General features: G+C 65.7%; 55 protein-coding genes, 1 tRNA gene, 1 other RNA gene and 1 riboswitch (1 of these 58 running past the window's edge). Of the genes, 18 read left to right on the plus strand and 39 right to left on the minus strand.

Features of this window, described 5'->3' with window-relative positions; translation table 11 throughout:
* Positions 1-30: 30 nt before the first annotated feature.
* The 15 genes from K6T56_06135 to K6T56_06205 form a co-directional block, all read right to left on the minus strand.
* Complete coding sequence (locus tag K6T56_06135) at positions 31-882, minus strand: type II secretion system F family protein (protein MCL6555922.1); 852 nt, start codon at positions 880-882, stop codon at positions 31-33.
* A 6-nt stretch (positions 883-888) separates the two neighbouring features.
* The gene (locus K6T56_06140; protein MCL6555923.1) at positions 889-1,800 is read right to left on the minus strand and encodes a type II secretion system F family protein; all 912 of its coding nucleotides are present in this window, start codon (positions 1,798-1,800) and stop codon (positions 889-891) included.
* On the minus strand, positions 1,739-3,391 hold the full coding sequence (gene tadA / locus K6T56_06145; GenBank protein ID MCL6555924.1) for a Flp pilus assembly complex ATPase component TadA: 1,653 nt from the start codon (positions 3,389-3,391) through the stop codon (positions 1,739-1,741). The genes K6T56_06140 and tadA overlap by 62 nt, the downstream gene beginning before the upstream one ends.
* A 21-nt stretch (positions 3,392-3,412) precedes the next feature.
* On the minus strand, positions 3,413-4,897 hold the full coding sequence (locus K6T56_06150) for a pilus assembly protein N-terminal domain-containing protein (GenBank protein ID MCL6555925.1): 1,485 nt from the start codon (positions 4,895-4,897) through the stop codon (positions 3,413-3,415).
* A gap of 33 nt (positions 4,898-4,930) precedes the next feature.
* Positions 4,931-5,773 carry a Flp pilus assembly protein CpaB gene (gene cpaB / locus K6T56_06155; protein ID MCL6555926.1) on the minus strand — a complete coding sequence of 281 codons (843 nt, stop codon included), beginning with the start codon at positions 5,771-5,773 and terminating at the stop codon, positions 4,931-4,933.
* Between the two features lie 9 nt (positions 5,774-5,782).
* Positions 5,783-5,929: a hypothetical protein gene (locus tag K6T56_06160; protein MCL6555927.1), complete on the minus strand. Its 147-nt coding sequence runs from the start codon at positions 5,927-5,929 to the stop codon at positions 5,783-5,785.
* 29 nt (positions 5,930-5,958) lie between these two features.
* Positions 5,959-6,627, minus strand: coding sequence for a hypothetical protein (locus tag K6T56_06165; protein ID MCL6555928.1), 669 nt, complete (start codon positions 6,625-6,627; stop codon positions 5,959-5,961).
* On the minus strand, positions 6,624-7,385 hold the full coding sequence (locus K6T56_06170) for a hypothetical protein (protein MCL6555929.1): 762 nt from the start codon (positions 7,383-7,385) through the stop codon (positions 6,624-6,626). Before K6T56_06170 ends, K6T56_06165 begins: the two co-directional genes overlap by 4 nt.
* Positions 7,378-8,202 (minus strand): hypothetical protein, encoded by an 825-nt coding sequence (locus K6T56_06175; GenBank protein MCL6555930.1) that lies wholly within the window; start codon positions 8,200-8,202, stop codon positions 7,378-7,380. The genes K6T56_06170 and K6T56_06175 overlap by 8 nt, the downstream gene beginning before the upstream one ends.
* A 62-nt stretch (positions 8,203-8,264) precedes the next feature.
* Positions 8,265-9,611, minus strand: a complete 1,347-nt coding sequence (locus K6T56_06180; GenBank protein ID MCL6555931.1) for a hypothetical protein — start codon at positions 9,609-9,611, stop codon at positions 8,265-8,267.
* A 24-nt stretch (positions 9,612-9,635) separates the two neighbouring features.
* Entirely contained in the window at positions 9,636-9,899 is a 264-nt protein-coding gene (locus tag K6T56_06185; protein ID MCL6555932.1) for a hypothetical protein, read from the minus strand.
* Between the two features lie 180 nt (positions 9,900-10,079).
* Positions 10,080-10,670: a 5-formyltetrahydrofolate cyclo-ligase gene (locus tag K6T56_06190; GenBank protein ID MCL6555933.1), complete on the minus strand. Its 591-nt coding sequence runs from the start codon at positions 10,668-10,670 to the stop codon at positions 10,080-10,082.
* 79 nt (positions 10,671-10,749) lie between these two features.
* Positions 10,750-10,926, minus strand: a non-coding RNA gene (ssrS, locus tag K6T56_06195) — 6S RNA.
* Positions 10,927-10,950: 24 nt separating this feature from the next.
* The gene (locus K6T56_06200; protein ID MCL6555934.1) at positions 10,951-11,265 is read right to left on the minus strand and encodes a cell division protein ZapA; all 315 of its coding nucleotides are present in this window, start codon (positions 11,263-11,265) and stop codon (positions 10,951-10,953) included.
* A 2-nt stretch (positions 11,266-11,267) separates the two neighbouring features.
* Positions 11,268-11,462: a hypothetical protein gene (locus tag K6T56_06205; GenBank protein MCL6555935.1), complete on the minus strand. Its 195-nt coding sequence runs from the start codon at positions 11,460-11,462 to the stop codon at positions 11,268-11,270.
* A 103-nt stretch (positions 11,463-11,565) separates the two neighbouring features.
* Positions 11,566-11,783, plus strand: a riboswitch (cobalamin riboswitch).
* 121 nt (positions 11,784-11,904) lie between these two features.
* Between K6T56_06205 and K6T56_06210 the strand changes: the two genes are divergently transcribed.
* Positions 11,905-13,740, plus strand: coding sequence for a TonB-dependent receptor (locus K6T56_06210; GenBank protein ID MCL6555936.1), 1,836 nt, complete (start codon positions 11,905-11,907; stop codon positions 13,738-13,740).
* Between the two features lie 58 nt (positions 13,741-13,798).
* Here the strand turns inward: K6T56_06210 and K6T56_06215 are convergent, their stop codons facing one another.
* Positions 13,799-15,253, minus strand: a complete 1,455-nt coding sequence (locus K6T56_06215; protein MCL6555937.1) for a DegQ family serine endoprotease — start codon at positions 15,251-15,253, stop codon at positions 13,799-13,801.
* A 122-nt stretch (positions 15,254-15,375) separates the two neighbouring features.
* Between K6T56_06215 and mpl the strand changes: the two genes are divergently transcribed.
* Positions 15,376-16,737, plus strand: coding sequence for a UDP-N-acetylmuramate:L-alanyl-gamma-D-glutamyl-meso-diaminopimelate ligase (gene mpl, locus K6T56_06220; GenBank protein ID MCL6555938.1), 1,362 nt, complete (start codon positions 15,376-15,378; stop codon positions 16,735-16,737).
* A gap of 9 nt (positions 16,738-16,746) precedes the next feature.
* Here mpl and K6T56_06225 read toward each other — a convergent pair whose 3' ends face one another.
* From K6T56_06225 to K6T56_06245, 5 genes are all read right to left on the minus strand, one after another.
* On the minus strand, positions 16,747-17,412 hold the full coding sequence (locus K6T56_06225) for a HAMP domain-containing histidine kinase (protein MCL6555939.1): 666 nt from the start codon (positions 17,410-17,412) through the stop codon (positions 16,747-16,749).
* Entirely contained in the window at positions 17,409-19,031 is a 1,623-nt protein-coding gene (locus tag K6T56_06230; protein ID MCL6555940.1) for a tetratricopeptide repeat protein, read from the minus strand. The genes K6T56_06225 and K6T56_06230 overlap by 4 nt, the downstream gene beginning before the upstream one ends.
* 27 nt (positions 19,032-19,058) lie before the next feature.
* The gene (locus K6T56_06235) at positions 19,059-19,922 is read right to left on the minus strand and encodes an alpha/beta fold hydrolase (protein ID MCL6555941.1); all 864 of its coding nucleotides are present in this window, start codon (positions 19,920-19,922) and stop codon (positions 19,059-19,061) included.
* A complete protein-coding gene (locus K6T56_06240; protein MCL6555942.1) occupies positions 19,922-20,674 on the minus strand; it encodes a hypothetical protein in 753 nt (250 codons plus the stop codon). Before K6T56_06240 ends, K6T56_06235 begins: the two co-directional genes overlap by 1 nt.
* 75 nt (positions 20,675-20,749) lie before the next feature.
* Positions 20,750-21,283 (minus strand): gamma carbonic anhydrase family protein, encoded by a 534-nt coding sequence (locus K6T56_06245; GenBank protein MCL6555943.1) that lies wholly within the window; start codon positions 21,281-21,283, stop codon positions 20,750-20,752.
* Positions 21,284-21,349: 66 nt separating this feature from the next.
* Here K6T56_06245 and K6T56_06250 point away from each other — a divergent pair, with 66 nt between their 5' ends.
* Together K6T56_06250 and K6T56_06255 are read left to right on the plus strand one after the other, a co-directional pair.
* Entirely contained in the window at positions 21,350-23,389 is a 2,040-nt protein-coding gene (locus K6T56_06250; GenBank protein MCL6555944.1) for a M3 family metallopeptidase, read from the plus strand.
* Positions 23,386-23,829 carry a GNAT family N-acetyltransferase gene (locus tag K6T56_06255; protein MCL6555945.1) on the plus strand — a complete coding sequence of 148 codons (444 nt, stop codon included), beginning with the start codon at positions 23,386-23,388 and terminating at the stop codon, positions 23,827-23,829. The genes K6T56_06250 and K6T56_06255 overlap by 4 nt, the downstream gene beginning before the upstream one ends.
* A 3-nt stretch (positions 23,830-23,832) precedes the next feature.
* Here K6T56_06255 and K6T56_06260 read toward each other — a convergent pair whose 3' ends face one another.
* The 6 genes from K6T56_06260 to ubiD all read right to left on the minus strand — a co-directional run bounded on the left by K6T56_06260 (position 23,833) and on the right by ubiD (position 30,188).
* A complete protein-coding gene (locus tag K6T56_06260; protein ID MCL6555946.1) occupies positions 23,833-25,263 on the minus strand; it encodes a sodium:solute symporter family protein in 1,431 nt (476 codons plus the stop codon).
* A 63-nt stretch (positions 25,264-25,326) separates the two neighbouring features.
* The gene (ubiB, locus tag K6T56_06265) at positions 25,327-26,844 is read right to left on the minus strand and encodes a ubiquinone biosynthesis regulatory protein kinase UbiB (GenBank protein MCL6555947.1); all 1,518 of its coding nucleotides are present in this window, start codon (positions 26,842-26,844) and stop codon (positions 25,327-25,329) included.
* The gene (locus K6T56_06270; protein ID MCL6555948.1) at positions 26,844-27,413 is read right to left on the minus strand and encodes an SCP2 domain-containing protein; all 570 of its coding nucleotides are present in this window, start codon (positions 27,411-27,413) and stop codon (positions 26,844-26,846) included. Before K6T56_06270 ends, ubiB begins: the two co-directional genes overlap by 1 nt.
* Positions 27,414-27,489: 76 nt before the next feature.
* Positions 27,490-28,221 carry a bifunctional demethylmenaquinone methyltransferase/2-methoxy-6-polyprenyl-1,4-benzoquinol methylase UbiE gene (gene ubiE / locus K6T56_06275; GenBank protein ID MCL6555949.1) on the minus strand — a complete coding sequence of 244 codons (732 nt, stop codon included), beginning with the start codon at positions 28,219-28,221 and terminating at the stop codon, positions 27,490-27,492.
* Between the two features lie 6 nt (positions 28,222-28,227).
* Positions 28,228-28,635, minus strand: a complete 408-nt coding sequence (locus tag K6T56_06280; protein MCL6555950.1) for a DUF971 domain-containing protein — start codon at positions 28,633-28,635, stop codon at positions 28,228-28,230.
* A gap of 89 nt (positions 28,636-28,724) precedes the next feature.
* The gene (ubiD, locus tag K6T56_06285) at positions 28,725-30,188 is read right to left on the minus strand and encodes a 4-hydroxy-3-polyprenylbenzoate decarboxylase (protein ID MCL6555951.1); all 1,464 of its coding nucleotides are present in this window, start codon (positions 30,186-30,188) and stop codon (positions 28,725-28,727) included.
* 145 nt (positions 30,189-30,333) lie between these two features.
* On the opposite strand from ubiD, the gene K6T56_06290 reads away from it, so the two are divergent.
* Entirely contained in the window at positions 30,334-31,014 is a 681-nt protein-coding gene (locus tag K6T56_06290) for a hypothetical protein (GenBank protein MCL6555952.1), read from the plus strand.
* Here the strand turns inward: K6T56_06290 and mutY are convergent.
* From mutY to K6T56_06305, 3 genes are all read right to left on the minus strand, one after another.
* Positions 31,011-32,129 carry an A/G-specific adenine glycosylase gene (gene mutY, locus K6T56_06295; GenBank protein MCL6555953.1) on the minus strand — a complete coding sequence of 373 codons (1,119 nt, stop codon included), beginning with the start codon at positions 32,127-32,129 and terminating at the stop codon, positions 31,011-31,013. The two genes, K6T56_06290 and mutY, sit on opposite strands and share 4 nt — an antisense overlap.
* Positions 32,120-33,592 carry an AsmA family protein gene (locus K6T56_06300; protein ID MCL6555954.1) on the minus strand — a complete coding sequence of 491 codons (1,473 nt, stop codon included), beginning with the start codon at positions 33,590-33,592 and terminating at the stop codon, positions 32,120-32,122. Before K6T56_06300 ends, mutY begins: the two co-directional genes overlap by 10 nt.
* A 94-nt stretch (positions 33,593-33,686) precedes the next feature.
* Positions 33,687-33,760: transfer RNA gene (locus K6T56_06305), tRNA-Gly, on the minus strand.
* 74 nt (positions 33,761-33,834) lie between these two features.
* On the opposite strand from K6T56_06305, the gene thiS reads away from it, so the two are divergent.
* Both thiS and K6T56_06315 read left to right on the plus strand, forming a co-directional pair.
* Positions 33,835-34,035, plus strand: coding sequence for a sulfur carrier protein ThiS (gene thiS, locus K6T56_06310; GenBank protein MCL6555955.1), 201 nt, complete (start codon positions 33,835-33,837; stop codon positions 34,033-34,035).
* Between the two features lie 25 nt (positions 34,036-34,060).
* On the plus strand, positions 34,061-34,843 hold the full coding sequence (locus K6T56_06315; GenBank protein MCL6555956.1) for a thiazole synthase: 783 nt from the start codon (positions 34,061-34,063) through the stop codon (positions 34,841-34,843).
* A gap of 6 nt (positions 34,844-34,849) precedes the next feature.
* Here the strand turns inward: K6T56_06315 and K6T56_06320 are convergent, their stop codons facing one another.
* From K6T56_06320 to K6T56_06350, 7 genes are all read right to left on the minus strand, one after another.
* Positions 34,850-35,656: a PhnD/SsuA/transferrin family substrate-binding protein gene (locus K6T56_06320; GenBank protein ID MCL6555957.1), complete on the minus strand. Its 807-nt coding sequence runs from the start codon at positions 35,654-35,656 to the stop codon at positions 34,850-34,852.
* Positions 35,657-35,797: 141 nt separating this feature from the next.
* A complete protein-coding gene (recG, locus tag K6T56_06325; protein MCL6555958.1) occupies positions 35,798-37,852 on the minus strand; it encodes an ATP-dependent DNA helicase RecG in 2,055 nt (684 codons plus the stop codon).
* Between the two features lie 13 nt (positions 37,853-37,865).
* Entirely contained in the window at positions 37,866-38,249 is a 384-nt protein-coding gene (locus K6T56_06330; GenBank protein MCL6555959.1) for a RidA family protein, read from the minus strand.
* A complete protein-coding gene (locus K6T56_06335; GenBank protein MCL6555960.1) occupies positions 38,246-40,384 on the minus strand; it encodes a bifunctional (p)ppGpp synthetase/guanosine-3',5'-bis(diphosphate) 3'-pyrophosphohydrolase in 2,139 nt (712 codons plus the stop codon). The genes K6T56_06330 and K6T56_06335 overlap by 4 nt, the downstream gene beginning before the upstream one ends.
* A gap of 36 nt (positions 40,385-40,420) precedes the next feature.
* Complete coding sequence (gene rpoZ, locus K6T56_06340) at positions 40,421-40,627, minus strand: DNA-directed RNA polymerase subunit omega (GenBank protein ID MCL6555961.1); 207 nt, start codon at positions 40,625-40,627, stop codon at positions 40,421-40,423.
* Positions 40,628-40,653: 26 nt separating this feature from the next.
* Entirely contained in the window at positions 40,654-41,265 is a 612-nt protein-coding gene (gene gmk, locus K6T56_06345) for a guanylate kinase (GenBank protein ID MCL6555962.1), read from the minus strand.
* Positions 41,266-41,315: 50 nt separating this feature from the next.
* Entirely contained in the window at positions 41,316-42,182 is an 867-nt protein-coding gene (locus K6T56_06350; GenBank protein MCL6555963.1) for a YicC family protein, read from the minus strand.
* 126 nt (positions 42,183-42,308) lie between these two features.
* Between K6T56_06350 and K6T56_06355 the strand changes: the two genes are divergently transcribed.
* From K6T56_06355 to folE, 8 genes are all read left to right on the plus strand, one after another.
* Complete coding sequence (locus K6T56_06355; protein ID MCL6555964.1) at positions 42,309-43,250, plus strand: serine/threonine protein kinase; 942 nt, start codon at positions 42,309-42,311, stop codon at positions 43,248-43,250.
* Positions 43,251-43,259: 9 nt separating this feature from the next.
* Positions 43,260-44,180 carry a protein phosphatase 2C domain-containing protein gene (locus tag K6T56_06360; GenBank protein ID MCL6555965.1) on the plus strand — a complete coding sequence of 307 codons (921 nt, stop codon included), beginning with the start codon at positions 43,260-43,262 and terminating at the stop codon, positions 44,178-44,180.
* A gap of 38 nt (positions 44,181-44,218) precedes the next feature.
* A complete protein-coding gene (gene rph / locus K6T56_06365; GenBank protein ID MCL6555966.1) occupies positions 44,219-44,935 on the plus strand; it encodes a ribonuclease PH in 717 nt (238 codons plus the stop codon).
* A 90-nt stretch (positions 44,936-45,025) separates the two neighbouring features.
* Positions 45,026-45,628, plus strand: a complete 603-nt coding sequence (gene rdgB / locus K6T56_06370) for an RdgB/HAM1 family non-canonical purine NTP pyrophosphatase (GenBank protein MCL6555967.1) — start codon at positions 45,026-45,028, stop codon at positions 45,626-45,628.
* A gap of 102 nt (positions 45,629-45,730) precedes the next feature.
* On the plus strand, positions 45,731-46,315 hold the full coding sequence (locus K6T56_06375) for a nicotinamidase (protein MCL6555968.1): 585 nt from the start codon (positions 45,731-45,733) through the stop codon (positions 46,313-46,315).
* 10 nt (positions 46,316-46,325) lie between these two features.
* On the plus strand, positions 46,326-47,663 hold the full coding sequence (locus tag K6T56_06380) for a nicotinate phosphoribosyltransferase (GenBank protein MCL6555969.1): 1,338 nt from the start codon (positions 46,326-46,328) through the stop codon (positions 47,661-47,663).
* Positions 47,660-48,868: a radical SAM family heme chaperone HemW gene (hemW, locus tag K6T56_06385; protein MCL6555970.1), complete on the plus strand. Its 1,209-nt coding sequence runs from the start codon at positions 47,660-47,662 to the stop codon at positions 48,866-48,868. Before K6T56_06380 ends, hemW begins: the two co-directional genes overlap by 4 nt.
* Positions 48,869-48,911: 43 nt before the next feature.
* Entirely contained in the window at positions 48,912-49,565 is a 654-nt protein-coding gene (folE, locus tag K6T56_06390; protein MCL6555971.1) for a GTP cyclohydrolase I FolE, read from the plus strand.
* Here folE and K6T56_06395 read toward each other — a convergent pair.
* On the minus strand, positions 49,546-53,136 hold the full coding sequence (locus K6T56_06395) for a hydantoinase B/oxoprolinase family protein (protein ID MCL6555972.1): 3,591 nt from the start codon (positions 53,134-53,136) through the stop codon (positions 49,546-49,548). The genes folE and K6T56_06395 overlap by 20 nt on opposite strands.
* 142 nt (positions 53,137-53,278) lie before the next feature.
* On the opposite strand from K6T56_06395, the gene K6T56_06400 reads away from it, so the two are divergent.
* Genes K6T56_06400 through xth form a run of 3 tightly spaced genes read left to right on the plus strand, consistent with a single transcriptional unit; the run spans position 53,279 to position 55,173 of the window.
* Positions 53,279-53,845: an SH3 domain-containing protein gene (locus K6T56_06400; protein MCL6555973.1), complete on the plus strand. Its 567-nt coding sequence runs from the start codon at positions 53,279-53,281 to the stop codon at positions 53,843-53,845.
* Complete coding sequence (locus tag K6T56_06405) at positions 53,845-54,363, plus strand: glutaredoxin family protein (protein ID MCL6555974.1); 519 nt, start codon at positions 53,845-53,847, stop codon at positions 54,361-54,363. The genes K6T56_06400 and K6T56_06405 overlap by 1 nt, the downstream gene beginning before the upstream one ends.
* A 39-nt stretch (positions 54,364-54,402) precedes the next feature.
* Complete coding sequence (xth, locus tag K6T56_06410) at positions 54,403-55,173, plus strand: exodeoxyribonuclease III (protein ID MCL6555975.1); 771 nt, start codon at positions 54,403-54,405, stop codon at positions 55,171-55,173.
* Here xth and K6T56_06415 read toward each other — a convergent pair.
* Positions 55,160-55,685 carry the 3' portion of an HDOD domain-containing protein gene (locus K6T56_06415; GenBank protein MCL6555976.1) on the minus strand. The gene runs 368 nt beyond the window's last position, so 526 of the gene's 894 nt are visible here — the last part of the coding sequence; its start codon lies beyond the right edge, outside the window; the stop codon is at positions 55,160-55,162. The two genes, xth and K6T56_06415, sit on opposite strands and share 14 nt — an antisense overlap.

Here is a 55,685-nt window from a genome sequence, read left to right on the forward strand (position 1 = left end):
GCCTGAACTGGAAAACACCTCATCAGGTATTTATGCAATCATACAGCCGCGTTGCACTTCGAGATTGAATCCACCCAGCTTCACCGGCGCTTCCATGGCAAGCTTCTCCGCCCGCGCAAAACGCTCCGTGCGCCGCTGGTCGGCCTGGGCGCGCAGCATGGGCCCAAGGTGCATGCCCGTGGTTTCGGCCTGGATGAGGGTGGCCACGAAGCTTGCCACCGCCGGCATGTCCATGCGGGTGGCCATCTCCCGCAGGGCATCGGCCCGGGGTTTACCGGCGCGCACATCCCGCAGAAAGCGGGCGAATTCGTCCCTCAGGGCACCGGGAGGACCTTTTTCCACCGCCTGGCTAATGGCTCCGGTAAGGTTGAGTCCCGATTCCACGCACAGGGTGATGAGGTCCAGCATGAAGGGCAGGGCTTTGAGCGCCTGGCGGCGACGAAGCTCGATGCGGTCGCCCAGCCAGATCACGGGATAGACCGCGCCCAGGACAAACCCGCCGAGGAAGGCGGGCCATACAGGCAGTTGGAAGTTGCCGGCAAACCACAGGCCCCAAAGCCCAGCCACCCCACCCCAGACCAGGCACCCGGCCAGGTATTGCGCCGGGGTGAGGGCAAAATCCACGCCCGCCAGCCGCAGGCGCGCCTGGATCGCGCCGCGACGGCCGGGCGACAGGAAGGCATCGAGGTAATGGGAAACCCAGTGCACCGGCCACCACAGTAGCCGGTAGAGCATGGGCGGCGGATCGCGCCAGGTGCGGTCTTCCTCGGGCACCCCCGCCGCCAGCCGGGAGAAGAGCCAGACGATCAGGGCAAAGGACACGCCGGCGGCCAGGGCGATGCCACTGACGACCCATTGGGTGATCATGGTTGTCTCGCCCATGACGCCTCACACGTCGATGGTGACGATGCGGCGAATGAGCCAAACGCCGAAGAATTCCAGGAGCACCACCGCGGCGAGCACCGCCAACCCGGTCTGGGTGCTCCACAACATCGACATAGCCTCCGGCTCCATGCGGCTTAGCACCCAGAGGAGAAAAACCGGTAGCAGGCCCACCACCCAGGCCTGCAGCTTGCCCTGGGCGGTCAGCGCACGAATCTTGAGCTCCATCGCATGCTGGGCGCGCAGCGTGGCGGCGGTGCGCTCCAGGGTCTCCGCCAGTCCGCCGCCGGTCTCACTCGCGATGCGCATGGCGGAGACCATGAGCTTGACGGAGGCCGTGGGCACGCGGTGGGCGAGGTTGTTTAGTGCGTCATCGAGGCTGACACCCAGGCGCTGTTCGTGCTGCATGAGGCGGAACTCCTGGGCAAGGGGCGGCGGCAGTTCGGTGCTCACCTGGCGCACCGCGGAGGACAGGGAAAGGCCCGCCTTGGTCGCCCCGGCGATCATGAGCAGGGCATCGGGTAACTGCTCCTCGATGCACTGCAGGCGCCGGCGCCGCAGCCAGTGGAACACCAGCCGGGGGGCGAAGGCGAGCAGCACGGCCACGGTGAAGGACAGCGCCAGGCTTTGGGTGATGAGCCAGGTGGCCACCACCGCAAGCAGCATGATCGCCAGGTTGATGAGATAAAGCCGCGTGGGGTCCACGAAAAGGAACAGCTCCCGCAGGTTGAACTGGGCATCGCGGGTGAAGTGGCTGCGGTAGGTGGCAAGCAGTCTGCTGCCCAGATCGACGAGCGCCCAGGTGAGCAGGCCGACCGCCGCGGCGATGGCGAGGGAGAGGGCGAGCAGGGTCACCTCAGCGCTCCCGGATGAAGGGCGAGAGGTCGAGCACCACACCGGCCTCGCGCAGGGTTTCATAGAAGGTGGGCACCGCATCGCAGCCGGTGAAGCGGCCGATGATGCGGCCTTCGGCATCCCGCCCCTGGGGCTCGAAGCGGAAGAGTTCCTGCAACTGGATCTTGCCAGACTCGATGCCGGTGACTTCGACGATGGCGGTGATGAGGCGGCGCCCGTCGGCCAGTCTCGCCTGTTGGATGATGAGGTCCACCGCGGAGGCGATCTGGTCCCGGATGGCGGTGAGGGGCAGGTCCATGCCCGCCATCAGCACCATGGTTTCCAGGCGGGAGAGCGCATCGCGGGGGCTGTTGGCATGCAGGGTGGTGAGGGAGCCGTCATGGCCGGTGTTCATGGCCTGCAGCATGTCCAGCGCCTCGCCACCGCGGCACTCGCCGACGACGATGCGATCCGGCCGCATACGCAAGGCGTTTCTCACCAGATCGCGGATGGTGACAGCACCGCGCCCCTCCGCGTTGGCGGGGCGGGCCTCCAGACTGATGAGGTGGGAATGGGCAAGCCGCAGCTCGGCGGCATCCTCGATGGTGATGACCCGCTCGCCATCGGGAATGAAATTGGACAACACGTTGAGCAGCGTCGTCTTCCCGGAACCGGTGCCACCAGAGATGACGATGTTTTTGCGGTGCACCACGGCGACGCGCAGAAACTCCGCCATGCTGGGGCTCAAGGCGCCGAATTCGATCAAATCGTCCACCGTCAGGGTGCGGCGGGCAAACTTGCGGATGGTGAGGGTGGGCCCCTTGATGGCCAGGGGCGGGATGATGGCGTTGACGCGGGAGCCGTCCTTGAGCCGCGCGTCCACCATGGGCGAGGCCTCGTCGATGCGCCGTCCGAGGGGGGCAACGATGCGTTCGATGACGCCGAGCACGGCACGGTCACTGGTGAAGATGCCGGGATGGCGCTGCAGCCGGCCGTCCCGTTCCACATAGATTTCGTCATGGCGGTTGACCATGATTTCCGTGATGGTCTCGTCGGCAAGCAGCGCCTCCAGGGGCCCCAGCCCCACCGCTTCGTTGAGCACGTCGCGCACGAGCTGCTCCCGGTCGATGTCGTCCGGCAGCGCGGTTTCCTGGGCGATGAGCTCGCGGATAAGCGCCTCCGTCTCCGCGCGCAGTTGTGCATCGTCCATGCGGGCGAGGTCGCGGCGGCGCAGGTCGATGGCTTCGAGGAGACGCTCATGGATGTGGCGCCGCCAGAACAGGGGGGCAGTGGTGAGGACCGGCAGCGGTGCTGGTTCGTGGTGCACTGCGTTGTCCGTTCTGGCGCGGGGGATGGCGGGCTGGGCGGAGGCGGCATCGACGGCGAGGTGATCGTGCACCATCAGCCGGTAGGGGCCGATCACGATCTCATCGGTGGGGGCGAGGGGGCCGTGCTGTTCGATCCGGTTACCATTGACCAGGGTACCGGCGAATTGCCCCAGGTCCTGGATAAACATGCCCTGCTTGGTGCGGAACAGGCGCGCATGCTCCCGGCCCACACGCCAGCCAGAGAGGCGCACCTTGCACTCCCGCCCTTTGCCGATGAGGGCGCTGGTGTCCTTGATGGTCTCGATGCGTTCTTTTTTGTCCGGTTCAATGATGCGCACCTGGAACATGGGAGATGTCTCCTAGGGGAATCAATCCGGCCAGCTTTCCTTCGGCCAGGGGCTGGTGGGGCGCACCTCGTTGGCGACGGACGCGTCTGGGCCCACGGCACGCGGGGTTTCATTCAGGCGTGATATGGCCTTTTCCATGGCTTCAATCTGGGCGGGTGCACTGCCCTCCACCACCACCGGGGTGACGAAGACGACCAGCTCGGTTTCGTTGTTCTGGAAGCGCTTGGAGCGGAACAGGGCGCCCAGCACCGGGATGTCGCCGAGGAAGGGAACCTTGTCGATGGAGGTGCTGACGTCCCGCCGCAGCAGCCCGGCGAGCACGATGGTGCCGCCATTCTGCACGTTGAACTCCGTTTCCATGCGGCGGGTGCGCAGCGCCGGACCGGCGGGGGTGCTGACGCCGGTATCGATGTCGCTCACCTCGCTCATGATCTTCGCCCGGATGACGCCGTTGTGGTCCACTCGCGGCTCGATGTCGAGGCGGATGCCGTAGGGCTTGAAGGCCACCGTGGTGCCATTGATGTTGCTGATGGGATAGGGATACTCCCCGCCGGCGAGGAAGGTGGCGCGGGAGCCGCTGCGCGCGGAAAGCGTGGGCTGGGCGAGGATGGTTGCCGTGCCCTTCTCCTCCATCAATCTCAACTGGGCGTTGAGACCCAGATTGAGCAGGGAAAGGACGGTCAGCCCCGGCGCCGGCGGCAGACCGGTGAGGCCGCTGTCGGGGTTGACGGTGATGGGAGCGGCGCTGCCCGTAGGCAACTGGGCGGAATAGGGGGCCCGGTTGCCGCGGCCGATGGGGGACCAGATGCCGCCAATGACGCCCCCGCCCACGGCGTTCCATTTGAGGCCCATTTCCTTGAGGGTGGTGGTGGGGAACTCCACCACCTTGACGTCCATCACGATCATCTTTTCCCAGCCGATGCGGTTGGTGAAGTTGATGAGCTGGGGATAACGCTTGGCGAGCTCATCGATCTTGGCGAGGTCCCGGTCCGAGAGGTTGTCCCCTTCGACGATCACCTTGTCACCGATAACGGAGGACCTGGCGTTGGGAATGGAGGCCAGGAAGGTCGAGACCTCCCGCGACACCCGGGCCGTGTCGGCGGGCAGCACGGTGACCTTGATGCGGCGGTTGCGCCCGTTGCGCGTCCAGATGTGCAGGCTTGTCGTGCCCACTTCGTTGGCGATGAGGAGAATCTCCTTATCGTCGAGCACCGCCGCCGAGAGTACCTTGCCATTGCCCACGGCCAGCCGCCCGGCATTGCGCTCGGGGACGACACGGGTCTCGCCGGCAAACATTTCGATCTCGCCGGCAAAGGCGGCGCTGCGCGCCGACGCGGCGCCACCGTTGGCGCCGGCCGCGGCAGCGCGCTCATTGCCCGCCTTGGCGGGCGCAGACTCGGTTGCCGCCTCCTGCGCCCACGCCGGCAGGGCAAGGGGGGCAAGGAGCAGCAAAACGACAGACCAGGGACGTCGCTTGGGCAAAACCTTCTCCTCTTTTTCTGTCATGGTGTGCAGCGGTTGACTGTGGCGCCTTCGCGACTAGCGCAGCCCTGCCGGCATCAGGTCACTTGGTGTCGGCATCCGATGTCCATCGGTGATGGGCCCGCCGCCATAGATCACCGGCACGGAACTGCCCGTGGCGGAAAAGCCGGTGGCCAGACCAAGGAGAGCGAGCGCATCCGAACGGTCCCCGGAAACGCGCCGCGTGTCGGTGGGCGCGCGCAACAGGGCGGTGATCCGTCCCACCTCCCGCGCGGCGATCAGGCGTTTGGCATCCTCCGGCGTGGTGTCGAGGGTGAGGGTGGTATAGAGGCGGCGGCCGGAGGGGGTATCTTTGTCCGGTGTGGACTGGGTGCCGGTGGCGAGCACCGTCACGCCCTGCAGCAGGGTGAAGGTGTAGTTCCTGCCCTCCCGGCTGAGGGAGACCACGACGTCGATGAGATCGCCCGGCTCCACCATGCCGGATATCGAGCTCACCTCGTCCACCGGAATGGTGACCGCCCGCCGGCCCTCCGCAAGGCGCGCGGAGAAGGTGGGCGTGCGCTGCCCCTCCAGTTGCGCCCAGAGGATGGGTTCGCCGGCATAGGCGGGATAGGCGAGGAAAGCGCCCTCCGCGCGGCCGAACTGTTCGGGGGTGATGGCCCCGGAATGGGCCCACTCCTTGGGCACGGGGCGTACGGCCACGTTGGCCGGGGACAGCGCCGTGCCCTTTTCCAGATCGGTCTTGGCGACGACCACGCGGATCATGCTTTTGTTTTTTTCCCGCGCCTCGATCGCGGCGATCTGACTGCTCAGGTAGCTGCGGGCGGCAAACGCGGCGATCCCGCCCACAGCCAGCGCGACGAAAAGAATGATCCAGTTCTTGTTGATGCGGGTGGCCATGACTGCGCCCTACAAGGGAATGGAGAGAAACCCACTCAGTCGGTCAAACGCGGTTTTGACGGAGCGGAGAAAGAGCGTGATGACGGATTCCCCGCCGCCGAAGCTGATGCCGATCATCATCATGACGACGAGGAGGGCGACGAGGTATTCGTTCATGGATTGGCCCCTTTGGCTGCGGCGCGGAATCAGCGGTCCCATGGCAGGTCGATCAGGGTGAGAATGACGTAGGTATTTCCCGCATCCCTGTGGATGATGAGCTGGGCTTCGCCCTGGTTTCCGCGATAGAGCTGCACCAGGGCGTGCGGCTCCTGACGCAGGGGCGGGCCGTCGGGGTGAAGGCCGCGGGCGATGAACCAGGGCATCATGGCCTGCACATTTGCGGCCACCGCCAGGTCGTTGACGACCACCACCTGGCGCGCCCGTCTGCCGCCATCGAGGGATTCCATATCCGAGACGACCATGGAGCGGCCTGGCCAGACGATGCCCAGCGGAGAAGTGCGGAAGCTTGCGGCACCCGCAGGGGCGGCAATGGAAACCAGCGCCTCGGTGAGCTGGGGATTGAGGGCGCGAACGCTCACGGTGACGAAATACCCATCACGCTCCTGGGCGAGGATGAGCCGGTCGGGCAGCCGTTCGAAGGCATGGCGCGGGCCCAGCGCTGCGCGGTAGTGGTCGAGGAGAAGCGCTGCCGGCTGCGCCGCGAGCACACGGAAAAGCTGCATGGGTACACCATTGAGACGAACCTGCTCGCCGATTGCTTCGATGCGCGCACCCGGTGGCGCGGGCAGCGTCGGCCAGGCGTGGGCGGCAAAAGCCAGTAGGGCAAGCAGAAGTCCACAGGTCACGCGGGTCATTTCAGTCTGTCCGCAGGTACGTAATCCGGTGCGACCCGGCCAATATCCGGTGGCGGCGCCCCGAATTGGGCAAGGGAGTAGGCGGTCGTCACAATCGGGTTCCCCGCGATCACCTCGAGATAACGGTACGGGTAGGGCTCCACCCAGCCGCTGCTCCGGATGCGGGCCGTCACCGAGCCAGGCCCCGCCGCCGTCCAGGGATCCGCCAGCAGGGTGGTGGCGCGGACGATTTGCAGGTTCAGCTCGTCGAAGGGTTTGAGATCGGTCACATTGGCCACCTTGACGGTGACGGTGCCCCGATAGAGATTGTCCTGGGGCAGTCCCAATAAGGGTGCGTAGATTGCGCCCGGCGGCTGGGCGAAATGTTCACGGCTTGTCACCACCCCCACGTTGTCTGCAAACTTGGGCAGCAGGGGGTCGCCCCGGTGGTCAAACCACAGGGGGTTGCGGTGGGCGTCGAAGTCGCCCGCCACGTCGTTGGTCTTGACCGGCGCATCGGAGGTGCTGAAGAAGCGGCGGCGCACTTCGTCGGCAAGCTGAGCATCACTCTTCCAGCCCTGCGTTGCCGAGGAATGTCTCACCACCCCCTCGAAGGCCACGTAGCGGCTCGCCACCGCCGTGGTCTGGGCAAGGTCCATGTATTTCCCCAAAAGCGGCACGATGAGCAGAAGGGGCACCAGCATGAGAGCAAGAACGACGAACTCGGTCGTCGACTGACCCTCCTGTGTCTTTGGCAAGGTCCGCAGAGAGTCAGTCATCGTCCACTCTGGCGGGAGGCGAAGTGCGCGGCCCACGCCCGGCCGGTTTTTTGGCGTGTGGCATCTCGACCGTGACCGGCTGGTTCATGGCCGGCCGGTTCATGACCTCCCGGGGTGGAAGCAGCACCGACAGGGGAATCTTCGCCTTGAAGTCGATGTGGGTGGCAATCTCCTCGATTGTGGGGATTCCTGGGCCCCAGTATCTCGCCCGGAGAATAATAGGCTCCTTAAGCCAGTCAACGCCCTGTTGACGCAGGCTGTCTTCCTCGGCGACACAGTGTTCCGCACGTTCGGCCGCGTGAACGGTGCACTTGACATTGAGGACGCTGCTCTCCCCCACGCGTTTGAAGAGGGACAACAGGGACGACCATGACATCCCCCGCATCCGGGCCATGGCATCGAAGGCACGCGCTGCCGCGAGACTCGCCTCAGCGGAAGTCCTCGCCGGCCCGAACCAGACACCGTCTTCATTACGGCCATAACCTGTTATTCCCTTGCGGTTGATCGCAGAGATATCCACTCTCTCCCGTGGCTTGGGGTCAATTCCAACGATTCCGCATGGTGATTTGCCGTAGGGGATCTTCGCGATGTACTCCTCAGGGGATATGGCACGGGTCTGCGGACCCCAGAACCTCCTGTACCTCGCCTTCCAAAGGTCGCCCCCAACAAGAGCGAAATACCGATCTTTCTCATACCTGGATGACTGGCTGAGAAGCTCTGGGCTGCAGTCCTCAGGCCAATTTTTGGGGAATGTCAACGTAGTTACCAGCCGGATATGGATACCCTGGACGTAAGCTTCGGGCTCCGTCGATGCCACGCCCCGGCCCCAAGGCAAACAGGCGAGCAGACCCAGGGTGAGCAGGCGAAGGGACATACCGGTCATGGCAGCAGGACCCCCTGGCGAAGTTGCGCCAGCGCCCGTTCCCCGGCTGTGAGGGGCGCAAGCCTGGCCTGCCAGTAAGGGTTGAAGAGGCTGCCCAGCTCCTCACGCTGGAACAGGGGGTTTTTGCCGTCGGGCCTGGCAAAAAACACTTCCACCTTCGCTACCGCCGCGCTTTCACCGCCCGCGTGGGCACCCTGGTAGAGCTCCAGACTGCCTTGGGGCTTGATGGTGCTCGCACCGCCGGAGAACCGCTGCGCAGTGCGGGCTTTGGTAACGCGAATGGCCAGCACCGTTCGGGGGTCCTCAGCCTTGAGGGCCGTCTCGGACAGCTCGTAAAAAGGAGGGATGGCGCCACTCCACATACTCTCCGGCGGGAATCCCGGTGCCGAGTTACCCTGGGCCCGTGCGCTGGCATCCGGGTTGGTACCGGTGGAACCGGCGTAGTCATAGGCCGAATCGTCGAGCCCACCCAGGGAGGCGGCGGTGCCCCACCCCACGGGATCCTCGGAGTGCTTGCATTTGAGTTTGCGGAAGCTGTAGAGATGGGCCGACAGGGTGTCCATGGACTTCCAGCCATCTACCATGTCGATGAATTCCGTACTGCCCCGTTTTTTCAACTTCACGCCAACGCAGAGGACAACCACCCCCACATCCCAGTTGCGGCTTTGCAAGAAGGCATCCCGCGCCTCGTGGACGAGTTGCCCCATACGCCGACGTTCTTCCCGGGTGGAATAGCGCCGAGTAAAACCAGCGAAATCATCCGCCAAGGGCAGGATGTCCACCTTGGCGTCGGGATCGTTTCGTTTCGCCACTTCGTCCATCAGTGTTTTGCGGGTAGCAAGCGCAATGCTGTTGCCTGGTCCATGGGTACTCAGCCACGCTTTGCCGAGCCCGCCCAGGGCCATCTGGTGTCGCATGACAGAGGTCGCCAGGCCCGGCGCTAAAAGGGTCTCGAGTTCCTTCGCGACCTCCGCCAGCGCGGCAGCGATTGCAGGACCACCGGGCAGCATGGCGACGTACTTTGCGATGTTCTCGGACGCTTTCGCTCCATACCTTAGCCAACCGGCGAGCCCCACGGCATGGCCAATGGCGATTTCGTTGGCGATGATGGCCCGGTTGATGTAGGCGTCGTAGTTGAGCAGACGCGCCTCGAAGACACCAGCGCTGTAGGCCACGGCATCCGCGGTGTTGGTGAGGCGGATTTTCTCCTGCACCAGTTGGCCGCTGTTGAACATGAAAAACAGGATCGCGGCCACCGCGGTGAGGAACACCAGCCCCAGGGGCAGCGCCTGGCCCTCTTGCGCGCCGGATCGGCAGCCGCCCGCGACCCATCGCAAACCCATGCCTATCCCGCGGGGTGGACGTGCTTACTTGCTCTTCTGGTTGACGTAGTTCTCCAACGTGTTTTTCGTGTCAGCCGTGGTTGCGGCCTGATCGGCAGCGTTCTTCGCATTTCCCCTCGCCGAGGAGCCATCCTCCCCCGCGAGTTCCTTGGCGATGGCCGCCGTCTGGTTGCGCACCGTCTGCCCGAAATACTGATAGACCGCGATGGCGGCAATGGCCACCATTGCCACGATAATGATGTATTCGGTCATGCCTTGCCCACGTTGGCGGGCGATGATTGCTTTCATGGCTTCTCCCCCCGTTAAACAGAGATAGCGGTTTCACGAGTATGCGGGTGGCATGTTATGCGAATGCGGATGTCGTAGTCAAGGGGACAGGAGCATATTCGACTCGCATAGCGCCGATTGCGCCGTACCCAGGTCCGGGGTTGGGGCCATGAGCCCGCAGCCCTGACGGCGGGCGCGGATCTACGCCGGCTGGCGGGGGAAGCGGTGAAAAGCCCGGTCGGTGAGCACCGCGTCGAGGGGGATGTCCCAGGGCTCGCGTGGCAGTCGGGGCACGCGCTGGAATTCGTAAGCCACGCCGATGAGCCGCGGCTTGCGCCACACGCGGCGGTGGCGCAGATAACCCAGGGTGGCATCGTAGAAGCCCCCGCCCATCCCCAGCCGGTTTCCTTCCCCATCGAAGGCAACCAGCGGCAGAAAGAGGATGTCAAGCGCCCGGGCGCGCACCCGCCTGGGTGAGGCGTGTTCGTGGATGCCGAAGCGGTTGCGGTACCAGGTGGGGCGCGCCGTCAGGCGGGAAAACCACAGGGGCTGCGCTGCGCGTGGCGGCACCACCGGCAGATAGCACTCGCGGTTGAGCCACAGCGCCGCGTTGAGGAGGGGGAGGAGGTCGATTTCCTCCGCGGTGGGCAGGTAAAAGCCGATTCGCCGTGCCATGAGGAGCCGGTGATGTATCGCCAGCCGCAACAGCCGCCGCGCCGCAGCACGCGCCTCCTTGAGGCTCACCGCGCGCCGGCGTTCGCGGATGGCACGACGCAGCTCGGCTTTGCTCATGGAAAGTTTGCCGGCGGGCGGCTTCGCCGCCCCGTAGCAACGACAGGGGTGGAATCCCCACCGGGGGGAAGCGGAAAAGGGGCCCCCCGCGAATGCCGTCCGACCGTTCTCCTGAACCCAGGGTTCAGGGGGTCGCAGCCGGGGCGCCGCAGGTACGTCCGCAGGGGACGCGCACAAAAGCGTCCGAAAGGCCGCAACCAAGCACAAGTGCGTTGGTTCAAGGAAGTTTTGGCCGTAACGGACACCGCAGGGGATGAACGGGACGCGGGACCCATGCGGGTCACTTCCGGAACAGATCGTCCTGCTCGGCCATGGCCTCGTCGATCTGTTTCTCGAGGGAATGGATTCTACGCTTGATGTCGCCCACGTCAAAGCCCCCCATCCGGGTGCTGAGGAGCTCGTGGGCAATGTTGAGGGCGGCCATGATGGCGATGCGTTCCACACCGATCACCTTGCCGGCGTCGCGAATCTCGCGCATCTTGCGGTCCAGATAGTCCACCGCCTGCAGGAGTTTTTCCTCCTCCCCCGGCGCGCAAGCGACGCGAAACTCGCGCCCCATGATGGTGACGTCGATGCCCTTGGTGTTGGCGGCCATGGTCAGCTTTCGGGAATCCGCTGAAGCAGGTTTTGCAGGCGCGCCCGGGCGCCATCAAGCTTTTCGTGCAGGGCCTTGTTGACGTTCTGCTCGGCGGCGAGCTGCTGGCGGAGCGCGTGGTTTTCGTCCCGCAGTCTGGTGCAAAAGCGCACCAGGGCCGAGACCTTTTCCTCCAGACTTCTGAGCTCCGCATCCATGGCGACACTCTGGCTTGTTGTTCCTTTAAAGTCAAATTGTAACAGCTTCTTTCGCAAGTGTTTTGGCAGCAACAGCGCCAGCGGCAGACGGGGCCTCCCGGGTATAATGGCGGACGTTTCAGGTGCCCCGCGGCCGCCAGGCCGGGGGGTGAAACTGGGAAGTCAGGTCGAAAGCCTGCGCTGCGCCCGCAACGGTAGGCGAGTTGCGGCATGCCAGGACGGCCACCCCGGCCGTCCAGCCACTGGGAAACCGGGAAGGCGGCATGCCCGCGCGATGCGCCCTCGCAAGCCCGGAGACCGGCCTGAAACGAAGCCGCGGATACTGCGGGGGTGCGGTATGGCGGGGTAAGCCTTTTTGCCTTTGTCCTTCCCGCTCCCGGCTATCCGCATCCACAACGTCTGCGGCATGCGGGACGCATGCCGTCCGACCCAGGGAGCAGCCATGAAAAAAACCCTCCTCTGTGGCGCCATTGCCTGCGCCTTCACTCCGGCTTTCGCCGAGGATGTCAGCACCTTCGATCTGGGCACCATCGTCGTCACCCCCGCCCGCGCACCGCAGCCCCTGGCGGAGGCGGTGAGCAGCACGACGGTGATCACGCGGGAGGAAATCATCCGCGCCGGGCAGCAAAGCCTCGTTGAGCTCCTGCAAGCCCAAGGCGGCGTGGAAATCGCCACCAACGGCGGACCGGGGCAGGTAGCATCGGTCTTCATCCGCGGGGCGGAGAGCCACCACACCCTGGTGCTGGTGGACGGGGTGCGCATGGAGAACGTCACCAGCGGCACCACCGCCCTGGAACACATTCCCCTCGCCCAAATCGAACGCATCGAAATTCTGCGCGGTCCGGGTGCCAGTCTCTATGGGGCGGATGCAATCGGCGGCGTCGTGCAGATCTTCACCCGTCGCGAAAAGGGCGCCGGCTTCGATGCCGCCCTGGGTGCGGGTTCCGACCAGGCCGCCCGCGCCGGCCTCGGCGCCTGGCAGCGTTGGGGCGCCACCCAGGTGAATTTCCGCGTCGGCCACACCACCGTCGATGCCCCCTCCGCCAGCAACGCCAGGGCAGGGACGTTCATTTACAACCCCGACCGCGATCCCTACCGCAATACGTCCCTGAGTCTCTCCCTCGACCACGACTGGGACGGCGGCAACCGCGCCGGCGTGTCGTTTTTTGCGGCGCAGGGGAATGTGCACTTCGATGCAGGCGCCGGCAGCGACCCGGTAAAAAAGGAACGTCTGCAAACCGTCGCCGCCTACACCCACAATCGGCTGGGCAGCGGATGGGAAAGCCTGGTGCGCATCGCCCAAGCGGTGGATGACTACCGGTTCGTCAACGTGCCTTACGCTGCGGTGAAGTCCATCCAGGACCAGTTCACCTGGCAGAACGACTGGCGCCTTGCCACCGGCCAGACCTTGACCGCGGGGCTGGAGTACACTGCAAGCCGCATCGAGACCTCTACCGCCTACGACCGCACCCGCCGCCACGTGGCTTCCGCCTTCGCCATCTACCGTCTGCAAAAGGGGCCGCAGGATTTGCAGCTTTCGCTGCGCCACGATGACAACAGCCAGTTTGGCGGCCATACCACCGGCGGTATCGGCTATGGCCTGCGCCTGTCCCCCGACTGGCGCGCGAGCGCCAACCTGGCCACCGCCTTTCGCGCCCCAAGCTTCATGGATCTCTATTTCCCTGGCTTTGCCAACCCGGATCTCAAGCCGGAGCGCTCCCTCGGCGGCGAGGTGAGCCTCCACTACGGCCAGGCTGGCCCCTCCGTGAGGTTTACCGCCTTTGCCAACCGGCTGCGGGATCTCATCGCCTTCGATTGGGGAGCGAGCAAGCCCACCTGCCCCTGGGGCTGCCCGGTCAATGTCGGCCGCGCCAATACCCAGGGCGTGGAAGTGGCCGCACGGCTGCCCCTCTCCGGGAACCTGAGGCTCACCGCGCAAGGCACAGTGCAGAAGACCGAGGATGCCGACACCGGCCGAAGACTGCCGCGGCGCGCAGAATACTTCGGCAGCCTGGGGCTTCTCTGGCAGCAGGCCGCCTGGGAGCTTTCCGGCGAGCTCGTGGGCAGTGGCGACCGCTTCGACTCCCGCAATGAAGCTCCCTCAAGCCGGTTGCCTGCCTATGGGGTGATGAACTTGCAGGCGGCCTATCGCCTTGAGCGCGATCTCACCCTTGCGCTGCGCTGGAACAACGTCTTCGATCGCCAATACGAGCTCGCCAAGGGTTATCCCGCCCCGGGCGCCTCGGCCTTCGTGGAGCTGCGCTACACCCCCCGCTGAAGTCGGCGCCAAAAACGCAAAAGCCCGCCAGACGGCGGGCTTTCTCGCGGGTCTGCCCTCACTCCGCCAGCCGCACGGGCAAAAAGAGCGTCATGCGGCCGCGCTGGATGAGCAGGGCGATGACGCGGGCATCCTGGTTCTGTTTCACCAGTCGGGCAAAATGGGCCACGTCGCGCACCTTCTCGCTGTTGACGGCGAGGATCACATCCCCCGGCTGCACGCCGGCGCGCTCCGCCGGACCCGAGACACTTTGCACCAGCACGCCGTGGCTCACCCTGAGGCGTGCCTTCTGCTGCGGTGTGAGGTCGCTGACGGCAACGCCAAGGCGCCCCTCCTCTTCGCCCTCGCCGCCGCTATCCGCCACGGTCGCGTTGTCATCCCACTCGCCCAGGGTCACGGTGAGTTCACGGCTTTTGCGCTCGCGCCAGACCTCGACCTTCACTTTCGCGCCGGGTTTCACCGATCCCACCAGGCGCGGCAGGGTGCTGGAGTCTGTCACCTCGCGGCCATCGAATTTGAGGATGACATCCCCCGGCTGGATGCCGGCCTTCTCCGCAGCGCTGCCCGGCTCCACCTGGCTCACCACCGCACCTCTGGCCTCCTTGAGGCCGAAGGATGCGGCGAGATCGGGCGTCACTTCCTGGATCACCACCCCGAGCTTGCCCCGGGAGACCTTGCCCGAGGTTTTGAGCTGGTTGGCCACTTCCATGGCCACGTCGATGGGAATGGCGAAGGACAAGCCCATGTAGCCGCCGGTGCGGCTGTAGATCTGGGCGTTGATGCCCACCACCTCGCCGCGCATGTTGAAGAGGGGCCCGCCGGAATTGCCCGGGTTGACGGCGACATCGGTCTGGATGAAGGGCACGTAACCGTCCCCCGGGAGATTGCGCCCTTTGGCGCTGACGATGCCCGCGGTCACGGAGTTCTCAAAGCCGTAGGGCGAACCGATGGCCACCACCCATTCCCCCACCTTGAGTTTGTTGGGATCACCGATGGGGACGGTGGGCAGATTCTTCGCCTCGATCTTGAGGAGCGCAACGTCGGTGCGCCGGTCCTTGCCGACGATCTTCGCCTTGAAGGTGCGCTTGTCCGTGAGTTTCACCACCACTTCCGTGGCGTTGTCCACCACATGGGCATTGGTGAGGATGTAGCCGTCCGGGCTGATGATGAAGCCGGAACCCAGGGAATGGGTCTCGAATTCCTGCGGTCCCTGGGGGACGGGCGGCATGAAGCGCCGGAAGAATTCGTAGAAGGGATCGTCGGGATCCAGCCCCGGAAAGCCAAAAGCCCGGCCACGGATTTTCTGCGTGGTGCTGATGTTGACCACCGCCGGCCCCTCCTTTTCCACCAGGGCGGAAAAATCAGGCAAGGCCACGACGGTGGCGGAGGCCGCCTGCGGCGCCGCCGGCTCACTGCGGGGCGCGGCGGGCGGGGAGGAGGCAGGCTGGGAACAGGCGGCCAGGGGATAGAGCAGGGTGATCAGAACGGCTGCTTTGCGCACAAGGTCGAACATGGGACACTCCTGATGGATTATGATTGCTTGTTCACATTGCCGGCGTGGTGACAGACAGCCGGCTTGGGCAAAAGTTTACGCCTGCACCTTCGGTTTCCGCTTCATTCCGCCCTTAACCCATCATGCACATCCATATCCTCGGCATCTGCGGCACCTTCATGGGGGGCATCGCGGCGCTCGCCCATGCCGCCGGCCACCGCGTCACGGGCTGTGACAGCAACGTCTATCCGCCCATGAGCACCCAGCTCGCGGCGCTGGGCATCCGCCTCATCGAGGGCTACGACCCGGACCAGGTCCGGCTTGCACCCGACATCTACGTGATCGGCAATGTCGTCTCCCGCGGCAACCCTCTGCTCGAGGAAATCTTAAACCGCGGCCTGCCCTACACCTCGGGCCCCCAGTGGCTGCGGGAAAACATTCTGGCCGACAAATGGGTGCTCGCCGTCTCCGGTACCCATGGCAAGACCACCACCACTTCCATGCTTGCTTGGCTTTTGGAGCAGGGTGGCCTCGCACCCGGTTTTCTCGTCGGGGGTGTGCCGGAAAATTTCGGGGTGTCCGCCCGGCTCACGGATTCACCTTTTTTCGTCGTCGAGGCGGATGAGTATGACACCGCCTTCTTCGACAAGCGCTCCAAGTTCGTCCATTACCGGCCGCGCACGCTGATCATCAACAATGTGGAGTTCGACCACGCGGACATCTTCCCCGACCTTGCCGCCATCGAGACCCAGTTTCACCACTGTGTGCGCACGGTGCCGGCAAACGGGCTCATCGTGGCCAACGGCCGGGAGGAGAGTGTGGCCCGCATCCTCGCCCGGGGCTGCTGGACACCGGTGGAACGCTTCGGCGCAGCAGACGGCTGGCAGGCGGGCCCCGTGGATGGGGCGGGGGGCTTCGAGGTGTCCTTTGCCGGCATCCCCCAGGGGCGCGTGCAATGGAGTCTTCTCGGCGAACACAACCGCCTCAATGCCCTGGCGGCCATCGCCGCCGCCCGCCATGCCGGCGTGCCCGCCGCCACCGCCATCGCCGCGCTTTCCAGCTTCCGCAACGTGAAGCGCCGCCTTGAGGTGCGGGGCAGCGTGGCCGGCATCACCGTCTATGACGACTTTGCCCACCATCCCACGGCCATTTCCACCACGCTTGCCGGCCTGCGCCAGAAGGTGGACTCGGCGCGCATCCTCGCCGTGCTCGAGCCCCGCTCCAACACCATGAAAATGGGCGTGATGAAAGACCGTCTGCCCCCCAGTCTCGCCGCGGCCGACCATGTCTTCTGCTATGGGGCCAATCTGGGCTGGGATGCCCACGCGGTGTTTGCCGTCATGGGCGAGCGGGCGGAAGTGCACGATGATCTCGACACCCTGATCGAGGCCATCGTCCGCTTTGCGCGGCCCGGCGACCACATCCTCATCATGAGCAACGGCAGCTTCGGCGGCATCCACGACAAGCTCCTCGCACGCCTGAGCCAACAAAGCCCTGCCCCTTGAACCGCGTTCCTACGGCAGCATCAGTGCGAAGACCGCTCCCCCATCGTCGCCATTGCGCAGGCGAACCCTGCCCCGGCGGCCGCCGTGTTCGTGGGCATAGGCGACGGCCTGGGCGAGGTAGAGGCCGAGGCCGCTGCCGTGGCGCGATTTCTGCGGCTCGATGGGCTTGTCCGCGAGGAGTTCGGCAGGGTAGCCGGCGCCGTCGTCCGCCACCGTGAAGACGAGCCAGCCCGCCTCCTGCGCCGCGGTCAGACGCACCGTCTCCCGCGCATAGAGGAGCGCGTTGTGGCCAGCATTGAGCAGCGCCGCCCGCACGAGCTCACGGTCGAAGAACCAGAAGGCCGGCAGATCCACGGCCATTTGGGTGTCGATTTGCAGCGGCCTTCCCGCCAGCGTCCTGAGTTCGGCGGCGATGTCCTCCACCACATCCGCCGGGCAGTGGGCCTCCTTGGCAAACGCCTGACGTCCGCCATCCAGTTTGTAGAGGGTGAGCAGAGCGGCCATGCGGTCGTGGATGCGGCCACAAAGGAAGCGCGCCGCCGAAAGGGGCGACCTTTGCTGGGGTGCTGCCGTCGCCTCGAGGCCGTCAAGGAGCAGGGTAAGCTCGCCGACGAGGTTTTTGAGCTCATGGATGCCGGTGGCGGAGAGGGTGGCGAAGTCGAGACGGTGACTCATCGGGCAACTCCATATTTGTGGGCCACGTCATCAGCGAGGCTTTCAATCACGCGCAGCTTGGCATGATGGGGCTCCCGTGCCCGGGCGAGGGCAAGGTAGTGGCGCACCTTCTCCATGCGCGCCTCGTCGAAGCCCCGCCGATCCATCAGCACCAGGGCGGCCTGGGCGGCGTTGAGCACGATCTGCAGATTGTTGGGCAACCTGTCCGCCGCCTCGCTGAGCAACTGCACCGCGCCTTCCAGGTCTCCCTTCTGGGCGCGGCGCACGCCTTCGTTGTTGAGCTGGATGATGGCCTGCACGCTGCCTTCCACCAGCGCCGCCCCTTCCGCCGCCCGCCCCGCCTCGGCATAAATCCGCTTGGCTTTTTCGATCAGGCTGCGGCTTTCGTGATTGCTTTTCACCGCGTGTTCCACGAGCTCCCGCGCCACCTCCTCCCGCCCCTGGCGCAAACAGGCTTCGGCAAGGGAAAGGGTGGCCTCTTCAGTAAGCCCGGCGAGCCCCCGCCGTTGAAGTTCCAGCGCCACTTCGAGGGCCTGCGTCGCACGGGTGGCATCGCCGGCCTGCCCGTGGATGAGGCTTTCCATCACGGCGGCGGTGAATTCCGTCTCCGGCGTGTCGTTGAAGTTTTTGCGCAGCTCGCGCACCGTGGCCAGCGCCTCGTCGATCCTGCCCTGCTTCAGTTGGACGCGGGATAGCCGGGCATAGTCGTCCGGCTGGCGGAAGAATGAAGTGCGGCCCCGTTCCACCACGGTGCGGAAGGCCTGCTCGGCGGCGGCCAGATCATCGTTGCGCAGCGCCAGTTCCCCCACCTGCCGTTGCCGCGTCAGGATGTAGGGCGAGGCGGCGGCCGCCCGGCTGAGCACCGCCTGCGCTTCCCGTGTCTTGCCATTCGCCTCCAACACGCTGGCAAGCTCGTCATGGGCGGCCATGTATTCTGGCGCCTCCTCCACCACCTGCAGCAGGAGGACCTCCGCTTCCTCGCTTCGCCCCTGGGCGTGCAGTATTCGGGCAAGCCCCATGCGCGCCCAGGGGATGGCCCGCATTTCCATCACCCGCTGGTAGATCTTTTCTGCCTCGCCGAACTCGCCCTGGCTGACGTAAAGCTCCGCCAGCAGACGCAGAAAATCGAGGGTGTACTTGCCACCCGCCGCCACCGCCTGGCTGCACACCCGGATGGCCTCCGCCAGGTCGCCCGTCTCGATGAGCGCATGGATGGGGGCAAAGGCGGCTTTCTTCTCGAACACCCGCACCAGCCGGGTGCGCAGCGTCTCGGCGGTGAAGGGTTTGACCAGATAATCGTCGGGTGCGAGCTCCACCGCCGACACCACGCGCTCGTAGGTGCGTTCCGCGGTGACCATGACGAACACCGTCTGCAGGCTGATGAGGCGGTTGTGGCGCAGTTGTTCCAACAACTGCTGGCCGTCGGCGCCCTCCCCCAGGAGATAATCGCAGACGATCACATCGTAGCTTCTGCTTTGCAGGCGACGCACGACATCGTTGGCGCTTGTGGCCATGTCCGCATGGATGACGCCGAAGGCGCTGAGGGTGGTGCGCAGGGCCGAGCGCATGCCGGCCTGGTCATCCACGATGAGGAAGCGCTTGCTGGAAAAATCGATCATTCCTCCGTTAACGGCAGCCAACCGCTTTTATTGAGCTGCCGGCCAGGTGGGCCGGGGATGGCCGGCAAGGAAGGGGGCGACGAAGCGCTCGCTCTCCGCCACGGTATGCCGGCCATCGGGGGCGGCGCCCAGATAGTCACCGTGATCGATGCGGCGCGCCGGGTTGGCGGCGGGCACCGGCGCGAGTCGGGACAGAATGGCCGCCTCCCGCTCCAGCGGGCCGGTGTAGCCCAGGGCGCGGCCCCAGCGTTCACCGAAGAGGAGGGTCTGGGTGAGGTCGCCCAGAGGGTAGGCCAGACGCAGCACCCAATCCTGCCGGGAAGCCAGTACCGCCACCTGCTCCGCGCGCAGGGTGGCTTCCCGATAGCCGAAGCGGCCGCTGCGTCCCAGACTGTCGTTGTCGATGGCCGGTGCCATCAGCACGATGCGATCGAGATCGAGACGGCCGGCACGGGCCAGACGCCGCGCCGCCTCCATCACCACCCGGCAACCCAGGCTGTGGCCGGCAAACGCAAGCCGTGTGTCGGCCTTAACGTGGGTGGTGAGCCACTTCCACAGGGCATCACCCGCATCGTCCGCATCGCGGCCCTCGAAGGGATAGGTCAGCGCCTTGGCCCAGCCGTCCCCGGGCCAGAGCACGGCCAGCATGGGTTCGGCCCAGCCTTCCGCGACGAGAAACTGCATGTAGCGGGAAAGGCTTGCGCGCCCCTCGCTGCGGTTCACGTTGTAGCCGTGCAGGAGTATCAGCAGGCGGCCACCCTGGCAGGCGGCGGTGAACTCGGCCACGCGCGCATCCCAATCCACTTCCCGACCATCGAGGAAACGATAGAGGTGGCCGGAAACCACGGCACCGCCCACTTCGCAGTCGCGCAGGTGCAGGCAGTAGAACATCAACCGCGTCCTTTGAGGGCCTGCACCGCCGCCTGCAGGGCGGTGGCCAGGTCCTTGGCCACCGGCGCCAGGGGCACCGCGGCAATCCCCACGAGGAAGCAGGCCACCGGCGCCGCCCCCAAGGACAATCCCACGCCAAAGGCAATGGCCAGAGCCACCAGCATGGCCAGCACCTTGGTTTGGGTGACGTATTGCCGCTCCGCAAGCGCGAGCGCAGCATCGATGCGCGCGTCGATGGCATTTTCCAGGCGCGCGAGGGCAGCACGTTCGTCCTCCGTGGGGGCGCCTGCCTGCGCCGGTGACTCACCATAGGCGGGGGGCCTCAGCCCCCGCAGCCGCGACAGGGCCGTTGCGGCCTGCCCGGCCACGGCCGGGTCGATGCCCAGGCGGCCGGCGATGGCGGCAATCTCCTCCGCTGGCAGAAGACCAAAGCCGATCCGCACCCCTTGGCGCAGGGTGCGGGGCAGGTCCCCCGCGCTGCGCCCGCTGCGGTACTGGGCCTTGAGCAGGTCCATGGCGTCCTGGCCGTAGGCGGCGGTGAGCGCGGGTAGCAGCGGGTCGAGGGCCACCCGGCTCACACCGATCCAGGTGCGTCCCCCGACGCCGGCGCGACGGGAAAAGAGCCGCTCGAAGCCAGCCAGGTCGACCCATGGCAAAAGCTTCAGCCCATCCACCACGCCATAGGCCGCCGCGCCCAACGCGCCCACCGCCAGGGCCGTGGTGCCCAGGTAGTCCGCAAGATTGTCGGCCATGTCACCGCCTCCATGCGCTTGTCATGGATACCATTACAGCACTTTTTGCGCGCGCAAGGCAGGGGGCCGCGCGCCTCAGGACCGGTAGCTTTCCGCCAGCGTCCGGTAGTGCCTTGCGGAATAGGCGAAGTAGGCGAGCTCGTCGGCGGTGAGGGGCCGCAGCGGCTTGGCCGGACGGCCGAGGTAGAGATAGCCGGATTCCAGCACCTTGCCTTCCGGCACCAGGCTGCCTGCGGCAAGCAGCACCCGCGGCTGCAGCACCGCCTTGTCCATGACGATGGATCCCATGCCAATGAGACATTCATCGCCAATGGTGCAGCCGTGAAGGATGACGCTGTGGCCCACCGTCACCCGTGCGCCGATGACAAGAGGCGCCCCTTCCGGGTCCCAGTCGCTCTTGTGGGAGACATGCAGCACGGCGAGGTCCTGGATGTTGGTGTCTTCGCCGATGAGGATGTAATTCACATCGCCGCGGATCACCGCCCCGGGCCAGACGGAAACGTGTTCACCCAGGGTCACTTCACCGATGATCTGGGCGCTGGGATGGATGTAGCAGCTTGCCGGAATGACCGGTGTGGCCCCGTGATGGGAGAGGATGTTCTGGGCCATGATGGGGAACCAATCGCAAACAAGGCTGCCAGTATAATGCTTTCTCATCCTTGGGAAACAACGACCATGAACCCGTTACTGGATTTCTCGGGACTGCCCCAGTTCCACAGAATCAAACCGGAACATGTGACGCCGGCGGTGGACACGCTCCTTGCCGAAAATCGGGCGCTCGTGGCGCGGTTGGTGGCCGATCCAGCCCCTCCCACCTGGGAGGGGTTCGTCGCGCCCCTGGAGGATGCCAATGAACGCCTGTCCCGCGCCTGGGGGCAGGTCTCCCATCTCAACGCGGTGGTAAACACGCCGGAATTGCGGGAGGTCTACAACGCCAACCTGCCCCGGATCACCGAATACCATGCGGAGCTGTCCCAGCACCCGGGGCTTTACCGCAAATTCAAGACGCTGCGGGAAAGCCCGGAATACGAGACCTTGAGCCACCCGCGACGGAAAGTCATCGACAACGAGCTGCGCGACTTCCGTCTCGGGGGAGCGGAGCTGCCGGAGGATAAGAAAGCCCGCTTCAAGGCGATCCAGGAGGAACTGGCAAGCCTTGCCGCCAAATTCGAGGAAAACCTCCTCGACACCACCAACGCCTTCGCCCGCTACGTGGAGGACGAAGGGGAGCTGGCTGGCCTGCCGTCCGACGTCCTACAGGCGGCACGGGAGGCAGCGGAACGGGATGGCCGCAGCGGCTTCAAGCTCACCCTGCATGCGCCTTCCTGGCTGCCGGTGATGCAGTATGCCGAAAACCGGGCCTTGCGGCAGGAGATGTACCGCGCCTATGTCACGCGCGCCTCTGAGTTCGGCCCGCCGGAGTGGGACAATACGCCCCTCATCACCCGCATCCTCAAACTGCGCAAGGAAGCGGCGGCGTTGCTCGGTTTCGCCAACTACGCGGAGCTATCCCTTGCCACCAAGATGGCCGACAGCCCCACCCAGGTGCTGGATTTCCTCAACGAGCTGGCGCGGCGTGCCCGTCCCTTCGCCCAGCGGGACCTGGCCGAACTCCTGGACTTCGCGCGAGCCCGTTACGGCGTGGACAAACTCGAGGCGTGGGACATCGCCTATTACTCGGAGAAGCTGCGGCAGGAGAAATACGGCTTTTCCGATGACGAGGTGAAGCAGTATTTCCCGGAACCTGCGGTGCTGGCGGGACTCTTCCGCCTGGTGGAAACCCTCTACGGCCTGAAGATTCATCAGACCCACGCCCCGGTGTGGCACCCGGATGTGCGCTTCTTCAACATCACCGATCACACCGGTCAGCTGATCGGCCAGTTCTATCTTGACCTTTACGCCCGCAACGGCAAGCGGGGCGGCGCCTGGATGGACGAAGCCATCACCCGCCGGCGCAAGGCGACCGGCATTCAGACACCGGTGGCCTATCTCACCTGCAATTTCTCCGCGCCGGTGGGGGGCAGGCCCGCCCTCTTCACCCATGACGAAGTGATCACTCTTTTCCACGAGTTCGGCCATGGCCTGCATCATCTGCTGACGCGGGTGGAGGAACTGGGTGTGTCGGGAATCAACGGGGTGGAGTGGGATGCCGTCGAGCTGCCCTCCCAATTCATGGAAAACTTTTGCTGGGAGTGGGAAGTGGTCGCTCCCATGACCCGCCATGTGGAGACCGGCGAGCCCCTGCCGCGGGCGCTTTTCGACAAAATGGTGGCGGCGAAGAATTTCCAGAGCGGCATGCAGATGGTGCGCCAGATCGAATTCGCCCTCTTCGACATGCACCTCCACTACGATTTTGATCCGGAGGGGGACAAGACGCCGCTCGATCTCCTCGACGACATCCGGCGGCAGGTGGCCGTGGTCTTTCCGCCCTCCTACAACCGCTTCCCCAACAGCTTCGCCCACATCTTCGCCGGTGGCTATGCGGCGGGCTATTACAGCTACAAATGGGCGGAGGTCCTCTCCGCCGACGCCTACAGCCTGTTCGAGGAAAACGGGGTGCTCAATGCCGAAGTGGGCCAGCGCTTCCTCAATGAAATCCTCGGCACAGGTGGCTCCCGCAGCGCGCTCGAATCCTTCATCGCCTTCCGCGGCCGCAAGCCCAGCATCGACGCCCTGCTGCGCCACTCCGGCATGATGGAACCGCAAGCCGCATGAGGCTCTTCGAAGTGCAGGTGGTCGACTGGCAGGAGGCGGCGCCGCAACTCGCCCGCGTGCGGCGGGCGGTATTCATCGAGGAGCAGGGCGTGCCGGAGGCATTGGAGTGGGATGGCGAGGACGCCGCGGCGGTGCACGTTTTGGCGCGCGCGTCGAATGGTGAACCCATCGGCACCGGGCGCCTCCTCATGCATGGCGGGCTCGCCCACATCGGACGCATGGCGGTGGTGAAGCCCTGGCGGGGCCGCGGTGTGGGCAGTGCGCTGCTTGCGCGCCTGCTCAGCGAAGCCCGGCGCCTGGGCTGCCGGGAAGCAAAGCTCTCCGCCCAGACCCACGCCCTGCCCTTCTACGCGCGTTTCGGCTTCCGGCCGGAGGGCGAAGTATTCCTCGACGCGGGCATCCCCCATCGCCGCATGCGTTGCCTGCTGTCGCAGCGCTGAAAACTAGCGGCTGCCGTGGCCCCCCCTGAGGGAACCCGCCACCATGCCCACGAGGCTTGCGAAAAAGCCCACGAACTGGGCGGGCAGAGGGGCGCCCGCCGGCAGCAGAAATTCGGCGGCGATCCAGGCGACAAAGCCCAGCAGCATGGACAGCACCGCACCCCGGTTGTTGGCGCGCTTCCAGTACACACCGGCCGCCAGGGGCACGAAAGCCACCGCCAGCGTCACCTTGTAGGCATTCTCCACCATGGTGTGGATGGGCGTTTCCGCTTCCACCGACCATACCGCATAGGCCATCACCAGCACGGCGAACACCACCACCACGGCCTGGGTGATGCGCAGCAGGGCGTGCTGGGTCAGGCGATGAGCGGGCATGAATTCCTTGATGACGTTTTCCGAAATGGTCACCGCCGGGGCGAGCAGCGTGCCGGAGGCAGTGGACATGATCACCGACAGGAGCGCCCCGTAGAAAATGATCTGCGCAGCAAGGGGCAGGTGGTTCTTGACGAAGGCGGGCAACAGTTTCTGCACATCGGTCGCAAGGAGGGCGCCGGTGGTGGCCGGATCCACCAGCGAGGCGGCGTAGGTGAGATAGAGGGGCACGGCGGCAAAGAGGAGGTAGAGCACGCCACCGATCACCGTGCCCCAGACCGCGACGAATTCGTTCTTCGACGAGTTGGCGCGCTGGAAAACGTCCTGCTGGGGCACGGAGCCCAGGCCCATGGTGAAGAGGCCGGCGGCGAAGCTGATCACCGCCCCCCACTCCAGGGGCGGCCAGAACTGAAACTTGCCCGCCGCCGCGGCATGTTGCACCACCGGCATCACCCCGCCCACCTGGGGCATGCTGCCCACGAGAAAAGCAATCCACAAAAGGCCGATGACGATCACCGTCATCTGCACGAAAGTGGTGAGGGCAACCGACCACATGCCGCCAAAGAGCGTGTACAGGGCCACCACGCCGCCACCGATGAGAATGCCCTGCGCCTGGGTGATGAGACCATCGGACAGCACGTTGAACACCAGCCCCAGCGCCACCACCTGCGCCGACACCCAGCCCAGGTAGGAAGCCGCGATGGCGAGCGCCATGACGATCTCCACCGGCCGGCTGTAACGCTTGCGGAAGAAATCGCCCAAGGTGACGAGTTTCATGCGGTAGAGGGGACGGGCGAAAAACAGGCCAAAGAGGATCAGCGCCAGGGTGGCGCCGAAGGGATCGGAAATCGTGGCGCCGAGGTTTTCCCTCATGAAAGTGGCGGGAATGCCCAGCACCGTCTCGGCGCCGAACCAGGTGGCGAACACCATGGCCACGACGATGATCATGGGCAGCGACTGCCCGGCGGTGATGTAGTCCTTCGCGGTGTGCACGCGGGTTGCTGCATAGACACCGATGCCGATGGAAATCACCAGGTAGAGAATGACGAAACCGAGGAGCATGGCTGGTCCTTTTCCTCAATCAACCCCGCAGCAGGCGGATTATAAAGGAGGTCCTCTCCCGCCTTACCCACGCAACCACACGGCGGCAAGCAGAAGTAAAAGTAGCAGGGCAATGGTGGCAAGCCACCGATTGCGTTTTTTCTCTTCGGCGAGCAGGAGCGCAAATCCCCGCTCGATCCCCGGCAGGGGATCACGCTTCAGGGCATCATGGAGTTGCCGCGGCAGAGCGGGCAGGAGGGCGGCGAAGCGGGGCGCTTCCGCCTTCAGGTGACGCACAAAGGCGCGCCAGCCGATCTGCTCCCGCATCCAGCGTTCGAGGAAGGGCTTGGCGGTTGTCCACAGGTCCAGGTCCGGATCGAGCTGGCGGCCCAGTCCTTCCACGTTGAGCAGCGTTTTCTGCAGCATCACGAGCTGCGGCTGGATTTCCATGTTGAAGCGGCGCGACACCTGGAACAGCCGCAGCAGGAAACGGCCGAAGGAAATCTCCTTGATGGGCCGGTCGAACACCGGCTCGCACACGGAACGGATCGCCGCCTCGAACTGGTCTTCGCGGGTATTGGCCGGCACCCAACCCGCCTCCAGATGGGCGCGCGCCACCTGCTTGTAATCCCGGTTGAAGAAGGCGAGGAAATTCTGCGCGAGATAGTTTTTGTCCCGCTCGGTGAGCGTCCCCATGATGCCGAAATCCACGCCGATGTAGCGCCCATCCAACGCCACGAAAATGTTGCCGGGATGCATGTCGGCATGGAAGAAGCCGTCGCGGAAGACCTGGGTGAAGAAGATTTCCACCCCCCGCCGCGCAAGCTGCGGAATGTCGATGCCCGCCTGGCGGATCCGCTCCACGTGGGAGATGGGGATGCCATGGATGCGCTCCATCACCATCACTTCCTCGTGACACCAGTCCCAGAACACCTCGGGCACGATGAGCAGCCGCTGGTCCTGGAAGTTGCGGCGCAACTGGCTGGCATTGGCGGCCTCGCGCAGCAGATCCAGCTCCTCGTCCAGGTGATGGGCGAACTCCGCCACCACCTCCCGCGGCCGCAGCCGCCGGCCGTCGGTGAAGAGGATTTCGATGAGGCCGGCGGCAGTATCGAGAAGGGCAAGATCGCGGTCGATGACGCGGCGGATGCCGGGGCGCAGAATCTTCACCGCCACCTCGCGCCCATCCGGCAGCACGGCGAAATGCACCTGCGCCACCGAGGCGGAAGCCACCGGCAACAGATCGAATTCGCGGAAGACCTCGTCGTGGGGACGGCCATAGACCCGCGCCAACACCGCGGCCACCTGGCTTGCGGGGAAGGGGGGCACCTGGTCCTGGAGCTTGGCCAGTTCATCGGCGATGTCGTCGGGCAGAAGATCCCGTCGCGTGGAGAGCACCTGCCCGAATTTGACGAAGATGGGCCCCAGACGCTCCAGCGCCAGGCGCAGGCGCACCGCGCGCGGCGTCTGCCACCGCCGCCAGAAGAGCAGGACCCGGGTGAGAACCTTGAGCCAGCCAAGTCGCGCCTCAACGAGGAGGAATTCGTCCAGTCCGTAGCGGACGGCGATGGAGAAGATGGTGAAAAGACGCAAAAGCCGCATCAGCCCCGCCCGGGGAGATGGGCGATGCGCGACTCAAGCGCCTCGAGGCGCGCGGCGAGCGCTTCCACTTCGGCGCGGAAACGCGCCAGGTCAGCGCCCTTGGCGAGGATTGGCTGCTCCTCGGTGAGGTACTCCGTCAGGGCTTCGCCCAAACGCAGCACAGAATCGAGACGCCAGCGCCACCAGGCCCGGCCGAAGGCCACCAGCCGGTGCGCGAGGACATCGCCGAAGAAATGGGACAGATCCTCCTCCGCGTCCCACTCGAGCCCGGCGAGCACCTGGGCTACCACCTCGCCGAAGGGATGGTAGCCATGGATGCGGATGGCGCTCAGGTCATGGGGAGAGACCAGCAAATAGCGCAGCAGGGCATCGGGGGTGGCGGCAAGCACGGCATCCGGCGCCTGCCCACCCGGCTCCGCCACGCCGCCTTCCGGCGTCACGATGAAGGCAAGCCGCGGCAGGGGGAAAGGATCGACGGCAAAACACAGGCCAGCAAAGGGCGCAAGGCGCTGCCGCGCCCAAGGGTTCTGGCTCAACAGATGATTGAGCGCCGCCGTCGCAGGATGCATCAGCCCTGCCCTCCACACCCTGCGTGATGCCCGCGGCGCCGCAAGGAAAACCCTGGTTTTGTCAGACCCGACCGCCTCACAGCTTGTAGCCCTTGTGCAGCGCCACCACGCCCGCGGTGAGATTGAAATAATCCACGCGCTCGAAGCCCGCCTCCTCCATCATGCGCTTCATGGTTTCCTGATCCGGATGCACGCGGATGGATTCGGCAAGATAACGGTAGCTTCCCTCGTCCTTGGCCACCAGGCGCCCCAGCAGGGGCAGCACCTTGAAGGAATAGAGGTCGTAAAGGGGCGCAAGAGGCTTGTAGACACGGGAGAATTCCAGCACCAGCAGCCGCCCGCCGGGCCGCAGCACGCGGTACATTTCCCGGAGCGCCACCTCCTTGTGGGTCATGTTGCGTAGCCCGAAGGCCACGGTCACCACATCGAAACGGTTGGCGGGAAAGGGCAGTTTCTCCGCATCGCACTGAACGACCCGGGGCACCAGTCCGTGATCCAGCATGCGGTCACGCCCCACGGTGAGCATGGAGGCATTGATGTCGGTCAACAGCACCTCGCCGCTTGCCCCCACCCGTGCGGCAAAGGCGATGGCGAGATCCCCCGTGCCCCCGGCGATGTCCAGCACGCGCTCACCGGGCCGCACCCGTGCTTCGGCGACGGTGAAGGCCTTCCACAGGCGGTGCAATCCGCCGGACATGAGGTCGTTCATCAGGTCATAGCGCTTGGCGACGGAGTGGAAGACCTCCGCCACCTTGCGCGCCTTTTCCGACTCCTCGACCTTGCTGAAGCCGAAATGGGTCTCAGCCATGATGGGTCACTTGGATTTGGGCCGAATGGGAATGGGCGACTCCGCGGTGGGCTCGCGGCTTGCGCCGGCTGCGGCAAGACGATCCAGATAGCGCTGCCAGAGCGTAGCCTGGTTTTTGCCCAACTCGTAGAGATAGCTCCAGGAATAGATGCCCGAATCGTGGCCGTCGGAGAAGACCAGGTTGATGGCGTAGGTGCCCACCGGCTCGATGGCGGTGATTTCGACGTTTTTCTTGCCCGTCACCAGCACCTCCTGGCCGGGGCCGTGGCCGCGCACCTCGGCGGAAGGGGAATAGACCCGGAGAAACTCGCAGGGCAGCTCGAAGCGGCTGCCATCGGAGAAGGCGATTTCCAGGATGCGGGACTTCTGGTGCAGCTTGATTTCGGTCGGCTGAGGGGAATCCTGTGTGGTCATACCGTCTTCCTCTGAAAACGACGATGATACTCAAGGACCGCCCCCCTGGAAACGGCGGCAAAACCCTGCCGACGCCGGGGCGGTGGTCATCAGCGCATGAGCTCCTCCCACAGGGCATCGATGCGGGCCACCACCTCGGGATCACGGCGGATGGGTCTGCCCCATTCCCGGTTGGTCTCGCCCTTCCACTTGTGGGTGGCATCGATGCCCATCTTGGAACCCAAGCCGGAGACGGGACTGGCGAAATCCAGATAATCGATGGGCGTGTTGTCCACGATGACGGTGTCCCGCGCGGCATCGACACGGGTGGTCAGCGCCCAGATGACTTCCTTCCAGTCGCGGATATCGATGTCATCATCGACGACGATGACGAACTTGGTGTACATGAACTGGCGCAGAAAGCTCCACACACCGAACATCACCCGTTTGGCGTGGCCGGGGTACTGCTTCTTCATGCTCACCACGGCAAGGCGGTAGCTGCAGCCTTCGGGGGGCAGGTAGAAGTCCGTGATCTCCGGGAATTGCTTCTGCAGTAGCGGCACGAACACCTCGTTGAGGGCCACCCCCAGCACCGCCGGCTCGTCCGGCGGCTTGCCGGTATAGGTGCTGTGGTAGAGGGGATCACGCCGCATGGTCATATGGGTCACGGTGAAGACGGGGAAGGTCTCCCTTTCGTTGTAATAGCCGGTGTGATCGCCGAAGGGGCCTTCCAGCGCGGTCTCGCCCGGTTCGATATAGCCTTCGAGGACGATCTCGGCCGTGGCGGGCACCTCGAGATCGCAGCTCACCGCGCGGACCACTTCGGTTTTCGCCCCCCGCAGCAGTCCAGCGAACTGGTATTCGGACAGGGTATCCGGCACCGGCGTCACCGCCGCCAGCAGGGTGGCGGGGTCGGCGCCCAGGGCGACGGCAAGGGGGAAACGCTCGCCCGGATGGGCAGCGGTGAAATCCCGGAAATCCAGCGCCCCGCCCCGGTGGGGAAGCCAGCGCATGATGAGTTTGTTGCGCCCCAGCAGCTGTTGCCGGTAGATGCCCAGATTCTGGCGTGGTTTCGCCGGTCCCCGGGTGATGGTGAGGCCCCAGGTGATGAGGGGCGCGACATCACCGGGCCAGCAGGTCTGGATGGGAAGCCGCGTGAGATCCACCGCCTCCCCTTCCCACACGATTTCCTGGCAGGGCGCCCTGGCCACCGGTTTCGGCGTCATATGCAGCACCTGTTTGAAGAGCGGCAGTTTCTCCCAGGCATCGCGGAAACCGCGGGGCGGCTCCGGCTCGCGCAGGAAGGCAAGGAGTTTCCCCACCTCGCGCAAACGGGTCACATCCTGCTGCCCCATGCCCAGGGCCACACGGCGCGGGGTGCCGAACAAGTTGGCCAGCACCGGCATGGTGTGTCCGCGGGGTTTCTCGAAAAGGAGCGCCGGCCCACCCGCCCGTAGCACGCGGTCGCAGACCTCGGTCATCTCCAGATGGGGATCGATCTCGACCCGGATGCGCTTGAGCTCCCCCTGGCTTTCCAATTGCCGGACAAAATCCCGCAGATCGGCGTATTTCACCGCCCTCCCCCCTCTAAACCGTCACGTTGGCCACGGATGATACGCGAAGCCGGGCCGCCGCGGGTTGCCTGGGGATATCCCGGCTTTTATCATTGCCCTTCCCTGCGGCGCCGCGGCGCGCGACATCCCAAAAAAGGAGACAGCCATGCAGCAGGAACTCGACATTTTCCTCACCTCCCTTCACGCCGTGATTCGCCAGGTCGCCGATTTTCTGCCCAAGCTGCTGGTGGCTCTGGTGCTCCTCTTTGTCGGCTGGCTGGTGGCGAAATTCGCCCGCAGCGCGATGCGGCGGCTCCTTGCGCTCGCGCGTTTCGATCTGCTGGCGCAGAAAACGGGCATCGAGGAGTTTCTCAAACACGGCGACATCCAGATCACCTTGAGCGGCATCATCGCCGAGGTGACCTACTGGCTGGTGCTTTTGATCGTGCTGGTGACCATCTCAAGCAGCCTGGGACTCACCGCGGTGGCGGAGCTCTTCAACCGGGTGGTGCTCTACCTGCCCAATATCGTCGTCGCGGTGTTGATCCTCATCCTCGGCACGCTGCTCGCGCGCTTCGTCAACCGCCTGGTGTTCGCCTGGCTGCGTAACCTCGGTGTGGAAGGGGCCCTCACCATCAGCACGGTGGCGGAGTATGCGGTGCAGGTGTTCGCCATCTTCGTCGCCCTGGAACAGTTGGCCATTGCCACCCATCTCCTCACCACCGCCTTCGCCATCCTCTTCGGCTCCGTCTGCCTTGCCCTGGCGCTCGCCTTCGGGCTGGGAGGCCGGGAGTGGGCGGCGGAGGTCATCCGCAAATGGGCCTCGCGGGACAAAAAGTCCCCCTAATCCGCCCCTCCCGCCGCGGACTTCGCCGTCCCTTTTGTTCCCCCCTCATCCCCGGCAGAAGCGCTTCCCTCACGCTCCTCCCGGCTGACCGCCACGAGGAGCCGCAACACCGGTGAAGGCAGCGCCGCGCGCCTCACCTCCGTCCATGGCAGCCACAACCTCCCCGGCTCGCACACACCGGGGTTGCGGGAAACACGGACGACCCGGGGCAAAAGACGCAGGCGAAAGTGGGTAAAGGTATGCTTTAGCGGCGCCAGCTCCCGCCATTCCCCGGCCCCATATCCTAGGCGTCTCGCAGCGCTTGCGGCATCCTCCCCGGGGGCGCCTTCGGGCAGACTCCACAGCCCGCCCCAGACGCCGGTGGGAGGGCGTTTTTCCAGGAGCACCGCGTTTCCATCTGTCAGCACCAGCAGGGCCACCTCCCGCTCCGGCAGGGCGCGGGCAGGACGGGGGGTGGGCAGCTCGGCCACCCGCCCTTGCGCCAACGCCATGCAATCGGCGGACACCGGGCAGCGCCCACAGTCGGGACGGCGCGTGCAGAGGAGCGCGCCCAGGTCCATCAAACCCTGGGTGTAGGCTTCCACGTTCCGAAACGGCAAGCGCGCCTCGGCGATGCACCAGAGGCGGTTCTCCACACTCTTTTCACCGGGCCAGCCGTCAACGCCCGCATGGCGCGCCAGGACACGCTTGACGTTGCCATCGAGGATCGCGGCCCGCACACCGTAGGCAAACACCGCCACCGCGGCGGCCGTGGAGCGTCCCATACCGGGCAGGGCGGCGAGGGCATCGGGTTGGCTGGGGAAGTGGCCGCCGTAACGTTCCACGACGACCCGCGCCGCCCGGTGGAGATTGCGCCCGCGGGCGTAGTAGCCCAAGCCGCTCCAATGGGCGAGCACCGCCTCTTCCTCTGCGGCGGCAAGGGCGTAGACATCGGGGAAGCGGGCGATGAACCGCTGGTAGTAGGGGATGACGGTGGCCACCTGGGTCTGTTGCAGCATGATTTCCGCCACCCAGATGCGGTAGGGATCGCGGGTCCCCTGCCAAGGCAGATGGTGACGGCCGTGGCGCCTTTGCCAACGGATGATGCGGCGGGCAAAGGTCTCCTTCATGGGCATGGTTCCCCCTGCGCCCAAAGCCCCGGGCCTTCCCTCCCGGCCTCCTCACCTTGGGGGCCGAGGCGCAGGACCACATCCTTGGCGTGAAAACCGTCGAGGTTGAGGCTTCCCACCCGCAGCCGACCGTCGATGGGAAGCGCTCCCAGGCGGGAAAGCTCGAACGGGTGCCGCGCCGCTTCCCCCGCGGCCCGAGGGCTTTGGAGCGTGAGCCGGTCGAGCCGGGCATCGAAAACGAGCCAGGGGGAGCGCCCCGGCAAAAGCGTGAGTTGCACGTGTGCCGTGGTCCCCTCGCCGCGGGCGACAAAGCGCGCGCCGATGGCATCCCTAGCCCCCGCCGCGCAACCGGAGAGGGCGAGCCGCAAGGTTCGGGGAAGCGGGGGCGCATCCAGGGTCACCTCCCCCACCACGGCCGAAGCCACCAGGCGACCCGTGGCGGGCAGAACCTCCAGGGGGGTGGCCAGGCGCAGGGTGAAATGCCCGGCGGTATGCCTGCCTTCCGCCTCAAGCTTGAGCCGTGCCGTGAGCTTCTCGCCTCCTCCCACGAGTTCCGGAAGACTCAGGGCCGCGGACAGCCGCGCCATTCCCCGTGCCGCCGTCAGGGTGCCGCTCGCCTGCCTCACTTCCAGCTTTTGCCCGGTGAGGGAGAGTCGCGGCAGCGCAAGGTTCAGCTCCGCCGTCTGCCCTTCCTCTTCCATCCGCGCCCGTACGGTCAGGTTTTCCACCCGGAGCGTCAGGGGCGGCCAGGCCGCTTCGCCATCGCCCCTCCCGGTGACCTCCACCCGGCGGCCACCCGGCACCTCGCCCTTGGCTTCCAGGGCCAGTTCCTGCCACGCGAGCCGTTTCTCGGCAACGTTCAGCTCGGCCCGGCCAGTCCCCTTGAAGGCAAGGGCCGTGGGCGGGGAATCGAGGTTGAGCCGTCCCTGGAAGGTGAGGGTCGAGGCCGTCTTCCCCCCAGGTCTTGCCGCGGCGAAGGTAAAGTCGGTGATTGCCCGCCGCCCCCTTTGCCGGTCCTCGAAATCCAGGCGGCCGGTCACCTGAAGCCGGCGGGGATCGAAGCGAAACGCCGGGGTTTTTTCCCGGGCAAACAGATCGTCGAAGTTGGTGCGCCCGTCGGCAAAACGCACGAGATGCGCCCGCAGCCCCGTGACCTCCAGTTCCGTGAGCACCACCTCACCCCGGAGGAGGGGCCAGAAGGCAAGTCCAAGGCGTAGGCCCTCCACCGTCGCAAACTCCCCTTCCCTCCCGCGTTCGGAAAGGGTAAGCCGCGCGAGAGCGAGCGCCGGCCGCGGAAAGAGGATCAGGCGCAAATCGCCCCCGATGCCGAGGTGCCGCTGCGTACGCGTCTCGACGAGCTGCTCAAGCCGCGGCTTGAGCAGGTTGGCAGCGAAAAGGTGGGCGGCGAGGAGAAGTCCCGTCAGGACCAGGAAGACGATCAGGGCGGCGCGTCGGTCGGGCTTGCGCATGGGATGGCATCTGCCGTGGGCTGGCGGCCACCGCCTTCAGGCGGCCCCGGCCGTCCGCCCGGCCCTGGCTTCCCCCTCAGGGGAGCGGGGAATCTGGAGCGGGTGATGGGAATCGAACCCACGTTAAGAGCTTGGGAAGCTCCCGTTCTACCATTGAACTACACCCGCCGGAAAGGTCGGTGGAAAGACCTGTGGTAGAATTGGGCGCTTATCATACTCACTTTCGAGGCGTTGTTGAAGTGATCGAGCTGTGGGTCAATGGGGAGGCGCGCCACGTCCCCCCGCATACGACCGTGGCCGCCCTGCTCGAATCCCTGCATCTTGCCGGCAGGCGGCTGGCAGTGGAACGCAATGGCGAAATCGTGCCCAAAAGCCGCCACGCCGAGGTGGAACTTCAGCCCGGCGACCGCCTCGAAATCGTGGTCGCCGTCGGCGGCGGCTGACGCCCCTTTCCTCTCCGGACACGCCATGGACCCGCTCATCATCGCCGGCAAAAGCTATTCCTCCCGCCTCCTCGTGGGCACCGGCAAGTACAAGGATTTCGAGGAAACCCGTCGCGCCGTGGAGGCCAGCGGCGCGGAAATCGTCACCGTGGCGATCCGCCGCACCAATATCGGCCAGGACCCCAATCAACCCTCGCTGCTGGATGTCCTGCCCCCTTCCCGTTACACCTATCTGCCCAACACCGCCGGCTGTTACACCGCGGAGGAGGCGGTGCGCACCCTGAGGCTCGCCCGTGAACTCCTCGACGGGCATGATCTGGTGAAGCTGGAAGTGTTGGGGGATGCCGAGACCCTCTATCCCAACGTGGTGGAGACCCTGCGCGCCGCGGAAATCCTCGTCAGGGAAGGCTTCAAGGTGATGGTCTATACCTCCGACGACCCCATCGTCGCCAAGCGCCTGGAGGACCTGGGCTGCGTGGCCATCATGCCGCTGGCTTCCCTCATCGGTTCCGGCATGGGCATTCTCAACCCGTGGAACCTGCAGATCATCATCGACCGCATCTCCGTGCCGGTCATCGTGGATGCCGGAGTGGGCACCGCCTCGGATGCGGCCATTGCCATGGAGCTGGGCTGTGATGCGGTGCTCATGAATACCGCCATCGCCGCCGCCCGCGACCCTGTGCTCATGGCCAGCGCCATGAAGATGGCCGTGGAAGCGGGGCGCGCCGCCTATCTCGCCGGACGTATGCCGAAGAAGGTCTATCAGGCAAGCCCGAGCTCCCCCGTGGAAGGCGTCATCGGCCGCTGACCCGCCTCATTTGATGTCGAGAAACTTCACCAGCTCGTCGTAGTCGGCAAGGCGCGCCGGCTCGAAGTGGGTATAGCCGTTGAACTTGAAATACTCCGCGGCCTCGGCGTCCTCGTGGGCCTTGAGCAGGGCCTGGGTGAGCAGCGCCTTTTGCGGGAAGTCCTTGCGCACGGCGAAAGTCAGGTGGGGCATGCCCTTGCCCTGCAACACCAGCACCAGGTTGTAGCCCCGGTTGGTCCATACGTTGAAGAGGGGGCTCGCCGCCACCCCCACGTCGATCAGGCGGTATTGCAGGGCATTGAGCACCGCCGTGGCATCGCTGTAGAAGGTGACGCTGCGGAAGTATTTGGCCGGATCGATGCCCATGGCCTTCAGTTCCGCGAGGGCGAGCTGGGTGATCATGGCGTCCTTTTCGTAGAAGCCGATGCGCTTGCCCTTCATGTCCTCGGGGAAGGCGATGTTGCTGTCGGCCAGCGCCATGAAGGCCGCGGAAAGCAGGCCGGGAATCTTGACCACCGGCTCGTAGCCTGCCAGACGGTTCGCCTTCATGATCATCGAAGGCGGCGCATACATGAAGTCGTAGCGCCCCGCCTGCGCCTTCTTCATGTATTCATCGTAGGTCTTGACCGCCTCCACCCGTACCGGCTTTTTCAACTGACGGCCGAGGTAATTGGCGAGCCCCTGATACTCCCGCACCACGATGATGGGACTGCGGACATAGTCCTGCACGCCGAGAATGTAAAAATCCGCCGCCCACGCCGGGAGGCTCAAAAGCAGTGCGATGAAGCCGATCAAGCCAGTGCGCAGTTTCATGGTTGTCTCCTTCTCGTTATCGATCCCCTGCCCCAAGGTAACGTTATTACAGGGTCCCTTTGCCCCTACCGTCAAGCAACGGTCCTGGCACTTCCCCCACCGAATGGGAAAAACGCGTTGCCCCGACTTCGAGCCTTTTTGCTACGCATTCATGAATTCCTCCGCCTGCGGCAGCCAGCGCGCCAGGTGCCTTTCCACGGCCTCCGGATGCGCGGAAAGCAGCCGCGGCGCCACCTCCCGGGCCAGGCTCAGCAGCTCGGTGTCGGCGGTGGGGTCGGCAATGCGCAACATGGGCACCCCGCTTTGGCGGGCGCCCAGGAATTCGCCGGGGCCCCGCAGGGCCAAATCCTGCCGTGCGATTTCGAAACCATCGGCAGATTCGTAGATCACCTTTAGCCTTGCCCGCGCCAGTTCCGACAGGGGCCGCTGGTAGAGGAGGATGCACACGCTGGCCGCCGCCCCCCGCCCCACCCGGCCCCGCAACTGGTGCAACTGGGCAAGCCCCATGCGCTCGGCGTGTTCGATCACCATCAGCGAGGCATTGGGGACGTCCACCCCCACCTCGATCACCGTCGTGGCCACCAGAAGCTGGATTTCGCCCGCCTTGAAATCCTCCATCACCTGGGCCTTTTCCCGCGCCCCCATGCGGCCATGCACCAGTCCCACCCGCAGGTCGGGGAAGGTGGAACGAAGGGCGGCATAGGTCTCCTCCGCCGCCTTGAGCTGGAGTTTTTCCGACTCCTCCACCAGGGGACAGACCCAGTAGGCCTGGCGTCCCTGGCGGCAGGCCTCGCGGATGCGGGCGATGACTTCATCGCGGCGGGATTCCTCCACCAGCTTGGTCACCACCGGCGTGCGTCCCGGCGGCAGCTCGTCGATGACGGAGACGTCGAGATCCGCGTAATAGCTCATGGCCAGGGTGCGGGGAATGGGGGTGGCGCTCATCATGAGCTGGTGGGGGTTCACCCCCTTGTTGTGGAGGGCGAGGCGCTGGGCGACACCGAAACGATGCTGCTCGTCCACCACCGCCAGCCCCAGGCGGGCGAATTCCACTCCTTCCTGAAAAAGCGCATGGGTGCCCACCACCAGGGGCGCCTCACCTTCGGCGATGAGGCGCAGCATGGCTGCCTTTTCCTTTTTCGACAGGCTTGAGGTCAGCCAGGCCACCCGCACCCCCAAGGGCTCGAACCATCCGGCGAGCTTGCGATGGTGCTGCTCCGCCAGAATTTCCGTGGGGGCCATCACCGCCGCCTGCCAGCCGCTGTCCACCGCTTGGGCGCAGGCAAGCGCCGCCACCACGGTCTTGCCGCTGCCCACATCCCCCTGCAGCAGGCGGTGCATGGGGTGGGGGGTGGCCAGGTCCCGGGCAATTTCCGCCACCACCCGCTCCTGGGCAGCCGTCAGGCGAAAAGGGAGGCTTTCCCTTAGCCGCTCGGTGAGCGCCCCGCGGCGGGCCAGCACCGGCGCCTGCCGCTGGCGCCGCCGCTGGTAATGGCGGCGCATGGAAAGCTGCTGAGCCAGCAGCTCGTCGAACTTGAGCCGCTGCCAGGCAGGATGCTGCCGCGCCTCCAGGGCGGCCGCGCTGGCGTGGGGAGGGGGTTCGTGGAGATGGCGCACCGCGGCGGCAAACTCCATCAGACCCAGGGCCTCGCGTACCTCCACCGGCAGGGTGTCGCTAAGATCGAGCCGCGCCAGCGCCTTGGCCACGAGCGCCCGCAGGGCATGCTGGGACAGACCGGCGGTGGTGGGATAGACGGGCGTCAGGCTCTCCTTCAGGGGCGTGTGGTTGCCCACGACCCGGAACTGGGGATGGACCATCTCCGGGCCGAGGAAGCCCTGGCGGATTTCCCCCAGAAGACGCACCCGCGCCCCTTCCTGCAGGGCCTTCACCTGATTGGGATAGAAGTGCAAAAGCCGCAGGTAGAGGCTGCCCGTGGCATCCTCGATCAGGCAGAGGAACTGGCGTCGGGGGCGCAGACGCACTTCGGCCTTGACCACCTGCCCCTCCACCTGCACGGTGCGGCCGAAGGGCGCCTCACGGATGGGATAGAGGTGGGTTTCATCCACATAACGCAGGGGCAGGTGCAGCACCAGGTCGAAATCGCGGCGAATCCCCAGGCGTTCGAGCCGCTCCCGCACCGCCTGCGAGGCCTCGCCGATCACCGATGTGGGAGATGGATGCGCCGCGCCCGCCACCGCTTTCCCGGTTTCAGCGGCTTAGCACCATGACCGCGTCCGCCTCCACCAGGGCTCCCCGCGGCAACGCCGCCACACCCACCGCCGCGCGCGCCGGGTAGGGCTCGCGGAAATACTGGGCCATGATTTCGTTGACCTTGGCGAAGTGGCCGAGATCGGTGAGGAAGACATTGAGCTTGACCACATCCTGAAGACTTCCCCCCGCCGCCACCGCCACCGCCTGCAGATTGCGGAAGACGCGGTCGATCTGGTTTTCGATGCCCTCCACCAGTTGCTGGGTTTGCGGATCGAGCCCGATCTGCCCGGACAGATAGACGGTCTGCCCGACACGCACGGCCTGGGAGTAGGTGCCGATGGCCTGGGGCGCGTCGGGGGTGCGGATGATTTCTTTGCTCATGCTTTGGCTCCCGTTGTTGCTTCTCGCCGCTCGCCTTTCACCCGCGTGATGCGCGCCACTTCGGGAATCTTGCGCAGCTCGCGCATCACGCGCGCCAGATGGTTGCGGTCCTCCACCTGGAGCGTGAAATACATGGAGGTGTAGGCGCTGCCCGGTTCCTCCTCCATGCTGACGTTCTCGATGTTGGAATTGTTCTCGGCGATCGCCGCCGCCACCTTGGCCAGCACCCCCCGCTGATTGGCCACCACCAGACGCAGGCTCACCTCGAAGAGCCTATGGGTATCCGGCTCCCATTCCACATCCACCCATTTGTCCGGGTCATCGCGGTATCTCGCCACCGCAGGGCAGTCGTGGGTGTGGATGATGAGACCGTGGTCCTTGTCGATGAACCCGATGATGGGATCGCCCGGAATCGGTCGGCAGCATTTGGCGAACTGCACCGCCAGCCCTTCGCTGCCACGGATGGTGATGGAGCCGATGGCGCGGCGGTCGGTGGGCTCCTCGCCGATGGCCAGCAGTCGCCGCGCCACCACCAGACTGAGGCGTTTGCCCAAGCCGATTTCGGCCAAAAGCTCCTGCCGGCCGTTGAGGCCGTACTCCCGCAACAGTTCGTTCCAGTGGGCGTCGTCGACCCGCGACAACTCGCTGCCCAAGGCGCGCAGGGCCTGCGCCAGCAACTGTTCGCCGAGGCTTGCCGCCTCCTCCGTGCGCATGCGCTTGAGGTAGTTGCGGATGTGGGAACGGGCCTTGCCGGTGACCACATAATTGAGCCAGGCCGGTTTCGGTTGCGCGGTGGGCGAGGTGATGATTTCCACCCGGTCGCCGTTGCGCAGCTCGGTGCGCAGGGGCGCAAGCTCGCCGTTGATTTTCACCGCCACACAGTGATTGCCGACATCGGTGTGCACCGCATAGGCAAAATCCACCGCCGTCGCCCCCCGTGGCAGCGCCATGATTTTGCCCTTGGGTGTGAAGACATAGACCTCATCGGGGAAGAGGTCCACCTTGATGTGTTCCAGGAATTCCACCGCATCCCCCGATTCGCTCTGAATCTCGAGCAGGCTCTGCAGCCACTGGTGGGTCTTCTGCTGGGCGCTGTCCATCGGCTCCTCGCCGGTCTTGTACAGCCAGTGGGAAGCCACCCCCGTCTCGGCGATCTTGTGCATCTCCTGCGTGCGAATCTGCACCTCGATGGGGGTGCCGAAGGGGCCGAAGAGATGGGTGTGCAGAGACTGGTAACCATTGGCCTTGGGGATGGCGATGTAATCCTTGAACTTGCCGGGAATGGGCTTATAGAGGCTGTGCAGGGCACCCAGGGCGAGGTAGCAGCTGGGCACGTCCTTGACGATCACCCGGAAGCCGTAGATGTCGAACACTTCGGAGAAACTGAGGCCCTTCTCCTGCATCTTGCGGTAGATGCTGTAAAGATGCTTTTCCCGGCCGGTGACGGTGGCCTCGATGCCCGCCTCCTTCAGCTTCTGCACGATGGCTTCCTGCACCTTCTCGACGATGGCCTTGCGGTTGCCCCGCGCCGCTTTCACCGCTTTGGCCAGCACCTGGTAGCGGGTGGGATAGAGGTAGCGGAAGGCGAGGTCCTCCAGCTCCTGGTAAAGATTGTTGAGGCCCAGGCGATTGGCGATGGGGGCATAGATTTCCAGGGTTTCCTTGGCGATCCGCCTCCGTTTGTCCGGCGGCATGGAATCCAGCGTGCGCATGTTGTGCAGCCGGTCCGCGAGTTTGATCAGGATGACGCGCACATCGCGCGCCATGGCAAGGAGCATTTTGCGGAAGTTCTCCGCCTGCTCGTGGGCCTCGGTCTGGAATTCGATTTTGTCCAGCTTGGATACGCCGTCCACGAGTTCGGCCACGGATTTGCCGAACTGGGCGGCAATCTCCTCCTTGCCGACCGGCGTGTCCTCCACCACGTCGTGCAGCAGCGCCGCGCACAGGGCCTGCGCGTCGAGATGCCATTTGGCGAGGAGGCTGGCTACGGCGACGGGGTGGGAGATGTAGGGTTCGCCGCTTTTGCGGAACTGGCCCTCATGGGCCGCTTTGCTGAACTGGTATGCCTTTTCGACGAGGGCGACGTCTTCCGGCTTGAGATAGGTCAGCTGCTCACGAAGCTCGATGAGGTGCATGGGCGATCATGGAGCCTGGCGGCAGCCGAAGAAGGCTCACGCCTGTCCCTTGTTGAGGACCTCCAACCCCACCTTGCCGGCGGCAATTTCCCGCAGAGCGATGACCGTCGGCTTGTCCCGGTTGGGCTCCACCAGGGGCGTGGCGCCATTGGCGATCTGCCGCGCCCGCGCCGTGGCGGCAAGCGCCAGCTCGAAGCGGTTGGGGATGTGTTTCAGACAATCGTCAACGGTGATGCGTGCCATACTGACCTCACGAAATCCGGCAAAAGTCAGCCCAGCAAGGCCTTGAGCAGGTGGGCGTGGCGCGCCAGTTGGGCTTCCACACGCAGGCGCTGGGCGCGCACGACGGCCTGAAGATCGCGGCTCGCCGTGTCGAAATCATCGTTGATGATAACATAATCGAATTCCCCCACGTGGCTCATGTCCTCCCGCGCGGCGGCAAGCCGCCGTTCGATGACGGCCTCGCTGTCCTGCCCGCGCCCCGTCAGCCGCTGCCGCAAGGCCTCCAGCGAGGGGGGGAGGATGAAGATGGAAACCGCCTTCGGCATCAGCCGTCGCACCTGGGCTGCGCCCTGCCAATCGATTTCCAGCAGGATATCGGTGCCCGCCGCGAGCTGCTCTTCGATCCAGCGCTGGGAGGTGCCGTAGTAGTTGCCATAGACTTCGGCGCTTTCCAGGAATTCCCCCCGGTTCAGCATCTCCATGAACTGCTCCACGGAGACGAAGTGATAGTGCATCCCGTCCACCTCCCCCGGGCGGGGCGGGCGCGTGGTGTAGGAGATGGAAAGCTTCACCTGGGGGTCGGCGGCGAGCAGCGCCCGCACCAGGCTGGTCTTGCCCGCGCCCGAGGGCGCGGAGACGACGAATACATTGCCAGACATGTTTTCTCCCTGAGGCTCAGGCAAAGCGACCGCCCTTGCGCCCCTTCCCTTCACTCGATGTTCTGCACCTGTTCCCGCATCTGCTCGATGAGCACCTTCATCTCCATGGCGATGCGGGAGACTTCCGCATCCAGCGACTTGGCGCCCAGGGTGTTGGCCTCCCGGTTGAGTTCCTGCATGAGGAAATCCAGACGCTTGCCCACCGCCCCGCCCTGGGCCAGCACCCGCTCCACCTCCACCAGGTGGGCAGTCAGGCGGGAGAGCTCCTCATCCACGTCGACGCGCTGGGCGAAAAGCACAATCTCCTGGCGCACCCGCTCCTCATCCACCGCGACACCCGCCTCCCGCAGGCGGGCAGCGAGGCGCTCCCCAAGGGCGGCAATCACTGCCGGCAGCCGGGGTCGCACCCGTTCCACGAGCTGGCGCAGGGCCGCCAGCCGTTCCCGGATGAGGCCGGCGAGTTTCTCCCCTTCCCGGGCGCGGGTGGCATCGAGCTCCGCAAGCGCGGTGGCAAGCAGTGCCTCCACCGCCTCGGCCAAAGCCTCCCGCGAGACTTCCTCGGTGACAATCATGCCCGGCCAGCGCAACAGGTCCGCCACCGCCAAAGGGGCGGCGGCGGGCGCCGCGGTGCGGATTTCCCCCTCCAGCGCAAGCAGGCGCTCAAGGAGCCCGGCGTTGATGACCAGCCGCGGCACCGCATCCCGCCTCGGGGTGAGGAACAGGCGGCATTCCACCTTGCCCCGCGCAAGCCGTGCCGCAAGCCTTTCCCGTAGCAAGGGCTCCAGGGCACGCAGCTCCTCGGCGAGGCGGAACTGCAGGTCCAGGTAACGGCCGTTGACGGACTTCAGTTCCAGGTTGAGCGTGCCGCCCACCATCTCCCGGCTTGCCGCCGCGAAGCCCGTCATGCTGTAGATCATTGATGGTACTCCCGAAAATCCGCCCCGGCCTTTACTTCCCGGGGGCAAATGCCGAAAATGGCAACAAACGGGCAGTTTGTCAAACCGAAGCAAAACCCCAGGAAAAGCAGGCTCAGGTTTTCCACCATGGCGACACAACCCAACCGGGCTCTGCCGGAAGGCTATCAACTGCTCAACTACAAGGTGGTCAAGCAGCTTTCCGGCGGAGGCTTTTCCATCGTCTATCTGGCGCACGATGAAAACGGCGTGCCGGTGGCCATCAAAGAATATCTGCCGAGCCAGCTCGTGCTGCGCGAGGAAGGCTCCGTCGTCCAGGCCACCAGCGCCGAAAACCTCGCCACCTTCCGCTATGGCATGAAATGCTTTTTCGAGGAAGGGCGGGCGCTGGCCAAGATCAACCATCCCAACGTGGTGCGGGTGATCAACTTTTTCCGCGCCAATGAGACCGTCTACATGGTCATGCGCTATGAGCGCGGCAAGACCCTGCAGGAGGAAATCCAGTCCCGCAAGCGCACGGTGAAGGAAAGTTTCATCCGCCGCGTCTTCGCCGAGCTATTGAATGGGCTGCGGGAGGTACACACCCACCGCCTGTTGCACCTCGACATCAAGCCCGCCAACATCTACATCCGTCTCGATGGTTCGCCGGTCCTGCTGGATTTCGGCGCCGCGCGGCAGACCCTGACCAACGAGAAGCCCCGGCTGTCCCCCATGTACACGCCGGGGTTTGCCGCGCCGGAGCAATACAAGAACCGCGACATCCTCGGCCCCTGGACAGATATCTACAGCGTCGGCGCCAGCATGTTCGCCTGCCTGGCCGGTTTCGCCCCCCAGGCGGCGGACCAGCGTCTGCAGAACGACAAGCTGGTCTCGGCGAAGAAACTCTGGGGCGGCCAGTATTCGGACCAGCTCCTTGAAATCATCGACTGGTGCCTGCAACTCAATTACATGGATCGCCCGCAGAGCGTGTTCCAGTTGCAGAAGGCCCTCATGGAAGTGGTGCCTGGCCCGGAAAAGAAAAAATCCCTCATCGACAGCATCAAGACGACGCTGACCCGCGAAATCTTCTGACCGCCCGCCATGAAGTTCTCCATTTTCCAGGCCAGCCGCCAGGGGGGTCGCAAATACAACCAGGACCGGGTGGCCTATTCCTACAGCAAGGATGCGCTGCTCATGGTGGTGGCCGATGGCATGGGCGGCCATTTCCATGGCGAGGTGGCGGCGCAGATCACGGTGGAGATGGTCACCGATCTTTTCCAGAAGCACGCGCGGCCCACCCTCAAGGACCCCCAGGCCTTCCTCAACCACGCCCTGCATGCCGCCCACAAGGCCATCACTGCTTACGCCGACAAGCATGGCCTGCTGGAATCGCCCCGCACCACCTGTGTCGCCTGTGTGGTGCAAAACAACACCGCCTGCTGGGCCCACGTGGGCGATTCTCGGCTCTATTTCTTCCGTGGCATGAAGCTCATCGCCCGCACCCACGATCACTCCAAGGTGCAGCAGATGTTCGACCAGGGGCGCATCAGCGAGGCGGAAATGCTCACCCATCCGGAACGCAACAAGATCTACAACTGCCTCGGGGGCATCCTGCCGCCGGAGGTGGAACTGTCCCGGCGCGTACCCATCCAGCAGGGGGACACACTGCTTCTGTGCACCGATGGCGTCTGGGGCGTGCTGTCGGAAACCGAGCTCGCCTCCATCCTGGACACCTACACCATCACCACGGCGATTCCGGAAATTCTCGACCACGCCGAATTCCGCGGTGGGGAGGAAGGGGACAACCTGTCCGCCATCGGCATGACCTGGGGTGAGCCGGTCAAACGGGGACTCGCCCAGGAGCTCATCACCACCCAGGGCATGCCCATCGACGAGGTGAGCACTCAGCTCGATCCCTTCAGCGTGAGCCGCGATCCCACCCAGCAAACCCAGATCACCGAGGCGGACATCGAGCGCGCCATTGAGGAAATCCAGGAAGCGATCCGCAAATACTCCAAATGAGCGGCGTATAATTTGGGTTTTGCTGCCCTCTGACCGCCATGCGCCCCAGCCAACGCCGAGCCGACGAACTGCGCCCCGTGCGCATCCTCCGCCATTACACCAAGCATGCCGAAGGGGCCGTGCTGATCCAGTGCGGGGACACCCACGTCATCTGCACCGCCAGCGTGCTGGACAAGGTGCCGCCCCACGTCAAGGGGACGGGCAGCGGCTGGGTGACGGCGGAATATGGGATGCTGCCGCGGGCGACGGGCACCCGCACCGACCGCGAGGCGGCGCGGGGCAAACAGAGCGGGCGCACCCTGGAAATCCAGCGCCTCATCGGCCGGGCGCTGCGTGCCGTGACCGATCTTGGCAAACTGGGGGAACGCACCATCCATCTCGACTGCGACGTGGTGCAGGCCGATGGTGGTACCCGTACCGCCAGCATCACCGGCGCCTTCGTCGCCCTGCACGACGCGGTGACCCATCTCCTCGCCCAGGGGGTGATCACGGAATCGCCCCTGCGTGACTTCGTTGCCGCCGTCTCGGTGGGGATTTACCAGGGAGTGCCGGTGCTGGATCTGGACTACGCCGAGGATTCCCAGTGCGATACGGACATGAACGTGGTCATGACCGGCAGCGGGGGCTTCGTGGAAATTCAGGGCACGGCGGAAGGGGTACCCTTCAGCCGCAGCGAGATGAATGCCCTGCTGGATCTCGCGGAAAAGGGTATCCGCGAACTCATCGCCGCGCAGAAGGCCGCGCTGGCCAACTGAAATGTTCCCCACGGGGCAGCTGGCGGACACGGAGGAACAGCCAGAGATTCGCTCCGCGCCCTCCGTGGTGAAGGATTTTTTGGCAATCCCATGAAAAAACTCGTCATCGCCTCCAACAACCCGGGGAAGCTCAGGGAGATCGAGCGCATCCTCGAACCCCTGGGGCTGGAAGTCCTCCCCCAGTCGGCCTTCAACATCCCGGAGGCGGAGGAACCCCATCCCACCTTCATCGAAAACTGCCTGGTCAAGGCCCGCCATGCGGCGGAACATTCCGGCCTGCCGGCACTCGCCGATGATTCGGGCATCTGCGTCGATGCCCTCAACGGTGCGCCCGGGGTATATTCCGCGCGCTTTGCCGGCGAGCCCAAATCGGATGCCCGCAACAACGAGAAGCTGATTTCGCTGCTTAGCAACGAGCCCAACCGCAAGGCCCACTATTACTGCGTCATCGTCCTGGTCCGCCATCCCCACGATCCCGAGCCCCTCATTGCAGAAGGCCGCTGGGATGGCGAAATCATCGATGAGCCCCGCGGCAGCGGCGGTTTCGGTTACGATCCCCATTTCCTCGTGCCGGAACTCAACATGACCGGCGCCGAGTTGCCCATGGACGTGAAAAACCGCATCAGCCACCGGGGCAAGGCCCTGGCGCAACTGGTGGAAAAATTGAAAGTCGGGGGCATTTTCGATGTCTAAACAGAACACGCTTTCCCCGCGGAGTACGCGGAGGACACGGAGGGGCGCAAAATCTTGCCTGCGCATTGCAATCTCCGTGGCTTGGCTTAGCAGGACTTGACCATGACCACCATCAAACCCGCCGATGGCGACGCCCTGATCGTCGTCGATGTGCAAAACGATTTCCTGCCCGGCGGCGCGCTGGCCGTGCCGGACGGGGATGCCGTGATCGCGCCCTTGAATCACGTGCTGGACATCTTCCACACGCGGGGGCTGCCCATTTTCGCCAGCCGCGACTGGCATCCGCCCAACCATTGTTCCTTCCGCGAGCAGGGCGGACCCTGGCCGCCCCATTGCATCGCCGACAGCGAAGGGGCCCAGTTCCCGAAGAGTCTGCAACTGCCCGCTTTCACCGCCATCATCTCCAAGGCCACCACGCCAACGAAGGATGCCTATTCCGCCTTCGAGGACACGCCGCTTGCCATGCAGCTTCAAATGTATGGCGTCAAGCGCGTCCTGGTGGGGGGCCTAGCGACGGACTATTGCGTCCTCAACACGGTGAAGGACGCGGTGAAGCATGGCTTTTCCGTGGTGCTGCTCACAGACTGCATCCGTGCCGTCGATGTCCATCCGGGCGATGGCGAACGGGCCCTCAGGGAGATGCGGGCGCTGGGCGTGGTGGAAGTCACAAGCCGCGACATCCAGTGAGGCGACGGCGATGAACGGCAGGGTGAGCAGTCTGCTCACGGACCTCTATCAGCTCACCATGCTCCAGGGCTACCTGGACAGCCACATGGACGAAGTGGCGGTGTACGAGTTTTTCGTCCGCCGTCTGCCGGAAAACCGCAATTTCCTGGTGGCGGCGGGACTGGAGTCGGTGCTCGATTATCTGCTCCATGCCCGTTTCTCCCCCGATGAGCTGCGTTTTTTGGAACAGACGGGCCGCTTCAACGACCGCTTCCTCCACTACCTGGAAAACTTCCGCTTCAGCGGGGATGTGCATGCCATGGCGGAAGGCCGCGTCTTCTTCGCGGACGAGCCCATCCTGCGCATCACCGCCCCCATCCTGGAAGCGCAGCTTGTGGAAACCCGCGTCATCAATCTGCTGCACTACCAGACCCTGGTGGCTTCCAAGGCGGCGCGGGTGAGACTGGCCGCGCCCGGCAGGTTGCTCGTGGATTTCGGCCTGCGCCGTGCCCACGGCGCGGAGGCGGGGCTGTTGGGGGCGCGTGCCGCCTTTATTGCGGGCTTTGACGGCAGCTCCAACGTTCTTGCCGAATACCGCTTCGGCATCCCCAGCTACGGCACCATGGCCCATTCCTTCGTCCAGGCCCATGATGACGAAAGCAGTGCCTTCGAGCATTTCGCCCACACGCAGCCCAACAACGTGGTGCTCCTCATCGACACCTATGACACCGAAGCCGCTGCGCGCAAGGTGGTGGAACTTGCCCCCCGCCTCAAAGGGGCGGGCATCGCCATCCGCGCGGTCCGCATCGACAGCGGCGATCTGGCGGAACACGCGCGGAAAGTACGGGCCATTCTCGATGCCGGCGGCCTGACCGCCACCCACATCTTCGCCAGCGGCAACCTGGACGAATACGAAGTCGCGGCCCTCCTCGAAAAGGGTGCGCCCATCACCGGTTTCGGCGTGGGCACCCGCATGCTCACTTCCAGCGATGTGCCCTACCTCGACTGCGCCTACAAGCTGATGGAATACGCCGGACACGCCCGGCGCAAGCGTTCCGAAGGCAAGGCCACCTGGCCGGGACGCAAACAGGTTTACCGGGAATACGATGCCGGAGGGCGCATGGCGGGGGACACCCTGTGCCTCGACAGCGAGGGTTACAGTGGCGAGCCCCTGCTCGAGCTGGTGATGAAGGGTGGGCGTCGCACCGAACGGCTGCCCACCCTGCAGGACGCCCGCCGGCTTTGCGCCCGGGAACTGGAACGGTTGCCGGACGCCCTCAAGTCTCTCAACCGCGCCGCGCCCTATCCGGTGACCATCTCCCGGGGCTTGCGCGAGCTTGCCGCCGCGGTGGACGAACATCGGGCATGAGGACGGTTGCCGCAGACCCCGGCGCGGCGCTTCCCCGGCAAAAGCCGGCCCCGACCGTCACGCTTGAGGCGCTTCGCTTCCCACCGCCCCTCACCCTCTACATCCACCTGCCGTGGTGTGTGCGCAAATGCCCCTACTGCGACTTCAATTCCCACGCCCTGTCCGGCAGGCTGCCGGAGGAGGCTTACCTCGCCGCCCTGCTCCAGGACCTGGAATCCGCGCTGCCCCTGGTGGCGGGGCGACCAGTGGAGGCGGTGTTTTTCGGCGGCGGCACGCCCAGTCTCTTCTCCCCGGAGGCCATCGACCGGCTTCTTGGCCGTGTGGCAAGCCTCCTGCCTTTGGCAGCCGGCGCGGAAATCACCCTGGAAGCCAATCCCGGCACCTTTGAACAGGCCCGCTTCCAGGGTTACCGCGCGGCGGGGGTGAACCGCCTCTCCCTCGGCGTGCAAAGCTTCAACGCCCGGCATCTCGCCGCCCTCGGGCGTATCCACGACGACACCGAGGCGCGCCGGGCAGTGGAAGCGGCCGTCCGCCTCTTTGATCGGGTGAACGTGGACCTCATGTACGGCCTGCCGGGCCAAAGTAGGGCGCAGGCGCGGGCCGACGTGGCCGTCGCCCTGGCCTGCGGGGTGGGGCATCTTAGCGCCTATCACCTGACCATCGAAACCAACACGCGCTTTCACGCCCAACCGCCCGAGCTGCCCGATGAGGAAACGGTAGCGCGCATGGAGGAGGAAATCGAAGCCCTGCTCGCAGGCTGCGGGTTCCTTCACTACGAAGTCTCGGCTTTCGCCCGCCCCCACCAGGAATGCCGGCACAATCTCAACTACTGGCTGTTTGGCGATTATCTGGGCATTGGCGCCGGCGCCCACAGCAAGCTCACCACGGAAGCCGGCATCCTTCGCCTCATGCGCCACAAGCAGCCCAAGGCCTACATGGCAGCAGCCCGCGAGGGCAAGGCGGTGCAGGAAAGCCACCGCGTGCCGGCCGAGGCCCTGCCGCTGGAGTTCATGATGAATGCCCTGCGGCTTGCCGCAGGCTTCCCGGAAGCCCTTTTCACCCAGCGCACCGGCCTGCCCCTGACGGTGATGGAACCGGCCTTGGCGAGGGCCCAGGCACGGGGCCTCATCGAAAGAAAAGCGGGGCACATCCGCGCCACCCCCCTCGGCCGCCGTTTCCTCAACGACACCCTGGCCCTTTTCTAGACGCCGCGCAAGCGCAGCCTGCGCTATCATGGAAGAAGCCGCCATGAAGACCCCCACCGCGCCCTGTGTATTCGACCATCCGCCGCCCGGCGCCCGCCGCGAGGGAATCGGCATCCCCCAGCTCTCGCCCTTCGATGCCGCCGCTTTTGAACGGGCGGTGACCGATCTGCTGCGGGCCGCCGGTGTGTCCCCCGATTCGGTGCACACCGGCAAGACGGCGCAGCGGGTGCGGGAGCTGTGGGAAAAACGCCTGCTGGGCGGCTACGCCCTGGATCCCGCCCAGGCCCTGGGCGAAGGTTTCGAGGACCCCCAGGAAGACATGGTGGTGGTGCGGGGGATCGCCATCCACGGCGTGTGCCCCCATCATCTCGTGCCCTTTCGCGGCATCGCCCACGTGGCCTATCTGCCGGGGGGACGGCTGCACGGCTTCGGCCGCATCGCGCGCATGGTGGATGCCATCGGTCACCGTTTCACCTACCAGGAGTGGATGACCCGCGACATCGCGGAGGCCCTGGTCACCCACGGGCGGGCAAAGGGCGCGGCCTGCGTCATCGAGGCGGAACAGCTTTGCCTGCTTCTGGGGGAAGACCGCCGCGGTGACGAGCGGGTCTACACCCAGGCCTTCACAGGCGCCTTCCGGGAAAACGAGCAGTTGCGCAACGAATTCCTGCGCGCCATCAGCTCCCGCAATCCGTAACGCTGCCGAAGCCACCCCCGCCCGGCGTGGCGATTTCCAGCGCATCCCCTGCCTGCAGGCGAAGCGCCACGCAGCCGGGCAGAATCTCCGCACGCCCATCGGCGTGGATGAGCCGATTCTCCCCGCAGGCGCCCGGCTCACCCCCTTTGAGGCCAAAGGGCGCCACCTTCCGTCTGCCGGAGAGGATGGCGGCGGCCAGGGGCGTAAGAAAACGGATGCGGCGGATTGCACCGTCCCCTCCCCGCCATCTCCCCCGCCCGCCGCTGCCGCGGCGGATGGCGAAGGTCTCCACCCGCACCGGAAAACGGCTCTCCAGCACCTCCACGTCGGTCATGCGGGAGTTGGTCATGTGGGTCTGCACCGCCGAGGCCCCATGGAACCCCTGCCCGGCCCCCGCGCCGCCACAAATGGTCTCGTAATATTGGCGCTTCTCGTCGCCGAAGGTGAGATTGTTCATCGTGCCCTGGGAGGCGGCCAGGACCCCCAGCGCGCCGTAGAGGGCATCGACAATGGCCTGGGAGGTTTCCACGTTGCCCGCCACCACCGCCGCCGGCGGCCGGGGATCGAGCATGGAGCCCGGGGGAATCACCACGGTCAGGGGCCGCAGACAACCGGCGTTCAAGGGGATGTCCTGACCCACCAGGGTGCGGAAGACGTAGAGCACCGCCGCCCGCACCACGGCAGGGGGGGCATTGAAGTTGTCGGCCCGGGCGGGCGAGGTGCCGGTGAAATCGATGATGGCCCTGCCGGCTTCCCGCTCAACGCGAATGGAGACGCAAATCCTGGCGCCATTGTCCATCTCGAGGCTGAAGGCGCCATCGTCAAGCCGCCCCACCGTCTGCCGCGTCAAGGATTCCCCCAGCCCAAGCGCGTAGTCCATGTAGGCTTCCACCCGGGCCAGACCATGGCGTGCCACCAGTGCCAAAAGCTGCTGCGCGCCCTTTTCGTTGGCGGCGATCTGCGCCTTGAGGTCGGCGATGTTCTGCGCGGGATTGCGCGCGGGATGGCGGCCGCCGGCCAGCCAGGCGCGCACCTCGGCTTCCAGGAAACGGCCGGCGGCAACGATGCGCATGCCGGGACTTTCCATCCCCTCCTCGTCGATGGTGCGGCTGTCGGGGGGCATGGAGCCGGGTTGGCTGCCGCCCACATCGGCGTGATGGCCGCGGGAGGCGGTGTAGAAAAGGATTTCCCGCCCCGTTTCATCCCACACGGGGGTGACCACGGTGATGTCGGGCAGATGGGTGCCCCCGTGGTAGGGGGAATTCACGAGGAACACATCCCCCGGCCGCATGTCGGCGCCGAAACGGACACGGATGGCGTTCACCGCCTCCCCCATGGAGCCCAAGTGGACGGGGATGTGGGGCGCATTGGCGATGAGCTCGCCCCGCCGGTTGAACAGCGCGCAGGAAAAATCCATCCGCTCCCGGATGTTCACCGAGTGGGCGGTGTGGGCAAGGGCAATGCCCATCTCCTCGGCAATGGCCATGAAGCGGCGGTTGAAGAGGGTGAGCGCCACCGGGTCCCGCTCCGTGCCTGACGCCTGCGGTTCCGTCGAAACGCTCTGCCTGGTAAGCACGATCTCGCCGCCTGCCAGCACCTCCCCCCGCCAGCCGGGGTCGATGACGAGGGTGGAGGTGGGCTCGATAAGCAGCGCCGGGCCCGGGATTTCCTGCCGCGCGCGCAGATCCGCCCGGAAATAGAGGGGAACCTGGCACCACTGCCCGCCCACGTAGAGCCAGGCCTGTTCCCGCGGCAGGCCCGAGCCCTCGGGCAGGGCTTGCGCGGGGGGCGCCAGGCCTTCCGCCACCACCTCGACCAGCACCGCCTCCACCTCGATCGCCGTTTCCGGCTCGACGAACCCGAACAGGCGCCGGTAGGCCGCGGCAAACGCCTCCTCCATCGCCGCAAGCTCCCCCCACGCCACCGGCAGGGCGGTATCGGTGCCCACGTATTTGAGCTGCAGCCTTTTTTCCACCCGCAGCCGCTCCTGCGGCCACCTTTGGCTGAGTGCGGCCGCCCTTCCCCGTGCCTCGAGCCTTCCCAGCACCTCCTCAAGGAACGGTAGCGCCGCTTCACCCAGTTCCCTCCCCACCGCCTCCTCGAAGATCTGCCGGCTGTCCGCCACCCCCATGCCGTAGGCGGAGAGCACCCCCGCCAAGGGATGGAGGAAAACCCGGCGGATACCCAGGCGATCGGCCACCCGGCAGACGAGCTGGCCGCCTGCCCCGCCAAAGCAGCACAGGGTGTATTCGGCGGGGTCATGCCCCCGCTCGAGGGTGATGCGGCGAATGGCCTCCGCCATGTTTTCCACCGCCACGGCAAGGAACCCCTCCGCCACCTCCTCAGGGCCCGCCGCGCCCACCCGGCGGGCGAGCCTTTCAAACTCGCTGCGCACCACGGCTTCGTCCAGGGGCGCATCGCCCCCGGGGCCGAAGACCTGGGGGAAATGCCGGGAGTGAAGGCGCCCCAGGAGGAGATTGCAGTCGGTGACGGTGAGGGGCCCGCCGTTGCGGTAGCAGGCGGGACCTGGGAGCGCCCCGGCCGAGTCTGGGCCGACGAGGAAACGGTGCCCGTCGAAATGGAGAATGGAACCGCCCCCGGCGGCCACGGTGTGGATGGCCAGCATGGGCACCCGCAGGCGGCAGCCGGCCACGGTGGCGTCGAAACGCCGTTCCAGCTCGCCATCGTAATGGGCCACGTCGGTGGAGGTGCCCCCCATGTCGAAGGTGATGAGACGGGTGAAGCCCGCCTGCGCCGCCGTTTTCACCGCCCCGGCGATCCCCCCCGCCGGGCCGGAAAGGAGGCAGTCGCGGCCGCGGAATTCCTCCGCCGCAATGAGTCCCCCATGGCTTTGCATGAAAAAAATCCGGGTGCCGGGCAGCGCCGCGCGGATGCCGGCCACATAGTCGGCAATGAGGGGGGTGAGGTAGGCATCCACGAGCGTGGTCTGGCCGCGGGGCACCAGCTTGATGAGGGGGCTCACCTCGTGGGAGGCCGCCACGTGGCGGAAGCCCAGCGCCCGCGCAATGGCCGCCGCCCTGGCCTCATGCCGAGGGTGGCGGTAGCCGTGGACGAAGACGATGGCCACCGCCTCGATGCCCGCCCCCCGCGCCGCCGCAAGCTCCGCGTGAAGCCTGTCCTCATCCAGGGGTAGGACAATGTTGCCCTCGGCCCCCACCCGCTCGTGGGCTTCGATCACCCGCTCATAGAGGGGCGCGGGCCGCTCGATGCGCAGGGCGAAGATGTCGGAGCGGTTCTGTTCGCCGATTTCCAGGGCATCGGCAAAGCCCGCGGTGATCACCAGGGCCACCCGTGCCCCCTGGCGGGTGAGGAGCGCATTGGTGCCCAAGGTGGTGCCCATCTTCAGGACGGCGATCTCCCCCTCGGGAAGGGGGGCATCTGGGGCAAGTCCCATCAGCGCCCGGATGCCGGCAATCGCCGCATCCCGGTAGTGGCGGGGATTTTCCGAGAGGAGTTTGTGGGAGAGCAGCCGGCCCTCTGGTGTTCGCGCCACGATGTCGGTGAAGGTGCCGCCGCGATCGATCCAGAACTCCCAGCGGGCAGAAGACATGGAAACCTCGCCAAGCCCGCGGCAAGCCTTGATCCCGCGGGGACCCTGTGGTTAACTTCGACAAGCTCTAGGGGGAAGGCGGTGAGGCCGGTCAACGCCCGCAAGGCGCGCCCCGGCGTCACCGCCCGGGAGATTTTCGCACATGCGAACGCTGGACCCGAAATCCGCCGGCCGGGGTGGTGCTGGGCCCTGCCGCGGGAGAAGGGGCAAAGGCAAGCCGGCGCGCTGGCTGCCCCGGGGTTTGCCGCGGCTCGCCCTGGTCCTGTGTCTCCTGTTTGGCCCGGGCGGTTGGGGCGTGACCGGCGCGGCGCTTGCCCAGCCGGCCACGGTGGCAAAGGGCAGCCACGTCAACCTGCGGGCCGACAAGACCGATGGCGCCCGCATCCTGCGTCTCCTACCCCAGGACACGCCGGTGGAGGTGCTGGAGACCGAAGGGCGCCACGCGCGGGTGAAGTTGGCCTCCGGCGAGACGGGCTGGGTGGCGAGCCGCTTTCTGATCATGACGCCGACCGAGCCTCCCCCCGCCCCACCGCCGGTGGTGCAGCCGCCCACGGCACCGCCGGCCCCCGTGCCGCAAGGGAATGGGGAAGGCCGCGACCTCTGGTGGCTCGCCGCGGTGGGCGCGGCAGGTTTCCTCCTCGGTGCGCTGGTGGGTGTGGGCGCCCACGAAGCGTATTATCGGAAAAGGCTCAACGGATTGAGGATTTGATGACCCGGCTGGCTCTTCTCCTCCTTGTTACCCTCTCGGCCCATGCCGGCGAGCTCTACCGCTGGGTGGACCGTTCCGGGAAAGTGCATTACAGCGATGCCCCACCGCCGCCGGAAGCGCGCCAGGTGGAGGAAAAACGCCTGCCGGGCAATGCCGTGAGCAGCGGCGAGCTGCCCTATGCCACGCGGCGCGCGGCGCAGGCTTTTCCGGTGACCCTCTTCGTTTCCGAATGCGGGGCGCCCTGCAATGAGGCACGCGCTCATCTTGCGCGGCGGGGTATTCCCTACACCCCCCGCAATCCCGCTGCCAGTGAGGCGGATGCGGACGCGCTGCGCCAACTGGCGGGGTCGCTCCAGGTGCCGGTGCTGGTGGTGGGGCGACAGCCCCCCCTCAAGGGCTACGATGCCGGCGCTTGGGATGCGGCGCTGGATGCGGCCGGCTATCCCCGCAGCAAGGGCTACGGCTACAAGGAACCCTCCCTGCCCCGGGATGCCGCCCCCACGGGCCCTGCCCAGTAACCCGCAACAACACCAGGCGGGCCATGCCCGCCGCCGGCCATGAAGATCGCCACCTGGAACGTCAATTCCCTCAAGGTCCGCCTGCCGCAGCTCCTCGAATGGCTGGCAAGCCGCCAGCCTGACCTCGTCTGCCTGGAGGAAACCAAACTGGAGGATCACAACTTTCCCGTCCGGGAACTGGCACAGGCCGGCTATGAGGCGGTCTTCGCCGGGCAGAAGGCCTACAACGGCGTGGCGATTCTCAGCCGCACCCCCCAAGCCGACGTCACGGTGGGCATCCCCGGCTTTGCCGACGAGCAGAAAAGGGTGCTGGCAAGCACCGTGGAGGGCATCCGTTTCGTCTGTCTGTACGTGCCCAATGGCCAGGCGGTGGGCACGGACAAGTACGAATACAAACTGCGCTGGCTTGGCCGGCTCACCGAATGGCTGAGGCTGGAGCTTGCGCGCCACCCCCGGTTGGCGGTGCTGGGGGATTTCAACATCGCGCCAGAGCCGCGGGACGTGCACGACCCCGAGCTGTGGGAAGGGCGCGTGCTGTTTTCCGAGCCGGAGCGAAAGGCCTTCCGGGACCTGCTTGCGCTGGGGTTTGCCGACGCTTTCCGCCTCTTCGACCAGCCGGAGCGGTCCTTCACCTGGTGGGACTACCGCATGATGGCCTTCCGCCGCAACCACGGCCTGCGCATCGACCACATCCTGCTCTCGCAGGCGCTGGTGCCCCACTGTGTGTCCTGCACCATCGACCGGGACGTGCGCAAACAGGCGCGCCCATCCGATCACGCGCCAGTGATCGCCGAACTCAGGCTGCCGTGATCCGGGGCAGCCATGCCGCCGCCGGCGGCACGCCATACCAGTGCCAGCCGCGGGCCGCAAGCAAAGTCACGCGCAGGATACGGGCGTGCACCGCCTCCTCGGAAAGATGGAGGAAACGGGCAATTTCCGCATAATCATCGGGCAGCGCCGGATCATCCCAGCCATTGGCGGAATGCCGGGCAAGGCGCACCGCCAGCGTCACGTTCTTCACCCGCGGATGCTCGGCGTGGTCTTCGTCCATCAGGGTCTGCAGAAGCTGCGGCAGCCGCCAGGCCCGCACCAGCGCCAGTTGCAGTTCGATGCCCCGGAAGCCCAGCACCCGCTTCTGCGCCTCGGCGCTGCGCATGCCCCGCTGGCCCTGCATGAGGGCGCGCACCTGCATCATCAGGCGGGGCGCGAAACACCACATCAGCATCTCCGCGAGGTCCCGCAACAGGGCCGCCACCATTACCTCGTCCGACTCGATGTCATGGCGCAGCGCGGCCCAATCCTGGGCGTAGAGGGCGGCATGA

The sequence above is a fragment of the Burkholderiales bacterium genome, from assembly GCA_023511995.1.
In the GTDB taxonomy this organism is placed as follows: domain Bacteria; phylum Pseudomonadota; class Gammaproteobacteria; order Burkholderiales; family Thiobacteraceae; genus Thiobacter.

Bases quoted from the DNA above. Each gene is read 5' to 3' on its own strand.
- K6T56_06170 (MCL6555929.1), bottom strand. From the start codon at position 7,385: ATGACTGACTCTCTGCGGACCTTGCCAAAGACACAGGAGGGTCAGTCG.
- K6T56_06400 (MCL6555973.1), top strand. From the start codon at position 53,279: ATGCGAACGCTGGACCCGAAATCCGCCGGCCGGGGTGGTGCTGGGCCC.
- K6T56_06260 (MCL6555946.1), bottom strand. From the start codon at position 25,263: ATGCTCCTCGGTTTCGTCATTCTCTACCTGGTGATTTCCATCGGCATC.
- K6T56_06300 (MCL6555954.1), bottom strand. From the start codon at position 33,592: ATGCGCAAGCCCGACCGACGCGCCGCCCTGATCGTCTTCCTGGTCCTG.
- gmk (MCL6555962.1), bottom strand. From the start codon at position 41,265: ATGTCTGGCAATGTATTCGTCGTCTCCGCGCCCTCGGGCGCGGGCAAG.
- K6T56_06380 (MCL6555969.1), top strand. From the start codon at position 46,326: ATGAACGGCAGGGTGAGCAGTCTGCTCACGGACCTCTATCAGCTCACC.
- K6T56_06335 (MCL6555960.1), bottom strand. From the start codon at position 40,384: ATGCACCTCATCGAGCTTCGTGAGCAGCTGACCTATCTCAAGCCGGAA.
- K6T56_06355 (MCL6555964.1), top strand. From the start codon at position 42,309: ATGGCGACACAACCCAACCGGGCTCTGCCGGAAGGCTATCAACTGCTC.
- K6T56_06225 (MCL6555939.1), bottom strand. From the start codon at position 17,412: ATGAGTCACCGTCTCGACTTCGCCACCCTCTCCGCCACCGGCATCCAT.
- K6T56_06250 (MCL6555944.1), top strand. From the start codon at position 21,350: ATGAACCCGTTACTGGATTTCTCGGGACTGCCCCAGTTCCACAGAATC.
- K6T56_06165 (MCL6555928.1), bottom strand. From the start codon at position 6,627: ATGACCCGCGTGACCTGTGGACTTCTGCTTGCCCTACTGGCTTTTGCC.
- ubiB (MCL6555947.1), bottom strand. From the start codon at position 26,844: ATGCGGCTTTTGCGTCTTTTCACCATCTTCTCCATCGCCGTCCGCTAC.
- K6T56_06280 (MCL6555950.1), bottom strand. From the start codon at position 28,635: ATGACCACACAGGATTCCCCTCAGCCGACCGAAATCAAGCTGCACCAG.
- K6T56_06350 (MCL6555963.1), bottom strand. From the start codon at position 42,182: ATGATCTACAGCATGACGGGCTTCGCGGCGGCAAGCCGGGAGATGGTG.
- hemW (MCL6555970.1), top strand. From the start codon at position 47,660: ATGAGGACGGTTGCCGCAGACCCCGGCGCGGCGCTTCCCCGGCAAAAG.
- K6T56_06375 (MCL6555968.1), top strand. From the start codon at position 45,731: ATGACCACCATCAAACCCGCCGATGGCGACGCCCTGATCGTCGTCGAT.
- cpaB (MCL6555926.1), bottom strand. From the start codon at position 5,773: ATGGCCACCCGCATCAACAAGAACTGGATCATTCTTTTCGTCGCGCTG.
- K6T56_06200 (MCL6555934.1), bottom strand. From the start codon at position 11,265: ATGGCCGCCAACACCAAGGGCATCGACGTCACCATCATGGGGCGCGAG.
- K6T56_06290 (MCL6555952.1), top strand. From the start codon at position 30,334: ATGCAGCAGGAACTCGACATTTTCCTCACCTCCCTTCACGCCGTGATT.
- K6T56_06140 (MCL6555923.1), bottom strand. From the start codon at position 1,800: ATGAAACCCTGCGCGAGGCCGGTGTGGTGCTCGACCTCTCGCCCTTCA.
- K6T56_06190 (MCL6555933.1), bottom strand. From the start codon at position 10,670: ATGAGCAAAGCCGAGCTGCGTCGTGCCATCCGCGAACGCCGGCGCGCG.
- K6T56_06210 (MCL6555936.1), top strand. From the start codon at position 11,905: ATGAAAAAAACCCTCCTCTGTGGCGCCATTGCCTGCGCCTTCACTCCG.
- K6T56_06395 (MCL6555972.1), bottom strand. From the start codon at position 53,136: ATGTCTTCTGCCCGCTGGGAGTTCTGGATCGATCGCGGCGGCACCTTC.
- K6T56_06215 (MCL6555937.1), bottom strand. From the start codon at position 15,253: ATGTTCGACCTTGTGCGCAAAGCAGCCGTTCTGATCACCCTGCTCTAT.
- mutY (MCL6555953.1), bottom strand. From the start codon at position 32,129: ATGCCCATGAAGGAGACCTTTGCCCGCCGCATCATCCGTTGGCAAAGG.
- K6T56_06405 (MCL6555974.1), top strand. From the start codon at position 53,845: ATGACCCGGCTGGCTCTTCTCCTCCTTGTTACCCTCTCGGCCCATGCC.
- K6T56_06135 (MCL6555922.1), bottom strand. From the start codon at position 882: ATGGGCGAGACAACCATGATCACCCAATGGGTCGTCAGTGGCATCGCC.
- K6T56_06245 (MCL6555943.1), bottom strand. From the start codon at position 21,283: ATGGCCCAGAACATCCTCTCCCATCACGGGGCCACACCGGTCATTCCG.
- K6T56_06270 (MCL6555948.1), bottom strand. From the start codon at position 27,413: ATGCATCCTGCGACGGCGGCGCTCAATCATCTGTTGAGCCAGAACCCT.
- rph (MCL6555966.1), top strand. From the start codon at position 44,219: ATGCGCCCCAGCCAACGCCGAGCCGACGAACTGCGCCCCGTGCGCATC.
- K6T56_06240 (MCL6555942.1), bottom strand. From the start codon at position 20,674: ATGGCCGACAATCTTGCGGACTACCTGGGCACCACGGCCCTGGCGGTG.
- K6T56_06205 (MCL6555935.1), bottom strand. From the start codon at position 11,462: ATGGATGCGGAGCTCAGAAGTCTGGAGGAAAAGGTCTCGGCCCTGGTG.
- K6T56_06160 (MCL6555927.1), bottom strand. From the start codon at position 5,929: ATGAACGAATACCTCGTCGCCCTCCTCGTCGTCATGATGATGATCGGC.
- K6T56_06230 (MCL6555940.1), bottom strand. From the start codon at position 19,031: ATGATCGATTTTTCCAGCAAGCGCTTCCTCATCGTGGATGACCAGGCC.
- K6T56_06315 (MCL6555956.1), top strand. From the start codon at position 34,061: ATGGACCCGCTCATCATCGCCGGCAAAAGCTATTCCTCCCGCCTCCTC.
- K6T56_06330 (MCL6555959.1), bottom strand. From the start codon at position 38,249: ATGAGCAAAGAAATCATCCGCACCCCCGACGCGCCCCAGGCCATCGGC.
- rdgB (MCL6555967.1), top strand. From the start codon at position 45,026: ATGAAAAAACTCGTCATCGCCTCCAACAACCCGGGGAAGCTCAGGGAG.
- folE (MCL6555971.1), top strand. From the start codon at position 48,912: ATGAAGACCCCCACCGCGCCCTGTGTATTCGACCATCCGCCGCCCGGC.
- K6T56_06180 (MCL6555931.1), bottom strand. From the start codon at position 9,611: ATGGGTTTGCGATGGGTCGCGGGCGGCTGCCGATCCGGCGCGCAAGAG.
- xth (MCL6555975.1), top strand. From the start codon at position 54,403: ATGAAGATCGCCACCTGGAACGTCAATTCCCTCAAGGTCCGCCTGCCG.
- tadA (MCL6555924.1), bottom strand. From the start codon at position 3,391: ATGTTCCAGGTGCGCATCATTGAACCGGACAAAAAAGAACGCATCGAG.
- K6T56_06235 (MCL6555941.1), bottom strand. From the start codon at position 19,922: ATGTTCTACTGCCTGCACCTGCGCGACTGCGAAGTGGGCGGTGCCGTG.
- K6T56_06255 (MCL6555945.1), top strand. From the start codon at position 23,386: ATGAGGCTCTTCGAAGTGCAGGTGGTCGACTGGCAGGAGGCGGCGCCG.
- ubiE (MCL6555949.1), bottom strand. From the start codon at position 28,221: ATGGCTGAGACCCATTTCGGCTTCAGCAAGGTCGAGGAGTCGGAAAAG.
- rpoZ (MCL6555961.1), bottom strand. From the start codon at position 40,627: ATGGCACGCATCACCGTTGACGATTGTCTGAAACACATCCCCAACCGC.
- K6T56_06360 (MCL6555965.1), top strand. From the start codon at position 43,260: ATGAAGTTCTCCATTTTCCAGGCCAGCCGCCAGGGGGGTCGCAAATAC.
- K6T56_06185 (MCL6555932.1), bottom strand. From the start codon at position 9,899: ATGAAAGCAATCATCGCCCGCCAACGTGGGCAAGGCATGACCGAATAC.
- mpl (MCL6555938.1), top strand. From the start codon at position 15,376: ATGCACATCCATATCCTCGGCATCTGCGGCACCTTCATGGGGGGCATC.
- K6T56_06320 (MCL6555957.1), bottom strand. From the start codon at position 35,656: ATGAAACTGCGCACTGGCTTGATCGGCTTCATCGCACTGCTTTTGAGC.
- K6T56_06150 (MCL6555925.1), bottom strand. From the start codon at position 4,897: ATGACAGAAAAAGAGGAGAAGGTTTTGCCCAAGCGACGTCCCTGGTCT.